General features: G+C 68.6%; 60 protein-coding genes, 3 tRNA genes and 1 pseudogene (2 of these 64 cut by a window edge). 40 read left to right on the plus strand and 24 right to left on the minus strand.

The annotated features are described in order from the left end of the window. From GO592_RS08090 to era, 6 genes are all read left to right on the plus strand, one after another. On the plus strand, positions 1–564 hold the 3' portion of the coding sequence (locus tag GO592_RS08090) for an alpha/beta hydrolase family protein (protein WP_005261235.1). The gene continues 204 nt to the left of window position 1, outside the view; the window shows 564 of its 768 coding nt (coding positions 205–768); its start codon lies beyond the left edge, outside the window; its stop codon occupies positions 562–564. A gap of 186 nt (positions 565–750) precedes the next feature. Then, entirely contained in the window at positions 751–1,824 is a 1,074-nt protein-coding gene (locus GO592_RS08095) for a PhoH family protein (RefSeq protein WP_007299497.1), read from the plus strand. A 36-nt stretch (positions 1,825–1,860) separates the two neighbouring features. Further along, entirely contained in the window at positions 1,861–2,403 is a 543-nt protein-coding gene (gene ybeY, locus GO592_RS08100; protein WP_005247928.1) for an rRNA maturation RNase YbeY, read from the plus strand. 21 nt (positions 2,404–2,424) lie between these two features. Continuing rightward, entirely contained in the window at positions 2,425–3,753 is a 1,329-nt protein-coding gene (locus GO592_RS08105; protein WP_007299498.1) for a hemolysin family protein, read from the plus strand. Continuing rightward, positions 3,746–4,078 (plus strand): hypothetical protein, encoded by a 333-nt coding sequence (locus GO592_RS08110; protein WP_007299499.1) that lies wholly within the window; start codon positions 3,746–3,748, stop codon positions 4,076–4,078. The genes GO592_RS08105 and GO592_RS08110 overlap by 8 nt, the downstream gene beginning before the upstream one ends. Then, the gene (gene era, locus GO592_RS08115) at positions 4,071–4,988 is read left to right on the plus strand and encodes a GTPase Era (RefSeq protein ID WP_005247923.1); all 918 of its coding nucleotides are present in this window, start codon (positions 4,071–4,073) and stop codon (positions 4,986–4,988) included. Before GO592_RS08110 ends, era begins: the two co-directional genes overlap by 8 nt. A 43-nt stretch (positions 4,989–5,031) precedes the next feature. On the opposite strand, the gene GO592_RS08120 is transcribed toward era, so the two are convergent. The 3 genes from GO592_RS08120 to pdxR are packed head-to-tail and all read right to left on the minus strand — an operon-like array spanning position 5,032 to position 8,601. Then, the gene (locus GO592_RS08120) at positions 5,032–5,604 is read right to left on the minus strand and encodes a TetR/AcrR family transcriptional regulator (protein ID WP_007299500.1); all 573 of its coding nucleotides are present in this window, start codon (positions 5,602–5,604) and stop codon (positions 5,032–5,034) included. A gap of 3 nt (positions 5,605–5,607) precedes the next feature. Continuing rightward, on the minus strand, positions 5,608–7,053 hold the full coding sequence (locus GO592_RS08125) for an amidase (protein ID WP_007299501.1): 1,446 nt from the start codon (positions 7,051–7,053) through the stop codon (positions 5,608–5,610). Positions 7,054–7,092: 39 nt separating this feature from the next. Then, entirely contained in the window at positions 7,093–8,601 is a 1,509-nt protein-coding gene (gene pdxR / locus GO592_RS08130; protein ID WP_007299502.1) for a MocR-like pyridoxine biosynthesis transcription factor PdxR, read from the minus strand. An 18-nt stretch (positions 8,602–8,619) separates the two neighbouring features. On the opposite strand from pdxR, the gene GO592_RS08135 reads away from it, so the two are divergent. The 12 genes from GO592_RS08135 to GO592_RS08190 all read left to right on the plus strand — a co-directional run bounded on the left by GO592_RS08135 (position 8,620) and on the right by GO592_RS08190 (position 20,743). Continuing rightward, positions 8,620–9,249, plus strand: coding sequence for a pyridoxamine 5'-phosphate oxidase family protein (locus GO592_RS08135; protein ID WP_007299503.1), 630 nt, complete (start codon positions 8,620–8,622; stop codon positions 9,247–9,249). 241 nt (positions 9,250–9,490) lie between these two features. Then, entirely contained in the window at positions 9,491–9,589 is a 99-nt protein-coding gene (locus tag GO592_RS08140; protein ID WP_005561976.1) for a potassium-transporting ATPase subunit F, read from the plus strand. Beyond that, positions 9,589–11,274: a potassium-transporting ATPase subunit KdpA gene (kdpA, locus tag GO592_RS08145; protein WP_007299504.1), complete on the plus strand. Its 1,686-nt coding sequence runs from the start codon at positions 9,589–9,591 to the stop codon at positions 11,272–11,274. Before GO592_RS08140 ends, kdpA begins: the two co-directional genes overlap by 1 nt. A 41-nt stretch (positions 11,275–11,315) precedes the next feature. Next, positions 11,316–13,376, plus strand: coding sequence for a potassium-transporting ATPase subunit KdpB (kdpB, locus tag GO592_RS08150; protein WP_085990392.1), 2,061 nt, complete (start codon positions 11,316–11,318; stop codon positions 13,374–13,376). A 6-nt stretch (positions 13,377–13,382) separates the two neighbouring features. Continuing rightward, a complete protein-coding gene (locus GO592_RS08155) occupies positions 13,383–14,033 on the plus strand; it encodes a potassium-transporting ATPase subunit C (protein ID WP_007299506.1) in 651 nt (216 codons plus the stop codon). A 7-nt stretch (positions 14,034–14,040) separates the two neighbouring features. Further along, positions 14,041–16,578, plus strand: coding sequence for a sensor histidine kinase (locus tag GO592_RS08160; protein ID WP_007299507.1), 2,538 nt, complete (start codon positions 14,041–14,043; stop codon positions 16,576–16,578). Beyond that, positions 16,575–17,255, plus strand: a complete 681-nt coding sequence (locus tag GO592_RS08165) for a response regulator (protein WP_007299508.1) — start codon at positions 16,575–16,577, stop codon at positions 17,253–17,255. The genes GO592_RS08160 and GO592_RS08165 overlap by 4 nt, the downstream gene beginning before the upstream one ends. A 96-nt stretch (positions 17,256–17,351) precedes the next feature. Beyond that, positions 17,352–17,642 (plus strand): DUF1905 domain-containing protein, encoded by a 291-nt coding sequence (locus GO592_RS08170; protein ID WP_007299509.1) that lies wholly within the window; start codon positions 17,352–17,354, stop codon positions 17,640–17,642. A gap of 97 nt (positions 17,643–17,739) precedes the next feature. Then, entirely contained in the window at positions 17,740–18,696 is a 957-nt protein-coding gene (locus GO592_RS08175) for an alpha/beta fold hydrolase (RefSeq protein WP_007299510.1), read from the plus strand. A gap of 58 nt (positions 18,697–18,754) precedes the next feature. Continuing rightward, positions 18,755–19,570 carry a DNA repair protein RecO gene (gene recO / locus GO592_RS08180; RefSeq protein ID WP_039952368.1) on the plus strand — a complete coding sequence of 272 codons (816 nt, stop codon included), beginning with the start codon at positions 18,755–18,757 and terminating at the stop codon, positions 19,568–19,570. Then, positions 19,536–20,345, plus strand: coding sequence for an isoprenyl transferase (locus tag GO592_RS08185; RefSeq protein WP_039952369.1), 810 nt, complete (start codon positions 19,536–19,538; stop codon positions 20,343–20,345). The genes recO and GO592_RS08185 overlap by 35 nt, the downstream gene beginning before the upstream one ends. Further along, entirely contained in the window at positions 20,342–20,743 is a 402-nt protein-coding gene (locus GO592_RS08190) for a hypothetical protein (RefSeq protein WP_005247889.1), read from the plus strand. The genes GO592_RS08185 and GO592_RS08190 overlap by 4 nt, the downstream gene beginning before the upstream one ends. Positions 20,744–20,746: 3 nt before the next feature. Here the strand turns inward: GO592_RS08190 and GO592_RS08195 are convergent, their stop codons facing one another. Together GO592_RS08195 and GO592_RS08200 are read right to left on the minus strand one after the other, a co-directional pair. Further along, a complete protein-coding gene (locus GO592_RS08195; RefSeq protein WP_005261219.1) occupies positions 20,747–21,172 on the minus strand; it encodes a Fur family transcriptional regulator in 426 nt (141 codons plus the stop codon). Further along, complete coding sequence (locus GO592_RS08200; protein WP_005574847.1) at positions 21,169–21,522, minus strand: ArsR/SmtB family transcription factor; 354 nt, start codon at positions 21,520–21,522, stop codon at positions 21,169–21,171. Before GO592_RS08200 ends, GO592_RS08195 begins: the two co-directional genes overlap by 4 nt. Positions 21,523–21,743: 221 nt before the next feature. On the opposite strand from GO592_RS08200, the gene GO592_RS08205 reads away from it, so the two are divergent. Next, the gene (locus tag GO592_RS08205; protein WP_005571613.1) at positions 21,744–23,135 is read left to right on the plus strand and encodes a glycine--tRNA ligase; all 1,392 of its coding nucleotides are present in this window, start codon (positions 21,744–21,746) and stop codon (positions 23,133–23,135) included. Positions 23,136–23,142: 7 nt separating this feature from the next. On the opposite strand, the gene GO592_RS08210 is transcribed toward GO592_RS08205, so the two are convergent. Continuing rightward, positions 23,143–23,967 carry a hypothetical protein gene (locus tag GO592_RS08210; protein WP_237720552.1) on the minus strand — a complete coding sequence of 275 codons (825 nt, stop codon included), beginning with the start codon at positions 23,965–23,967 and terminating at the stop codon, positions 23,143–23,145. A gap of 11 nt (positions 23,968–23,978) precedes the next feature. Further along, entirely contained in the window at positions 23,979–26,036 is a 2,058-nt protein-coding gene (locus tag GO592_RS08215; protein WP_007299514.1) for a TPM domain-containing protein, read from the minus strand. A gap of 69 nt (positions 26,037–26,105) precedes the next feature. Between GO592_RS08215 and GO592_RS08220 the strand changes: the two genes are divergently transcribed. The 4 genes from GO592_RS08220 (at position 26,106) to dnaG (ending at position 31,379) form a co-directional block, all read left to right on the plus strand. Continuing rightward, entirely contained in the window at positions 26,106–26,798 is a 693-nt protein-coding gene (locus tag GO592_RS08220) for a YdcF family protein (protein WP_005247872.1), read from the plus strand. Between the two features lie 7 nt (positions 26,799–26,805). Continuing rightward, on the plus strand, positions 26,806–28,104 hold the full coding sequence (locus GO592_RS08225; protein WP_005261214.1) for a deoxyguanosinetriphosphate triphosphohydrolase: 1,299 nt from the start codon (positions 26,806–26,808) through the stop codon (positions 28,102–28,104). An 86-nt stretch (positions 28,105–28,190) separates the two neighbouring features. Next, positions 28,191–29,396, plus strand: coding sequence for a lipase family protein (locus GO592_RS08230; RefSeq protein ID WP_039952372.1), 1,206 nt, complete (start codon positions 28,191–28,193; stop codon positions 29,394–29,396). 48 nt (positions 29,397–29,444) lie between these two features. Next, the gene (gene dnaG, locus GO592_RS08235) at positions 29,445–31,379 is read left to right on the plus strand and encodes a DNA primase (protein ID WP_039952374.1); all 1,935 of its coding nucleotides are present in this window, start codon (positions 29,445–29,447) and stop codon (positions 31,377–31,379) included. Between the two features lie 15 nt (positions 31,380–31,394). Here the strand turns inward: dnaG and GO592_RS08240 are convergent, their stop codons facing one another. After that, positions 31,395–31,643 carry a hypothetical protein gene (locus GO592_RS08240; RefSeq protein WP_005570860.1) on the minus strand — a complete coding sequence of 83 codons (249 nt, stop codon included), beginning with the start codon at positions 31,641–31,643 and terminating at the stop codon, positions 31,395–31,397. Between the two features lie 138 nt (positions 31,644–31,781). On the opposite strand from GO592_RS08240, the gene GO592_RS08245 reads away from it, so the two are divergent. Then, positions 31,782–31,854: transfer RNA gene (locus GO592_RS08245), tRNA-Asn, on the plus strand. 125 nt (positions 31,855–31,979) lie between these two features. Continuing rightward, positions 31,980–33,149 (plus strand): AI-2E family transporter, encoded by a 1,170-nt coding sequence (locus GO592_RS08250; RefSeq protein WP_007299518.1) that lies wholly within the window; start codon positions 31,980–31,982, stop codon positions 33,147–33,149. On the opposite strand, the gene GO592_RS08255 is transcribed toward GO592_RS08250, so the two are convergent. Continuing rightward, positions 33,090–33,320, minus strand: a complete 231-nt coding sequence (locus GO592_RS08255; RefSeq protein ID WP_082324995.1) for a DUF6480 family protein — start codon at positions 33,318–33,320, stop codon at positions 33,090–33,092. The genes GO592_RS08250 and GO592_RS08255 overlap by 60 nt on opposite strands. 218 nt (positions 33,321–33,538) lie before the next feature. Between GO592_RS08255 and GO592_RS08260 the strand changes: the two genes are divergently transcribed. After that, positions 33,539–33,612, plus strand: a tRNA-Ile gene (locus tag GO592_RS08260). Between the two features lie 74 nt (positions 33,613–33,686). Continuing rightward, positions 33,687–34,190 carry an adenosine-specific kinase gene (locus GO592_RS08265; RefSeq protein ID WP_206032578.1) on the plus strand — a complete coding sequence of 168 codons (504 nt, stop codon included), beginning with the start codon at positions 33,687–33,689 and terminating at the stop codon, positions 34,188–34,190. A gap of 16 nt (positions 34,191–34,206) precedes the next feature. Here the strand turns inward: GO592_RS08265 and GO592_RS44140 are convergent, their stop codons facing one another. Next, positions 34,207–34,713, minus strand: a complete 507-nt coding sequence (locus GO592_RS44140) for a hypothetical protein (protein ID WP_237737189.1) — start codon at positions 34,711–34,713, stop codon at positions 34,207–34,209. Next, complete coding sequence (locus GO592_RS44145) at positions 34,698–35,039, minus strand: MBL fold metallo-hydrolase (RefSeq protein WP_237737190.1); 342 nt, start codon at positions 35,037–35,039, stop codon at positions 34,698–34,700. Before GO592_RS44145 ends, GO592_RS44140 begins: the two co-directional genes overlap by 16 nt. A gap of 66 nt (positions 35,040–35,105) precedes the next feature. Here GO592_RS44145 and GO592_RS08275 point away from each other — a divergent pair. The 4 genes and pseudogenes from GO592_RS08275 to GO592_RS08290 all read left to right on the plus strand — a co-directional run bounded on the left by GO592_RS08275 (position 35,106) and on the right by GO592_RS08290 (position 38,347). After that, a pseudogene (locus GO592_RS08275) lies at positions 35,106–35,610 on the plus strand (DinB family protein). 110 nt (positions 35,611–35,720) lie between these two features. Next, positions 35,721–36,848 (plus strand): NDMA-dependent alcohol dehydrogenase, encoded by a 1,128-nt coding sequence (locus GO592_RS08280; protein WP_007299522.1) that lies wholly within the window; start codon positions 35,721–35,723, stop codon positions 36,846–36,848. A 45-nt stretch (positions 36,849–36,893) separates the two neighbouring features. Next, positions 36,894–37,712, plus strand: coding sequence for a serine hydrolase domain-containing protein (locus GO592_RS08285; RefSeq protein WP_039952377.1), 819 nt, complete (start codon positions 36,894–36,896; stop codon positions 37,710–37,712). Between the two features lie 125 nt (positions 37,713–37,837). Next, positions 37,838–38,347 carry a DUF3145 domain-containing protein gene (locus tag GO592_RS08290; RefSeq protein WP_005247843.1) on the plus strand — a complete coding sequence of 170 codons (510 nt, stop codon included), beginning with the start codon at positions 37,838–37,840 and terminating at the stop codon, positions 38,345–38,347. Positions 38,348–38,419: 72 nt separating this feature from the next. On the opposite strand, the gene GO592_RS08295 is transcribed toward GO592_RS08290, so the two are convergent. The 6 genes from GO592_RS08295 to aceE all read right to left on the minus strand — a co-directional run bounded on the left by GO592_RS08295 (position 38,420) and on the right by aceE (position 46,872). Continuing rightward, complete coding sequence (locus GO592_RS08295) at positions 38,420–39,853, minus strand: acyl-CoA carboxylase subunit beta (RefSeq protein WP_007299524.1); 1,434 nt, start codon at positions 39,851–39,853, stop codon at positions 38,420–38,422. Between the two features lie 94 nt (positions 39,854–39,947). Further along, positions 39,948–41,198, minus strand: a complete 1,251-nt coding sequence (locus GO592_RS08300) for a KasA/KasB family beta-ketoacyl-ACP synthase (RefSeq protein ID WP_005571522.1) — start codon at positions 41,196–41,198, stop codon at positions 39,948–39,950. A gap of 8 nt (positions 41,199–41,206) precedes the next feature. Further along, positions 41,207–41,518, minus strand: a complete 312-nt coding sequence (gene acpM, locus GO592_RS08305; RefSeq protein WP_005247839.1) for a meromycolate extension acyl carrier protein AcpM — start codon at positions 41,516–41,518, stop codon at positions 41,207–41,209. 106 nt (positions 41,519–41,624) lie between these two features. After that, positions 41,625–42,542, minus strand: coding sequence for an ACP S-malonyltransferase (locus GO592_RS08310; RefSeq protein WP_005247836.1), 918 nt, complete (start codon positions 42,540–42,542; stop codon positions 41,625–41,627). Between the two features lie 127 nt (positions 42,543–42,669). Next, a complete protein-coding gene (locus tag GO592_RS08315) occupies positions 42,670–43,941 on the minus strand; it encodes a PucR family transcriptional regulator (protein ID WP_005261202.1) in 1,272 nt (423 codons plus the stop codon). Positions 43,942–44,016: 75 nt separating this feature from the next. After that, the gene (gene aceE, locus GO592_RS08320; RefSeq protein WP_007299525.1) at positions 44,017–46,872 is read right to left on the minus strand and encodes a pyruvate dehydrogenase (acetyl-transferring), homodimeric type; all 2,856 of its coding nucleotides are present in this window, start codon (positions 46,870–46,872) and stop codon (positions 44,017–44,019) included. A 224-nt stretch (positions 46,873–47,096) separates the two neighbouring features. Here aceE and GO592_RS08325 point away from each other — a divergent pair, with 224 nt between their 5' ends. The 4 genes from GO592_RS08325 to GO592_RS08340 all read left to right on the plus strand — a co-directional run bounded on the left by GO592_RS08325 (position 47,097) and on the right by GO592_RS08340 (position 48,836). Beyond that, on the plus strand, positions 47,097–47,633 hold the full coding sequence (locus GO592_RS08325) for a hypothetical protein (RefSeq protein ID WP_007299526.1): 537 nt from the start codon (positions 47,097–47,099) through the stop codon (positions 47,631–47,633). Positions 47,634–47,801: 168 nt separating this feature from the next. Beyond that, on the plus strand, positions 47,802–48,227 hold the full coding sequence (locus GO592_RS08330; protein ID WP_005247829.1) for a DUF3052 domain-containing protein: 426 nt from the start codon (positions 47,802–47,804) through the stop codon (positions 48,225–48,227). Positions 48,228–48,267: 40 nt separating this feature from the next. Further along, entirely contained in the window at positions 48,268–48,732 is a 465-nt protein-coding gene (locus GO592_RS08335; protein ID WP_005247827.1) for a peroxiredoxin, read from the plus strand. 32 nt (positions 48,733–48,764) lie between these two features. After that, positions 48,765–48,836 (plus strand) — tRNA-Val (locus GO592_RS08340). Positions 48,837–48,935: 99 nt separating this feature from the next. Here the strand turns inward: GO592_RS08340 and GO592_RS08345 are convergent. Beyond that, positions 48,936–49,196: a hypothetical protein gene (locus tag GO592_RS08345; protein WP_007299527.1), complete on the minus strand. Its 261-nt coding sequence runs from the start codon at positions 49,194–49,196 to the stop codon at positions 48,936–48,938. Then, positions 49,189–49,704, minus strand: coding sequence for a GbsR/MarR family transcriptional regulator (locus GO592_RS08350; RefSeq protein WP_007299528.1), 516 nt, complete (start codon positions 49,702–49,704; stop codon positions 49,189–49,191). The genes GO592_RS08345 and GO592_RS08350 overlap by 8 nt, the downstream gene beginning before the upstream one ends. Before the next feature lie 135 nt (positions 49,705–49,839). Here GO592_RS08350 and GO592_RS08355 point away from each other — a divergent pair, with 135 nt between their 5' ends. Further along, complete coding sequence (locus GO592_RS08355; RefSeq protein ID WP_005254279.1) at positions 49,840–50,037, plus strand: hypothetical protein; 198 nt, start codon at positions 49,840–49,842, stop codon at positions 50,035–50,037. A 4-nt stretch (positions 50,038–50,041) separates the two neighbouring features. Here the strand turns inward: GO592_RS08355 and GO592_RS08360 are convergent, their stop codons facing one another. Further along, entirely contained in the window at positions 50,042–50,233 is a 192-nt protein-coding gene (locus GO592_RS08360) for a hypothetical protein (RefSeq protein ID WP_005254278.1), read from the minus strand. 330 nt (positions 50,234–50,563) lie between these two features. Further along, positions 50,564–50,926 carry a DUF5655 domain-containing protein gene (locus GO592_RS08365; RefSeq protein ID WP_005247817.1) on the minus strand — a complete coding sequence of 121 codons (363 nt, stop codon included), beginning with the start codon at positions 50,924–50,926 and terminating at the stop codon, positions 50,564–50,566. 49 nt (positions 50,927–50,975) lie between these two features. On the opposite strand from GO592_RS08365, the gene GO592_RS08370 reads away from it, so the two are divergent. Beyond that, on the plus strand, positions 50,976–51,959 hold the full coding sequence (locus GO592_RS08370) for a cobalamin biosynthesis protein (protein WP_007299530.1): 984 nt from the start codon (positions 50,976–50,978) through the stop codon (positions 51,957–51,959). On the opposite strand, the gene GO592_RS08375 is transcribed toward GO592_RS08370, so the two are convergent. The 3 genes from GO592_RS08375 to GO592_RS08385 are packed head-to-tail and all read right to left on the minus strand — an operon-like array spanning position 51,900 to position 53,986. Then, a complete protein-coding gene (locus tag GO592_RS08375) occupies positions 51,900–52,781 on the minus strand; it encodes an SURF1 family cytochrome oxidase biogenesis protein (protein ID WP_039952379.1) in 882 nt (293 codons plus the stop codon). The genes GO592_RS08370 and GO592_RS08375 overlap by 60 nt on opposite strands. A gap of 43 nt (positions 52,782–52,824) precedes the next feature. Continuing rightward, positions 52,825–53,298, minus strand: coding sequence for a low molecular weight protein-tyrosine-phosphatase (locus tag GO592_RS08380; RefSeq protein WP_007299532.1), 474 nt, complete (start codon positions 53,296–53,298; stop codon positions 52,825–52,827). Next, entirely contained in the window at positions 53,285–53,986 is a 702-nt protein-coding gene (locus GO592_RS08385) for an HAD-IA family hydrolase (RefSeq protein WP_039952380.1), read from the minus strand. The genes GO592_RS08380 and GO592_RS08385 overlap by 14 nt, the downstream gene beginning before the upstream one ends. A 29-nt stretch (positions 53,987–54,015) precedes the next feature. On the opposite strand from GO592_RS08385, the gene cobC reads away from it, so the two are divergent. The 3 genes from cobC to GO592_RS08400 all read left to right on the plus strand — a co-directional run. After that, positions 54,016–55,050, plus strand: a complete 1,035-nt coding sequence (cobC, locus tag GO592_RS08390) for an Rv2231c family pyridoxal phosphate-dependent protein CobC (protein ID WP_039952382.1) — start codon at positions 54,016–54,018, stop codon at positions 55,048–55,050. After that, complete coding sequence (locus GO592_RS08395) at positions 55,047–56,186, plus strand: Nif3-like dinuclear metal center hexameric protein (protein WP_007299535.1); 1,140 nt, start codon at positions 55,047–55,049, stop codon at positions 56,184–56,186. The genes cobC and GO592_RS08395 overlap by 4 nt, the downstream gene beginning before the upstream one ends. 98 nt (positions 56,187–56,284) lie before the next feature. Continuing rightward, positions 56,285–56,369 carry the 5' portion of a zinc ribbon domain-containing protein gene (locus GO592_RS08400; protein WP_007299536.1) on the plus strand. The gene runs 653 nt beyond the window's last position, so only the first 85 of its 738 coding nucleotides appear in the window; its start codon is at positions 56,285–56,287; its stop codon lies off the right edge, out of view.

Genomic DNA, 56,369 nt, shown 5'->3' on the forward strand with positions numbered 1-56,369 from the left:
CGCAGGCTCGGTGCGGGCGGCCGGTGGGACGAGATGTCCGCCGACGTTCTCGCCGCGCTCGACGCGATCGCCGGTCCGGTCGCCGAGCAGTCGCCCGTCCCGTTCGACCTGTCGAAGGTCCGGGTCGTCGGCCACTCCGCCGGTGGACAGCTCGCGGTGTGGCTCGCCGGGGAGAGGCAGACGACGGTCCGGCCGGAGCGGGTCGTGTCCCAGGCGGGCGCCCTCGACCTCGCGTCCGCGGGGGAGCGAGGCCGGCGGATCGGCTACATCGAGGATCTCCTGGGCGTCCCGTTCGACGAAGATCCCGATCGGTACCGCGCCGCGTCCCCACGGCACCGCATTCCCACCGGAGTGCCGGTGGTGTGCGTGCACGGCACGGAGGACGCTCAGGTTCCGGCGAAGGTGAGTGTGCGGTACAGCGAGGCCGCGCAGGCAGCCGGGGACCCGGTCGCGCTGCATGTCGTCGAGGGCGAAGACCACTACGCGTTCCTCAATCCCGAGACCGACTGCTGGAAGATCTCGCGGGACGCCCTACTGTCCGACGCCGGTGAGTGCTCGGGCTGACGCCCGCCGACGGGGCACGCGTCGGCGGGCGAGGCGCGGCAGTGACCGGGCGGGCATCCGAATGTCCCGAAGTCGTGACGGCGTCGCGTAATCAGGTGGGAGCTGTGACCTGCGAGCGATAGACTTCCCTCAGCACGACGACCGTCGTGACCAACCAGGAACCGGGAAGAAGGCCATATTCCTCACGTGAGCGAACAAGACCAGAACGGCGAGACGTTCGGCGCCACGCGTCCGGCGGAACGCACCGTGCGTTCGAATATCGATCTCCCACCCGAAACGGTCCCGCCTCTCCTCGGTTCTTCCGACGAGAATCTGCGCGCTCTCGAACGGGTCCTGGACGCAGACATCCATGTACGCGGCAACGCCGTCACGCTGACGGGACGGCCCGGCGACGTTGCGCTCGCCGAACGGGTCATCGCCGAACTGGGCTCCATCGTCGGTCGCGGGCAACCCCTGACCCCCGACGCGGTGCGTCGCACGGTCGGCATGCTCACGCAGGGGCTGAGCGAATCACCCGCCGAGGTCCTGACCCTCGACATCCTGTCGCGGCGCGGGAAGACGATCCGGCCGAAGACGCTGAACCAGAAGCGCTACGTCGACGCGATCGACGCCAACACCATCGTGTTCGGCATCGGGCCTGCCGGTACCGGCAAGACCTACCTCGCCATGGCGAAGGCGGTGCAGGCCCTGCAGACCAAGCAGGTGTCGCGGATCATCCTCACCCGCCCCGCGGTCGAGGCGGGCGAGCGGCTCGGGTTCCTGCCCGGCACGCTGCACGAGAAGATCGATCCGTACCTGCGCCCGCTGCACGACGCGCTCCACGACATGATGGACCCCGAGGCCATCCCGAAGCTGATGCAGTCGGGTGTCATCGAGGTGGCGCCGCTGGCGTACATGCGTGGCCGCACGCTCAACGACGCGTTCATCATCCTCGACGAGGCGCAGAACACCACCGCCGAGCAGATGAAGATGTTCCTCACCCGGCTGGGCTTCGGCTCCAAGGTCGTGGTCACCGGCGACGTCACGCAGGTGGACCTGCCGGGCGGTGCCCGGTCCGGGCTCCGCGCGGCCACCGAGATCCTCGGTGACATCGACGACATCTACTTCGCCGAACTCAACAGCAGCGACGTGGTCCGGCACCGGCTGGTGTCCGACATCGTCGACGCGTACGAGCGTTTCGAGGCGGACCGGGACGGCAAGGTCGAGCTCGGGAACCGCGCACAGCGGAGAGCGGCGCACTCGCGTTCTCCACGACGGTAGGGTGAGTGTCGCCGGAACCAGGAGGAAGCGACACACATGAGCATCGAAGTCTCGAACGAATCGGGCATGGACGTCTCCGAAGAGGAGCTGATCAGCGTTGCCCGCTTCGTGATCGCGAGGATGGACGTGCACCCCGCGGCCGAGTTGTCGATGGTCCTCGTGGACTCGGCCACCATGGCCGACCTCCACATGCGGTGGATGGACCTGCCCGGTCCCACCGACGTGATGTCGTTCCCGATGGACGAGCTCGAGCCCGGCGGTCGCCCGGACTCGCCCGAACCCGGACCGTCGATGCTCGGTGACATCGTGCTGTGCCCGTCGTTCGCTGCGGACCAGGCCGAGAAGGCCGATCACCCGCTCGCCCACGAACTCGCTCTGCTCACCGTGCACGGTGTGCTCCACCTCCTCGGCTACGACCACGCCGAACCGGAGGAGGAGAAGGAGATGTTCGGGCTGCAGAACCAGTTGCTCGAGGACTGGTACGAGGATCTGCGCAGGGCCGAACGCGACGCCGCACTCGCTGCCCGGGATCAGAAGCTGCTCGGCAAGGCCGGCTTCTTCGACTCACCCGACCAGTAACCGCCACGTGAAGGGTCTTCTGTGAGTAGCGCCATCGCGCTGATCGTCCTCGCGATCGTCCTCGTCCCGCTCGGTGGTGTCTTCGCCGCCGTCGATTCCGCACTCAACACGATCTCGTCCGCGCGCATCGAGGAGATGGCGAAGGAGGATCGCCCCGGCGCCACCCGCGTGCTCCGCATCCTGTCGGATCGCCCCCGCTACGTGAATCTCATGGTGCTGCTGCGTATCCTGTGCGAGATCACGGCGACGGTGGTGCTCGTCGGTGGCCTGTCCGATCTCCTCGAGCCGGTGTGGGCGCTCACGTTCACGGCGATCATCATGGTGCTCGTCGACTACGTGGTGATCGGGGTCGGCCCCCGGACACTGGGTCGCCAGCACGCCTACTCGATCGCGTTGATCACGTCGTTTCCCCTGCAGGTCATCGGAACTCTGCTCGGCCCGATCAGCCGCCTCCTGATCCTGATCGGTAACGCGATCACCCCGGGTAAGGGATTTCGCAACGGCCCCTTCGCCTCCGAGATCGAACTGCGCGAACTCGTCGACATGGCGCAGGAACGCGGCGTGGTGGCCGACGAGGAACGCAGGATGATCCAGTCGGTGTTCGAACTCGGCGACACGTCCGCCCGCGAGGTGATGGTGCCGCGCACCGAGATGGTGTGGATCGAGAACGACAAGAGCGCCGGACAGGCGACGTCGCTGGCTGTCCGCAGCGGACATTCGCGGATCCCCGTGATCGGGGAGAACGTCGACGACGTGCTCGGGGTGGTGTACCTCAAGGATCTCGTGCAGGAGACGTACCACTCGCGCGACGGCGGACGCAGCGTCCGCGTCGCCGACGTGATGCGGCCCGCCGTGTTCGTGCCCGATTCCAAGCCCCTCGACAGCCTGCTCGCCGAGATGCAGCGCGACCGCAACCACATGGCCATCCTGGTGGACGAATACGGCGGAATCGCCGGGCTCGTCACCATCGAGGACGTCATCGAAGAGATCGTCGGTGAGATCGCCGACGAATACGACCAGGACGAGACACCGCCGGTCGAGGATCTCGGCGACGGCATGTACCGGGTCTCCGCGCGTCTGCCGATCGAGGATCTCGGTGAACTGTTCGGCATCGAGGTGGAGAACGACGAGGTCGAAACAGTCGGTGGGCTCATCGGTTACGAACTCGGCAGGGTGCCGCTCCCGGGGTCGGAGGTCGTGTCGCACGGTCTCGTCCTGCGCGGCGAGGGCTCACCCGACGTGCGCGGACGGGTGCGCATCAGCACGGTCTTCGTGCAACGCGCCCCCATCGACGAGGACGACGACAGTGGCGACGGCAACGACGGCGACCGGGAGGACGACGATGACTGAACTGGGCGACGAAGACGCCAAACTGGTCGTGCTCGCGCGAGGAGCGTTCGGCCGCACCGGAAGTGGTCAGGGCGCCGCCGTCCGCGATCTCGACGGCCGCACCTACGCGGCGGGCGCGGTCGCGCTGGCCGCGTTGTCGCTGACCGCGCTGCAGGCCGCTGTCGCGGCGGCGGTGTCGAGTGGCGCCGAGGGATTCGAGGCCGCAGTCGTGATCGGCGGCGACCCGGAAGACCCGGGCATCGCCGCCCTACACGAAGTCAGTGCGCAGGCGGCCGTCGTCTTCGCGCGAACCGATGGATCCGTGATCGAGGAGCAACATGAGTAAAACCGAATTCCGTTCCGGATTCGTCTGTTTCGTCGGACGGCCCAACACCGGCAAGTCCACGCTGACCAACGCGCTGGTGGGCAGCAAGATCGCGATCACGTCTTCGCGTCCGCAGACCACCCGCCACACCATCCGCGGCATCGTGCACCGCGACCACGCGCAGCTGATCCTCGTCGACACCCCCGGGCTGCACCGCCCCCGGACGCTCCTCGGCCAGCGCCTCAACGACCTCGTGCGCGACACCTACTCCGAGGTCGACGTGATCTGCCTGTGCATCCCGGCGGACGAGAAGATCGGCCCCGGCGACCGGTGGATCGTGCAGCAGGTCCGTCAGATCGCGCCGAAGACGACGCTCGTCGGCATCGTCACGAAGATCGACAAGGTCAGCAAGGACATGGTCGGGCAGCAGTTGCTGGCCGTGTCCAAGCTCCTCGGTCCCGAGACGGATGTCGTGCCCGTGTCCGCCGCCTCCGGTGAGCAGGTGGAGGTGCTGGTCGACGTCCTCGCGTCGAAGATGGAGGAGGGCCCGGCGTTCTACCCGGACGGCGAGCTCACCGACGAACCCGAAGAGACGCTGATGGCGGAACTCATCCGCGAGGCCGCACTCGAGGGGCTCGGCGACGAACTGCCGCACTCCCTGGCCGTGGTCATCGAGGAGATCATCCCCCGCGAGGGACGCACCGAGAAGCAGGGCGAACTGCTCGACGTCCACGCCCTGCTCTACGTCGAACGCCCGTCCCAGAAGGGCATCGTGATCGGCAAGGGCGGCGCCCGGCTCCGCGAGGTGGGGACCAAGGCCCGGCTGCAGATCGAGAAGCTCCTCGGCACCAAGATCTTCCTCGAACTGCACGTCAAGGTGGCCAAGGACTGGCAGCGCGACCCGAAACAGCTGGGCCGCCTGGGGTTCTAGGCGGCTGCGCAGCCCGTGCGCGGTTGACGAGCACTGAGACTCGTCAACCACTCACAGGGCCGGCGGCCCTCAGGAGAAGGAGCACCGACGTCGCGAAGTCCTGATCGCCGTCGCTTCCGGTCGCGAGTCTCCTGAGCTGCAGGCCGGCGATGGTGGCGACGATGGTCGGCGCGACGGACGCCGCGTCCGGGACGCCGAGGGCGGTGAGGATCGTCACCGTCAAATCGTCGTACGCGGCAAAACATTCGGCGGCAGCCTGACGCAGCTCGTGGTCACGTCCCGCCTGGATGTACAGCTCGAACGGGGCGATCCGCTCGGCGGAGAACGCCAGATCCTTCGCGACCTTCCCGGTGAGTGCCGCGGCGTCCTCGAGGCTCAGCCCCTTGTCCCGGTATCCCTCCGCCAGATCGGACAGCCGCTGCGTCTCCTCCGTCACGAACCCGGACAGCGCGGCGCGCAACAGGTCGGTCTGCGTGGGGAAGTGGTACGTGATGGAGCCGAGCGACACCCCGGCCTGCGCGGCGATCCGCCGATTGGTCACGCCCGGAATGCCATCCGTGCCGACGATGTGCAGCGCCGCCGCGAGGATGCGGTCACGGACGTCCGTCGAAGCCATCGGTCACCACCACCTCTCGGGACGTTCCAGGTCCCACCGCAGCACCGACTCGAGCTGGGCCGCAACCGACACCAGCAGCGGCTCGGCACCGTCGTGTCCCATCAGCTGGGCTCCGGTCGGCAGGTTGCCGGACGTGAACCCGGCCGGGACGTTCACGCTGGGCCAGCCCAGCACGTTCCACGGCCACGCGTACGGGCAGACCGCGGTGATCACCTTGTCCGTGGCCCAGGAGCTGATGCCGTCGATCCCCTCGACCCTCGGTGGGGGAGTCGCGGTGGTCGGGGCGAGGACGAGGTCGTACTTGTCGAAGATCGCCCCGACCCGTCGCTGCATCCTCGGCTCGGCGGCGCGGGCGGCGCGTAATGGCGCCCCGCGCAACAGTCGTCCGGTCCGGGCGTTGCCCTTCGTGCGGGGGTCGACGAGTGACGGGTCCGGGACCTTCCGCACCCAGTCGTCGATGCCGACCATCGACCGCGGGAGGAAGCCGAGCCCGAACATGATCCCGTAGTCGGGGTCGTCCACCACGACGCGATGCCCGAGCCTGCGCAGCGCCTCGGCGATCCGTGCGACGCCCTGGCGGACTTCGGGATGCAGCGTGGTGGGGGTCGCGGTGAACGGGATCCGCAGCGACAGCGCGATGCGTAGCGGTCCGGGGTCGCGGCCGACGGCGTCGCTGACGGTGACCGGTGCGGGCGTGTGCAGGTCGCCCTCGTGCGGTCCCGATGCGACGTCGAGAAGCAGGGCCGCGTCGGCGACCGTCCGGGCCAGCGGACCGTTGACGGTGAGGCCGTAGAACGCCTCGGCAGCAGGCCAGGTGGAGATTCGGCCGCGTTGCGGCTTGATCCCGACGAGGTTGGTCCAGGCGGCGGGGATGCGGATGGACCCGGCGCCGTCCGAACCGATCGCCGCGGACACCACACCGGCGGACACGGCCGCCGCGGCGCCGCCGGACGACCCTCCGGGGGTGTGTTCACCGTTCCAGGGATTGCGGGTGTACCCGAAGGCAGGTCCGCCGGTGAGCGGCCACTGTCCCAGCTCGGGACTGTTGGTCTTGCCCACGACGACGGCGCCGGCGGCGCGCAGCCGTCGCACCAGCTCGGAATCGCGAGCCGCGGGCGGGAAGTCGCCCGGGCACCCGAACGCGGTCGGCTCGCCGGCCACGTCGACGTCGTCTTTCACGGCAATCGGGACCCCGAGCAGCGGCAGGCGCTCACCGGCGGCGATCCGGCGGTCGGCCTCGGCGGCTTCGGCCAGTGCCTTGTTCCGGCGGATCACCTTGAACGCGTTGAGCGTCGGCTGGCTCGCGTCGATGCGGTCGAGGGCGGCGCGGGTGGCCGCGACCGATGTCGTGGCGCCGGAGGTCAGCGCCGTCACCTGCTCGACGAGTCCCGGGGCCCGATCCCCGTCGTCGTCGCGCTGCCGTCGATCGTCCAAGTGTTCCGCGCTCATGTCGCCCCTCCCCGTGACTGTTCGTTCGAACGAACAGTATCAGCCGAGATGTCGCCGGACTACCCCGCCGATCGCCTCGGCTGCCCCGCGGGCCCGCGATTCGGGCAGCCGGGCATACCCGCACACCAGTCCCCGCGGTCCGTCCGGGATGGTGCGGTAGTCGGCGAGGCTCGGGACCGTCACACCGTGTTCCCGCAGCTCAGCCGACAGGGCGACGTCGTCGACGGAACCGGGCAGCGTCAGGACGACGTGGAGACCGGCCTCGATGCCGGCGAGTCCGACACCGCCCGTGTGGACCGCGTACAGTTGCCGCTGCAGCGCCGTGACGAAGGCCGCCCGCCGGGCGGAGTAGGTGCGGGAGGCGCGGGCGAGGTGCCGGGACAGCGCTCCCGAGTCGATGAAATGCGCCAGCGCGAGGGCAGTGATCGAGCAGCACGCCTCACCGCTCGCGTCGAGGGCCCGGATGAGTCCCGGCCGCAGGGCCGGAGGGGCGATCACCCACGCCACCCGGATCGAGGGCGTGAGGATCTTCGACGCCGTGCCCACGTACGCCACGCATTCGGACCCGCGGTCGATGCTGCGCAGGGCAGGTAGCGCCGACACGTCGTAGCGGAACTCGCCGTCGTAGTCGTCCTCGATGATCACCGTTCCGGATGCCGCGGCGTCGGCCACGAGCCGGGCCCTGCGGCCCACCGGCATCCGGGCACCCATCGGATACTGATGGGCAGGCGTGCAGTAGGCCGCCACGTCGGTCGCACGCAGCAGCGCGGGGTCGAGGCCGTCGCCGTCCACGAACACACAGCGCGTCCGCACCCCCGCGCGGTCGAGGACGGTGCGGGCCCGGCTGTAGCCGGGCTCCTCGAACACCACGTCCCTTCCGCCGAGTTCTGCTGCGGCGACGAGGGTGCGGAGCGCGGCGCCCACCCCGGGGACGATCACCAGTTCGTCGGGGCGCGCCGCGATCCCCCGGGTGCGGCGTAGATGCTCGGCGAGGGACCGCCGCAGCTCCGGGTGTGCGCCGGGGCCCGGGAGGTCCGACGTCACGGCCGCGGCGGCGGCCGACCGCCACGCCCGGCGCCAGTCGACGGTGGAGATCAGGGCGGGATCGGGGTGACCCGGAGTGAGATCCCAGAGCGCCGCCGGCTTCTCGGGGGCGGCGGAGGACGCCCGCTCCGAGGTTCGGGTGATCGTGTGCGAGGCGACGTGGGCGCGGGCCGCCACGTCGGCGCCCGGTGCGATCCGCGTGCCGGAACCGGCGCGGGCGTTCGCGTATCCGGACGAGCAGAGTTCGTCGTAGGCGTCGACCACCGACGCCCGCGCGACCGTCAGGTGTTCGGCCAGCGCCCGCGTGGAGGGCAGTGGGTCGCCGGGCCGCAGGCGACCCACGCGGATCTCGTCGAGGATCGACTCCGCGATCCGGTGCCGAAGCGGCGCGTCGGTGTCGGGGAGCCGCAACGTCAGGTGCAGTTCGGGGCTGATCCGGGGCATGGCCCCGACAATACTGGCCTGCCGATAATGGTGATTGTGGATCTGGAGGGTGATCCACATGAGGGTGAGGATGGTCTCGTGGACAAGATCACGAGATACCCGGACCGTGCCCGCACCGAACGAGCGCAACTCGACGCCGTCCTCGACGCCGCCCCGATGGGCACCCTCGCCACCGTCGTCGACGGGCTGCCGTGGGCCGTGCCGATGCTCTACGCCCGCGAGGGCGACAGGATTCTGCTGCACGGCTCCACCGGGGCCGGCGCGCTGCGGCAGGTGGCGGCGGGCGCACCGGCGGCGCTGTGCGTCGCGATGCTCGACGGAATCGTCGTCGCGGACACCCTGTTCGACTCGTCCGCCAACTACCGTTCGGCGGTGGTGCGGGGCAACCTCGTCACCCTCGGCGAAGACGAATCCGCCGACGCACTGAACGCGCTGTCGGACGTGCTGATCCCCGGCCGCAGCACGGAGGTCCGGGGGCACCGGCGCAAGGAACTCGCCGCGACACTGGCCCTCGCCCTCCCGATCACGCCGGGCCGGTGGACCGTCAAGGTGCGGGACGCACCACCGGGTGAACCCACCGAAACCAGCAGCGCCTGGGCCGGCGTGGTCCCCGTGCGGTCGGTCGCCGGTGCGCCCGTCCCGGCACCGTGGGTGGCGAGCGGCACACCCGTGCCCGCGTCCGTGTCGCGGCTGACCCGGACCGCGTAAGGAAAGCGTCAAGAGCCGTAGGAGCCCCGTAAGCGCTTCGTCAGCACCGCCTCTTTCGCCGAGATCGCGCGTGATGCTGGCATGACACCCCACAACCGTGGGGTGTCATGCCTGCGCTGAACCGCATGATCAGTACGAAGAGGGATCCTCACATGGCCGATGTGGCCTACGTCGCGCTCGTCCTCGGCGGATTCGCCTGTTGCGCGCTCGTTCTCCGTGCCCTGCAGACCGGACGCGTGAAATGACAGGCGCCGGAATACTCGCGGTCGCGCTCGTCGCGATCGCCGCCGCGCTCGTCGTGTACCTCCTGATCGCGCTCATCGACCCGGAGCGGTTCTGATGACGCCTGCCCTGGCGGCCGGACTGCAGGTCGCTTTCGTCCTCGCGGTACTCGCGGTCGCATACGTGCCGGTGGGCGACTACATGGCGCGGGTGTACGAATCACGCCGTCACCTTCGGGTCGAATCCGTGCTGTACCGCCTGTGCCGCATCAACCCCCACACCGAGCAGACCTGGTACGGCTACGCGGGCAGCGTGCTGGGATTCTCGGCGGCGAGTGTGCTGTTCCTCTACGCCCTGCAGCGCATCCAGGGAGTGCTGCCGCTGTCCGGGGACCTCTCCGGGGTCGGTCCCGCGGTGGCGTTCAACACGGCCGTGTCGTTCGTGACGAACACCAACTGGCAGTCGTATGCGCCCGAAACCACGATGAGCAACCTGACCCAGCCGGTCGGGCTCGCCGTGCAGAACTTCGTGTCCGCAGCGGTGGGCATGGCCGTCGCAGTGGCGCTGATCCGCGGGTTCGTCCGGGTGTCGCGCGGCGGTGAGATCGGCAACTTCTGGGTGGACCTCACCCGCGGCAGCCTGCGGATTCTGCTGCCGCTCTCCTTCGTGATCGCACTGATCCTGCTGAGCCAGGGCGTGATCCAGTCCTTCCACCCGGGCTTCGCGTCCACCGGTCTGGACGGCAACTCCGTCACCAACGCGCTCGCACCCGTCGCCTCACAGGAAGCGATCAAGGAACTCGGCACCAACGGCGGCGGGATCCTCGCCGCCAACTCGGCGCATCCGTTCGAGAACCCGACGCCGATCAGCAACGTCGCCGAGATCCTCGCGATCCTGCTGATCCCGGTCGCCCTCACCCGCACGTTCGGCACCATGGTCGGCGATCGCAAGCAGGGGCTGACCCTGCTCGCCGTGATGGGCATCCTGTGGGGATCGCTCCTCGCGGTCACGCTCGCGGCGGAGTCGGGTCGGCGCGGCGTCGCCGCCACCGCCGCGGGCGCGATGATGGAGGGCAAGGAGGTTCGTTTCGGAATTCCCGGTACGGCGCTGTTCGCCGTGAGCACCACCGGAACGTCCACGGGCGCGGTGAATTCGGCGCACGACAGCCTGTCGCCACTCGGCGGCGGAGCCGTTCTGCTCAACATGCTGCTCGGTGAGATCGCGCCCGGCGGTGTCGGCACCGGGCTCTACGGAATCCTCGTCCTCGCCCTGATCGCAGTCTTCGTCGGCGGACTTCTCGTCGGCCGCACACCCGAATACCTGGGCAAGAAGCTGCGGCAGCGGGAGATCACGCTCGCCGCCCTGTCCGTGCTGGTGATGCCGGCGCTGGTCCTGATCGGCACCGGGATCACCGTGATCCTGTCCTCGACCACCGGCTACCAGGGCAACAGCGGCGACCCCGGAAGTCCCGGATCCATCCACGGGTTCTCGGAAGTGCTGTACGCGTTCGCGTCGGCCTCGAACAACAACGGCAGTGCGTTCGGCGGGCTGACGGTGACGAGCGACTGGTTCCAGACCGCCCTCGGCCTGTGCATGCTGTTCGGCCGGTTCCTGCCGATCATCTTCGTCCTCGCGCTCGCCGGATCCCTGGCGTCGCAGAAGAAGACCGCCGCGGGCGCCGGAACCCTGCCGACGGCGGGCCCGATGTTCACCGGGCTCCTCACCGGCACCGTCGTGCTCGTCGCGGCGTTGACATTCTTCCCGGCCCTCGCGCTGGGACCGATCGCGGAGGCTCTGCAGTGAGTGTGAACGTGACCAGTCGTCCGGAAACCGGGGCGGTGACCATGACGCCCGAGGCCGGCCACGACCCGGCGCCCGTGAAGGCGGGAATCTTCAGCCCCGCTCAGCTGCTGACGGCGCTGCCGGGCGCCCTGCGCAAACTCGACCCCCGGCACCTCGCTCGCAACCCGGTGATGTTCGTGGTGTTCGTCGGTTCCGTCGTCACCACCGTCATGGCCGTCGCCGACCCGTCGGTGTTCTCCTGGGCTGTCGTCGCCTGGTTGTGGTTCACCGTGTTGTTCGCGAATCTGGCCGAGTCGGTCGCGGAGGGGCGGGGCAAGGCGCAGGCGGCGAGCCTGCGGAAGGTGAAGCAGGACACGGTCGCCCACCGGATCACGGTGAGCGGCCGGGTGGAGTCGGTGGCGGGTACCGAACTCACCGTCGGCGACCGGGTCGTCGTCGAGGCGGGTGAGGTGATACCCGGCGACGGTGACGTCGTCGACGGCATTGCGACCGTGGACGAGTCGGCCGTCACCGGCGAGTCGGCGCCCGTCGTCCGCGAATCCGGCGGCGACCGGTGTGCCGTCACCGGTGGCACGACCGTGCTCTCCGACCGGATCGTCGTGCGCATCACCGCGGCCCCCGGACAGTCGTTCGTGGACCGGATGATCGCCCTCGTGGAGGGGGCGGCGCGGCAGAAGACGCCGAACGAGATCGCGCTGAACATCCTGCTGGCGTCGCTGACGATCATCTTCCTGCTGGCCGTCGTCGCGATCGGTCCGATGGGCCTGTACGTGGGCCAGGAGCAGGATCCGATCAAGCTGATCGCGCTGCTGGTGTGCCTGATCCCCACCACGATCGGGGCACTGCTGTCGGCCATCGGCATCGCCGGGATGGACCGGCTGGTGCAGCGGAACGTCCTCGCGATGTCCGGGCGGGCGGTGGAAGCCGCCGGCGACATCGACACCCTGCTGATGGACAAGACCGGCACCATCACGTTCGGCAACCGGCAGGCCACGGCCTTGCATCCCGCACCGGGGGTTTCCGCGATCGAGTTGGCCACGGCCGCACGGTTGTCCAGCCTCGCGGACGGCACCCCCGAGGGTCGCAGCATCGTGGACCTGTGCGCCCGCGACTTCGGGCTGGACCCGGCACCGTCCGAGGCGGAGAGAGCAGCGGAGTTCGTGCCGTTCACGGCGCAGACCCGGATGAGCGGACTCGACATCGACGGCGCCCGGATCCGCAAGGGCGCGAGCGACGCCGTGCTGACCTGGGTGCAGGCGCACGGCGGGCGCGCGGCGCCCGCGATCACCGACAGCGTGAACCAGATCGCGCAGTCCGGGGGGACGCCGTTGGTGGTCGCCACCGTCCGCGGAGACGCGGCGACCGTCCTCGGCGTGATCGCGTTGTCGGACGTGGTGAAACCGGGCATCGCCGAGAGGTTCGCGGAACTGCGGGCCATGGGGATTCGCACGGTGATGGTCACCGGCGACAACCCGTTGACGGCGAAGGCCATCGCGGCCGAGGCCGGAGTCGACGACTTCATGGCCGAGGCGACACCCGAGGACAAGCTCGCGCTGATCCGGAGGGAACAGGAGGGCGGCCGGCTCGTCGCGATGACCGGGGACGGCACCAACGACGCTCCGGCGCTGGCCCAGGCGGATGTCGGGGTGGCGATGAACACCGGCACGTCGGCGGCGAAGGAAGCCGGGAACATGGTGGATCTCGATTCGGATCCCACCAAGCTCATCGAGGTGGTCGAGATCGGCAAGCAACTGCTCATCACGCGCGGTGCGCTCACCACGTTCTCGCTCGCCAACGACCTGGCCAAGTACTTCGCGATTCTCCCCGCCCTGTTCAGCGGCATCTATCCGCAGCTGGACACGCTGAACATCATGCGGCTGGCCACCCCGGAATCGGCCATCCTGTCGGCGGTGATCTTCAACGCCGTGGTGATCGTCGCGCTGATCCCGTTGTCGCTGAAAGGCGTTCGCTACCGTCCGTCGTCCGCGTCGACGCTGCTGGGCCGCAACCTGCTGATCTACGGCCTCGGCGGTGTGATCACGCCGTTCGCCGGTATCTGGCTCATCGACCTCGTCGTCCGTCTCATTCCCGGAATTGGGTGATCCCGCATGCGATTTCTCATCGGCCTGCTCCGGCAGACCTGGGCCGGACTACTCGTCCTGCTCGCACTCACAGCAGTCCTCGGTGTGCTCTATCCCGCCGCAGTGTGGGGGGTGAGCAGGATCGGCGCGGGAGCGGCCGAGGGGTCTCCGGTGCGCGACAGCACCGGCTGCGTCGTCGGGAGCCGGTGGGTTGGTGTCGACGCGCAGGTGCCGGCGGGGGAGCCGGATCCGTTCTTCCACAACCGGGTCACCGGGTCGGTGGCCGATCAGGATCCGTTCGCGCCGGGAGACCCCGCCACCGCCCTGCCCACCAATCAGGGGCCGAGCAGCGAGATCCTGGCGACGTTCATCGCCGACCGACGGGCGGCGATCGCCACCCGGGAAGGGGTGGACCCCGCCGAGGTACCGGCGGACGCGGTCACCGGATCCGGCTCGGGCATCGACCCGCACATCAGCGCCGCGTATGCGGCGTTGCAGGTGCCGAGGGTGGCGGCGGAGAACGGCCTCAGCGAGACCCGGGTTCGGCAACTCGTCGACGAGAACACCGAGGGAAGGCAACTCGGCTTCCTCGGTGAGGAACGGGTGAACGTCCTCGGACTGAACCTGGCCCTCGGACTGACCGCTCCTGAGTGCACGGCCCCGACCGCTGGTGGATGATGGCGAGGTGAGTGGTACCGGAACCGACGGCGAGCGCCGGGACATCGAACGCCGACGCGGTGAACTGCGCATCTATCTCGGTGCCGCACCGGGCGTCGGCAAGACGTTCGCGATGCTCGGTGAGGCGCACCGCCGCCGGGAGCGGGGGTGCGACGTGGTCGCGGCCGTGGTGGAGACCCACGGCCGCGACCGCACGGCGGCGCAGCTCGGCGACCTCGAACTGATTCCGCCCAAGCTGATCGCCTACCGGGGCACGCTCGGCCGGGAACTCGATGTCGAGGCCGTACTGGCCCGCAGGCCGGCGCTGGTCCTCGTCGACGAGCTCGCGCACACGAACACGCCGGGCAGTGTCCACGAAAAGCGCTGGCAGGACGTGGAGATACTCCTCGCCGCGGGGATCGACGTCCTCTCGACGCTCAACGTCCAGCACCTCGAAAGCCTCAACGACGTGGTCCAGCGGATCACCGGCGTGGTGCAGCAGGAAACGGTTCCCGACGAGGTGGTGCGCGCCGCCACCCAGGTCGAACTGGTCGACATCACGCCGGAGGCTTTGCGCCGCAGGCTGTCCCACGGAAACATCTATGCCGCGGACAAAGTCGACGCGGCCCTGAGCAACTACTTCCGGAAAGGGAATCTCACCGCACTCCGCGAACTCGCGCTGCTGTGGGTGGCCGACCAGGTGGATGCCGCACTCGCGAAATATCGTGCGGAGAACAAGATCACCGACACGTGGGAGGCCCGGGAACGGGTGGTGGTCGCGGTGACGGGCGGACCGGAATCGGAGACGCTGGTTCGCCGCGCCGGCCGGATCGCGTCGAGATCCAGCGCCGAACTGATCGTCGTGCACGTGGTGCGCGGCGACGGCCTCGCAGGTGTCTCGGCCCCGGAGATGGGCAAGGTACGGACCCTCGCCGCGAGTATCGGCGCGAGTCTGCACAGCGTCGTCGGCGACGACGTCCCGACCACGTTGCTCGACTTCGCCCGAACCGCGAACGCCACACAACTGGTGCTGGGCACGTCGAGACGCTCACGGTGGGCGCGGATCTTCGACGAGGGCATCGGCGCAAGCGTGGTGCAACAGTCCGGGTCGATCGACGTGCACATGGTGACGCACGGCGAATCCCATCGCCCGAGGCGGTTGTCGCCGGTGGGATCCCGTTCGCGCACGGCGATCGCCTGGATCGCCGCGGTCCTCGTACCGACGGTGGCCACGCTGGTGATGAGTGCCGTCGACCGTTGGCTCGGATTGGTCGGCGAGGGAGCCCTGTTCTTCATCGTGGTGCTGCTCGTCTCGCTGCTCGGAGGTGTCGCCCCCGCCGCGTTCTCCGCGCTGATCTCGGGTCTGTTCCTCAACTACTTCTTCACGCCGCCGGTGCGGAGCTTCACCATCGCCGAACCGGACAACTTCATCACCACGGTCGTGCTGCTCGTGGTGGCCGTCGCCGTCGCGGTCCTGGTCGACGCGGCCGCCAAGCGGTCACGGGAAGCCCGCCGGGCGTCGCAGGAAGCCGAGTTGCTGGCACTGTTCGCCGGATCGGTGCTGCGCGGCGCCGACCTCGACACCCTGCTCGAGAAGGTGCGCGAGACCTACAGCCAGGATTCGGTCAGCGTGCTGCACCGGGACCGCGGTCCGGTGGGGTCCGTCGGGCCGCACCCACCGGTGAGCGTCGACGACGCCGACACCGTCTGCGAGGTGGGGGAAGGGGAATACGCGCTCGCCCTGCGCGGCAGCGAACTGCACGCCCGGGACCGTCGGGTGCTGCTCGCCGTCGCCAACCAGGCGGTGGGCATGATCCGCCAGACCGAACTCGCGCAGGAGGCGGGTCAGGCGCAGGCGCTTGCCGAGGCCGACCGGTTGCGGCGGTCGCTGCTGTCCGCCGTCAGCCACGACCTCCGGACCCCGCTGGCCGCGGTCAAGGCCGCCGCGTCCAGTCTGCGCAGCGACGACGTCGACTTCTCCCCGGAGGACACCGCCGAACTGCTCGCGACCATCGAGGAATCGGCCGACGTGCTGACCTCTCTCGTCGGCAACCTGCTCGACTCCTCCCGTCTCGCGGCGGGAGTGGTGACCCCGACGCTGCGGCCGGTGTACCTCGACGAGGTGGTGCACCGGGCGCTGGTGGGTCTGGGAATCGGCGGCCGGACCGGGACCAGGGCCCGGGAAAGGGTGGAAGTCGACGTCGGAACGGTCACGGCGATGGCGGATTCGGGCCTGCTCGAGCGGGTGCTCGCCAATCTGATCGACAACGCACTCCGCTACGGTGAGGACTCCGTGATCCGGGTCGGTGCCGCGGCGGTGGGAGACCGCGCCGTCATCACCGTCGCCGACACGGGGCCGGGAGTTCCGCGTGGGCGGGCAGACGAGTTGTTCGCCCCGTTCCAGCGGCTGGGAGACCGCGACACGACCACGGGAGTCGGGCTCGGACTCTCCGTCGTCCGCGGATTCGTCGACGCGATGGGCGGGACCATCAGCGCCACCGACACCCCCGGCGGCGGTCTGACGATGGTGGTGGAACTGGCCCGGGCGGGAGGGGAGCATTCATGACGAGGGTCCTCGTCGTCGACGACGAACCGCAGATTCTCCGCGCCCTGCGGATCAATCTGAGCGTGCGCGGGTATGACGTGGTGACGGCCGCGTCCGGTGCGGCCGCCCTGCGCGCCGCGGCCGAGCGGCCGCCGGACGTGATCGTGCTCGACCTCGGGCTACCCGACATGGACGGCACCGAGGTGCTGGCCGGCCTCCGCGGGTGGTGCCCCGCACCGGTGATCGTGCTGTCGGCGCGGACGGACTCCGCCGACAAGGTCGAAGCCCTCGACGCCGGCGCCGACGACTACGTCACCAAGCCGTTCGGGATGGACGAGTTCCTGGCCCGGGTGCGTGCGGCCGCCCGCCGGGCCACGACGGTCGTCGACACGAGTGAACCTGTGGTGGAGACGGATTCGTTCACGGTCGATCTGGCGGCGAAGACGGTGCGGCGGGCGGGGGCCGAGGTGCACCTGACACCGACCGAGTGGGGAATGCTCGAGATGCTCGTGCGCAACAAGGGCAAGCTGGTGGGACAGAAGGAACTGCTGCGGGAGGTGTGGGGGCCGGCGTACGCCACCGAGACCCACTATCTGCGGGTGTATCTGGCGCAGCTGAGGCGCAAACTCGAGGACGACCCGTCCCATCCGCGTCACCTCATCACCGAGGCGGGGATGGGCTACCGATTCCAGGTGTGACCGGGCGACGTGATCCTGCTCACGACCGATGATTCCGGCCGGCTCCGGGAGTCCTACCTTCGACCGCAGCATCACACTCGACCGGAGGAGCCACGAATGCCCGCACCGAAGACCCCGCAACCACTCGCACACACCTTCACGGCGCCGATCCAGAAGGACGGGGCGTTCGCGACGTACGTGACCGTGCCGGACTCCGCCGATCTTCTCGGAACGCGGCGGTCGGTGAAGGTCGGCGGGACGATCGACGGCCACCCGTTCAATGCGACCCTGATGCCCTCGGGTGAAGGTCCGCACTGGCTTCCCCTGAAGATCGCACTGTGCAAGCTGATCGGTAAGGACAGTGCCGGAGTGGAGGTGACGGTGCACCTCGGGCACCGTTTCAGCTGACGCCGGGCGGCGTCCGGGTTTGATCCGGGGAGAGTGGGGTACGGATCACCCGGAAGCGGTCTGCGTTTCCGAACGGGTTTCGAGGTGTGTCGTGCCGATGTGGCCGCGGTTGTCGGAGTGGCTCCCCACTCTGGGGGTCGTGGTGCTCGTCGCCGCGTGCGGAGCGAGCGACGACGGCGGCACGAGCGAGAATTTCGCCGGCACCGTCGACATCGGCGGGGGTAGGAACATCCATCTCGAGTGTGCGGGCGCAGGCGCGCCGACCGTCGTGTTCGTGTCCGGTCTCCGGTTCGGTGCCGATCAGTGGACGACGACGGCCGATCCGGCGAGCACCTCGGCCTTCGACGGGGTCGCCGGGTTCACCCGAGTCTGCTCGTACGACCGGCCGGGAGTCGTGCTGGGCGGCGACGCATTGAGCCGCAGCGACCCGGTTCCGCAGCCGATCACCACCACGGACGCGGTCGCCGACCTCCAGTCGCTGCTGGGCGCCACGGGCGAGGCCGGCCCCGGCCCCTACGTGCTGGCCGCCCACTCCTACGGCGGTCAGATCGCGAGACTCTTCGCCGGCACCCATCCCGACGAGGTGGCGGGCATGGTGCTGATCGACGCGCAGTCGGAGGAGTTGCAGACACTCCTGCCCCCGGAGCAGTTCGAGGAGTTCCTGCGGCTCAACACCCCGCAGCAGGACAGTCTCGACGAGTACCCGGACCTCGAGCGTGTCGACTTCGTCCGCAGCTTCGACGAGATCCGCGCCGCCGAACCGATCCGGCCCCAGCCACTCGTCGTCCTCTCCGCCGACCGTTCGGTGGCGCCGCAGATCGCGGAGGGCATTGCGAACGGAAGCCTCCCCGCCGACATCGATCCCGGCTACGGCCCGGCCCTCGACGCCGTGCAGCCGAAGGCGCAGGCGGATCTGGCACAACTCGTCCCGGGTGCCACGCATGTCACGAACACGAACAGCGGCCACAACATCAACATCGAGCAGCCGCAACTCGTCATCGACGGAGTCCGCGACGTCGTCGACGCCGTGCGCGACGGGCGCACCGAGCCCTGACCGTCGCACGCGGCTCGGCCTGCGGAATGTGGTCGCCTCGACGTGGGAGACTGGACCGGTGAGGTTGTATCGAGACAATGCGGTGGTCCTGCGCCAGCACAAGTTGGGCGAGGCCGACCGTATCGTCACACTCCTCACCCGGCAGCACGGTCTGGTGCGCGCGGTGGCCAAGGGGGTGCGCCGCACGAAGTCCAAGTTCGGCGCCCGGCTCGAGCCGTTCGCGTACATCGACGTGCAGCTCTACCCGGGCCGCAATCTCGACATCGTCACCCAGGTCCAGACGGTCGACGCGTTCGCGACCGACATCGTCGACGACTACTCCCGGTACACCACGGCGTGCGCGATCCTCGAGACCGCCGAGCGACTCGCCGGTGAGGAACGGGCCCCGGCGCCGCAACTGCATCGCCTGACGGTCGGGGCGCTGCGGGCCGTCGCCGAGCACAACCGCCCGTGCGAGCTGATCCTCGACGCCTTCCTGTTGCGGGCCATGGGTTTTGCGGGGTGGGCTCCCGCCCTCGACGACTGCGCGCGGTGCAGCGCCCCCGGACCGCACCGGGCATTCCACGTGGCCGCCGGGGGAGCGGTGTGCGTCCATTGCCGGCCGCCGGGCGCCGCCACGCCGTCACCGGGTGTCCTCGATCTGATGGATGCGCTGATCCGCGGCGACTGGGCGAGCACGGAGGACGTGCCCGAGTCGTTGCGGGGGCAGGCCAGCGGTCTGGTCGCGGCACATCTGCAGTGGCACCTCGAACGGCAACTCCGCACTCTCCCGCTGATCGAACGCGCACGACCGCATGCGGCGGTAGGGGTGGAGGATTCGGTCAGGCAGGATGGGGACCGTGATTCGACGACGCGAACCTCGAGCCCCGCATGATTCCGGGGCCGAGCGCCAGATCCGGCCGCCGGACCCGCACCCTTCGGGCGCCCGCCCGCCGGGCCTGCAATCCGAACTCGTGCCCCGGCACATCGCGCTGGTGATGGACGGCAACGGCCGCTGGGCGCAGGAGCGGGGACTGCCCCGGACCGCGGGCCACGAACGCGGCGAGGCCGTGCTGATGGACGCCGTCTGCGGGTGCATCGAGATGGGCGTCGAATGGTTGTCGGCCTACGCGTTCTCCACCGAGAACTGGAAGCGCAGCCCCGAGGAGGTCCGCTTCCTGATGGGCTTCAACCGCGACGTGATCCGCCGTCGCCGCGACGAGATGCACGAGATGGGGGTGCGCGTGCGGTGGGCGGGCCGCCGGCCCAAGCTGTGGCGCAGCGTCATCAAGGAACTCGAGATCGCCGAGGAGTTGACGAAGCACAATACGGTCATGAATCTGACCATGTGCGTCAACTACGGCGGCCGCGCGGAGATCGCGGACGCGGCGAAGGAGATCGGTCTCCGGGTCGCGGCGGGGCAACTCGACCCGGAGAAGATCACCGAGGCGACCGTGGCCCGGTACCTCGACGAGCCGGACATGCCGGACGTGGACCTGTTCCTCCGGCCGTCCGGCGAGCAGCGCACGTCCAACTTCCTGATCTGGCAGTCGGCCTACGCCGAGATGGTGTACCAGGAGAAGCTGTTTCCCGATTTCGACCGCCGGGACCTGTGGGCGGCGTGTGTCGAGTACGCGTCGCGCGACCGTCGGTTCGGTGGAGTGAAATGACCGTCGACGGGGCGCCCGCGCTGCTGGCGCGGGCGGCGGACGCGCTCGAGCACTTCGCCACCGTCACCCGGGCGGAGGACGGTTCGCTGAGTTTCGAGTACGCCGGGGCGCTGTGCTCGATCAGTGCGATGACCCTGACCGAGGGCCTCGACGTGCTGTCGATGACGTGCGTGCTGGCCTGGGATCGTCCGGTCAGCGCGTCGCTGCACAAGAAGGTCGCGGAACGCAACAGCGCACTGCAGTTCGGTTCGATCGCGGTGTTCGGTCACGGCCGGCTCGCGGACGTCATCCTGCGCTACACGTTCCCCGCCGCCGGGCTCGAGGACGAGGCGCTGACCACGATGCTGCTTCTCGTGTTGAGCGGGGCTGACACCGCCCGTCAGGGGCTGATCCCCTGACGCTCACTGCGTCGCGATGCAGTCCTTGCAGAGGCCGAAGATCTCGATGGTGTGGCTGACGTCCGAGAAGCCGTGGGCGTCGGCGATCGACTGCGACCACTGCTCGACGGTGGGTCCCTCGACCTCGACGGTGTAGCCGCAGGCGCGGCAGACGAGGTGATGGTGATGTCCGGACGAGCAGCGCCGGTACACGGATTCACCGGTGTCGGTGCGCAGGACGTCGACCGTTCCGGCGTCGGCGAGAGTCTGCAGGGTGCGGTAGACGGTGGTCAGCCCGATGCCTTCGCCGCGCTTGCGGAGTTCGTCGTGCAGTTCCTGCGCCGACCGGAACTCCTCGATGTCGTCGAGGAGCGCGGAGATGGCGCTGCGCTGCTTGGTAGCGCGTACTCCCACGACGACGGGCTTGCGCTGGCCGGTGTTCTGGGTCAAGGCTTCTGTCCTTCCTCGGCGTGCGCGACGGCGTCCACGACGATGTGGGCGAGGTGGTCGTCCACCAGGCGGTAGAGGACCTCACGTCCCGTGCGTTCGCCGCGGACGACGCCCGCGGCTTTGAGCACGCGAAGATGCTGGCTGATCAGTGGCTGGGTGACTCCGAGTGCCCCGACGAGTTCGTGCACGCACCGTTCCGATTCGCGGAGCTGGAGGACGATCGCGATCCGGACGGGGGCCGCGAGGGCGCGCAGGATGTCGCCGGCCGCCGCAAGGGTCTCCTTCGACGGCACGGGAGCGGGCGCCGCCGCCTCGAACGGATGCAGATCCCCGGGATCGATGACGCTCACCAGTGATCTCCTTCGGTGTGCCGGACAATGGACGGGACCGTGGCCGCGAGGCCGTCGGCCCGGGAGGATCACCCTCACCTTATTGCAAATCGATTCCATTTTGATATGCACGAATACGCATGTCAACCGGGTGGGTGAACCGACCGCGGTCGGGCAGATAGGCTGGGCTCCGAAAAGCGCACGTGAACCATGCATCTATTACCCAGATGGAGAGCACCCGAGTGGCACCGAAGTCCAAAGTCGAAACCGTCGTCAATCTCGCCAAGCGTCGTGGCCTGGTCTACCCGTGCGGTGAGATCTACGGAGGCACGAAGTCGGCCTGGGACTACGGCCCCTTGGGCGTCGAGCTCAAGGAGAACATCAAGAAGCAGTGGTGGCGCAACATGGTCACCAGCCGTGAGGACGTCGTCGGCCTCGACTCCTCGGTCATCCTGCCCCGCGAGGTGTGGGTGGCGTCCGGTCACGTCGGCGTGTTCAACGACCCGCTGGTCGAGTGCCTCAACTGTCACAAGCGCCACCGTCAGGACCACCTGCAGGAGGCGTACGCGGAGAAGAAGGGCCTCGACAACCCGGACGACGTCCCGATGGACGTCGTGGCCTGCCCCGACTGCGGCACGGTCGGTCAGTGGACCGAGCCCCGCGACTTCAACATGATGCTCAAGACGTACCTCGGCCCGGTCGAGAGCGAAGAGGGCATGCACTACCTCCGCCCGGAGACCGCGCAGGGCATCTTCGTGAACTTCGCGAACGTGCTCACCACGTCGCGCAAGAAGCCGCCGTTCGGTATCGGCCAGATCGGCAAGAGCTTCCGCAACGAGATCACGCCTGGAAACTTCATCTTCCGCACCCGCGAGTTCGAGCAGATGGAGATGGAATTCTTCGTCAAGCCCGGCGAGGACGAAGAGTGGCACCAGTACTGGATCGACTACCGCATGGACTGGTACACCGGGCTCGGCATCAACAAGGACAACCTGCGCCTGTACGAGCACGCCCAGGACAAGCTGTCGCACTACTCCAAGCGCACCGTCGACATCGAGTACCGCTTCCACTTCCAGGGCAGCGAGTGGGGCGAGCTCGAAGGTGTGGCCAACCGCACCGACTTCGACCTGTCGACCCATTCGAAGCACTCCGGCACCGATCTCAACTACTACGACCAGGCCACCGGTGAGCGCTACACGCCGTACGTCATCGAGCCGGCAGCCGGTCTCACGCGGTCGCTGATGGCGTTCCTCGTCGACGCGTACACCGAGGACGAGGCGCCGAACGCGAAGGGCGGCGTCGACAAGCGCACCGTGCTGCGTCTGGACCGTCGTCTCGCCCCGGTGAAGGCCGCGGTGCTGCCGCTGTCGCGTAACGCGGACCTGACGCCGAAGGCCAAGGATCTCGCAGCGACGCTCCGCCAGCACTGGAACGTCGAGTTCGACGACGCCGGCGCGATCGGCCGCCGCTACCGCCGTCAGGACGAGATCGGCACACCGTTCTGCATCACCGTGGACTTCGACACGCTCGAGGACCACGCCGTGACCGTGCGTGAGCGTGACTCCATGGCTCAGGAGCGGGTCGCGCTCGACCAGGTCGAGGGTTACCTGGCGCAGCGCCTCATCGGTTCCTGATCCGCCGTCACCTGCGCGCGCCGCAGGTGGCGGTCAGATAGTTCGTCAGGATTCGCCGGTTCTCCTCGGACACCGGGATGCGCGAGTATTCCGGTTCCGAGGAGCCGACGGCGATCCACAGCGGAAAGACAAAGGGCTTCTTCGCCTCCGCGAGGGCATGGGGATCGCAGCGCGCCGCGTCGATCGTGATGTCGACGCTCAGCCGGTCCTCGTCCGCCCGCATGGTGGCGGGCAGCGCGCCGTGCAGCGCATACAGGACGCTGCCGCCGATCTCGTCCACCCGGACGTCGCCCGATGCCGTTCCCCGGCTCACGACGAGCTGGGCGGGGAGGGGCGCGGTCGGCTCGGGCGGAGCCGCCGCCGGGATCAGTGTCACCGGTACGGCCCGCGCCAGATCCTCAGCAGCGCAGTCGTCGTCGTGAATGCGGGCGAGGACGTCGTACGGGGCGGCGAGCGGCACCCGCACGGGCGATCCGTCCCGATCGGCGACACCGATCAGGGCGTACGCCGGCTCCGGGGACGTGTCGCAGCGAACCGGGCCGTACTCGGCCTCGACATCGATCCGGTTGCCGGGGCCGAGTTCGACCTCGCGCCGGGTCGCGGGCGCCGCCTCGAAGCCGGGACTGTCCAACGCCACGGATGTCACGGCGACGGGCGCATCGCCGGTGTTCGCTATCCGCACGTGAATCCGCCCACCCGCCGCGTCGTCCTCCCGGCTGCGATAGGCCTCAGCCGACAGCGGGATCGCGTCGTCCTCGGTCGGATCCCCGCCCGCGCAGCCCGACAGGACGCCGCAGGCGGTGGCCGCGACGCAGGCGAGTGCGACGAACACCCGGGAGGACGTCAGAATCGGCCGCCCCCACTGATCCGGCCGGAGCTGCTCGGCCCGCCGAAGGACCGCGGGCCGCTGCTGCGCCCGCCGCCGGAGCCCCGGCTTCCCCAATTACCGCCGCCGCTGAATCCGCCGCGCAGGATGCTGTCGATCAGGATGCCGCCGAGGATCGCTCCGGTGGCATTCCCGCCACCGGTTCCGGGTCCGGGGCGCTGGCGGGACTCCCAGCGGCTCACGTCGTTCTGCGCCAGGCGCAGTGCGTCGGCCGCCAGGCCGGCCGCGGCCTGAGCGTGCTGAAGCGCGCGGGAGGCGTCGGTGGCGCGGAGTTGCTGCGCGCCCGCCAGGTGCCGCTGCGCCTCGGTCAGGCGCGTTCGGGCGTCCGCGCCCACCGCGCCACGTCGGGTGCCGATGAAGTCCGACGCCGCCGTGACCTGCGACTGCGCGGCCACGATGTCCTGCTCGAGACGCTGCTGCGCACGCTCGGCCTGCTGCCGGGATTCCTGCGCCTCGGCGAGGACGGCGTCGAGTTCCGCGTCTGCCGTGACGATCTGGGTGAAGCTGCCGAGCGGGTCGGTGTCCGCGGCGGTGCGGGCCGCCGCCAGTGCTGCCTCGGCCGCGGCGCGGGCCGAGGCGAGCCGGTCCCCACCCTGCTCGGTGAACTGGGCCGCGGCCGCGATCCCGGCCTCCACGTCGGCGATCGCGGCCGGCAGCGTGGCGATGGCGTGCCGGATGTTCTCCGCGGCGTGGTCGACGGCGTCGAGTAGCGTCCGGGCCTGTTCGAGGGCGCCCTCGGCTCCGCGGATCGCCGACACCGCCGGTCCCTGCTTCCCGGGCGGCAGGGCGATCGCGTCCCTGCCGTCGGCCACGGCCCGTTCCGCGAACGCGAGCCGCTCCTCCGCCATCGTCACGTTGTGGGCGACGGAAGCGAGTGCAGCGGCCGGGAATTCGGTCTGCAGGGTGGCGAGAGTCTGCGTGGAGTCGGGGATCCGCACGGTCAGCGCGACCATGTCGCGGGTGAGCGCGTCGAGCCGGTCGGGGGCGTTGATCAGCAGGTCCCGGAGTCCGTCGAACTCCTGGACCCGCTCGTTGAGTTCGCGGTCGGCGCGCCCGCACGAGGTGATGATGTCGATGAGCATTTCCCGCTGCTGCTGCGGGGTCTCGGGGATCGCGTCGTCGAGCCGCTGACGGACGGTGAACGCGGCCGCGAGTGTCGCCTTCGCCGTGTCGAACGCCGCCGTGAACGACGCCGTGGCCTGCTCGCCGAATTCGCCGCGGGCCAGTTCGAGTTCCTCCTGGCTCGTGCGCAGCGCGTCGTCGGTCTCGACGAGCACCTCCTTGGCGCGCTCGTCCAGGGTCGGCAGCGGGAGCGCCGTCAACGCGGCGGTGTCCTCGGGGCTGATGCTGCGCGCCGCCTCGACACCGGCCCGGGTGCGGTCGTGCTTCTTCTTCCGCGAATACAGCACGACGCCCCCCGCACCCACGACGACGACACCGCCGCCAATCAGCAGTGTGCGCACCGACATTCCTTCGCCCGGAGTCATCGCGTCGCCCAGGCCGCCCGCCGCCGCAATGGCGCCTCCGGCCCAATCCTCTTCGCGCAGGGCGGGTTCCACCGCATCCACCCGGATCGACTCGGCCTCGTCGCTGGTGATCTCCGACAGTCCGTCCGGCGCGATGAGGGCGTACTCGCGGTCGACCGTCGCGACCGCGAGCAGGGCGTCGCGGTCGCCGAGCGAGGAGGCCTGCGCAGTCTGATCCGCCCACGGACCGGCGCCGAGACCGTTGAAGTCGGGCACGTACACCACCCACAACCGCACCTTGTGCTCGTCGTACAGCTGGTCGATCGCGGCCTGGACATCGCTCTGCTGGTCGGCGTCGAGCACTCCGACGGTGTCCGTGATCTGACCGGGAAGACGGAACGGTGCGTCCGCCGCGGCGATCGCGGGAGAGAACAGGATCGCCACGAGAGTCAGGAGCGCGGAGACGGCGCCGAGGGCGGCGAACCGCCGAGCACGGGGAAGTCGGGGGCGGGACGACGGCGTCTGCTCGAGGCGCGGTGCGAGTGGCATGGCAGCAAATCTATCGGGTGTGGCGAGTCGTCATCGGGACAGTTCGGCGACAGCTGGCAGAATCAGGGAGTGAATTCTGCACCGAGCCGCGAACGCCACGACCTCCCGCGCCGTCCTGCGCGCCTGGGGTTCGCCGGCACGCTGGCCCGGTGGACCCGCCGCATCATCGCCGGGGTGGTCCTCCTCGCCGCCGCGCTGGTGCTGGGCACCGCGGTCCGGGTGTGGCAGGTCGCGCGGATCGACGACACGTCGGCCGCCGACGCGATCGTCGTGCTCGGCGCCGCCCAGTACTCGGGAACCCCGTCGTCGGTGTTCGAGGCCCGGCTCGAGCAGGCGTACAAGCTGTACGAGCGAGGGGTGGCCCCCGAGGTCATCACGGTCGGCGGCAAGCAGGAGGGCGACGAGTACACCGAGGCGGCGTCCGGCAAGAACTATCTGATCTCGCGCGGCGTCCCCGCCGACAGCATCACCGCGGTCGAGGAGGGGTCCGACACCCTGCTCAGCATCGAGGCGGTGAGTGAGGCGATGGGGGAGCAGGGCATCGACTCGGCGGTCCTGGTCAGCGACCCCTGGCATTCGCTGCGGACGCGGACGATGGCACGCGACGCCGGACTCGACGCCTGGACGGCGCCCACCCGGCAGGGGCCCGCCGTGTTCACCCGCGAATCTCAGTTGCACGGAATCGCCCGGGAGACTGGGGCGTTGATCTGGTACCAGCTCACCCACTTCTCGGCCGACTTCCCCTACACGGCGGGACAGTAGACATTCGATGACAGCACATACGACACCCCTCGGCGACGTGTACTCCGCGCACGACGTCGCCCGCCGGGTCCGCGAGGCACCGAAACGGGCGGGAATCCCGGGCAGCCAGATCGCGGCCGCGCAACACCGATCCGTCTTCTCCCGGGACCGCGCCCGCGTCCAGCACTCCGCTGCGCTCCGCCGACTCGCGGACAAGACCCAGGTGGTGGGCCCCCGGGACGGGGACACTCCGCGGACGCGGTTGACGCACTCGATCGAGGTGGCGCAGATCGGCCGCGGAATCGCCGACGGTCTCGGCTGCGATCCCGATCTGGTGGACCTCGCGGGCCTCGCGCACGACATCGGTCACCCACCGTACGGTCACAACGGGGAGAAGGCCCTCGACGAGGTCGCGGAAAGCTGCGGCGGGTTCGAGGGCAACGCCCAGAATCTGCGCATCCTCACGAGCCTCGAACCGAAGGTGCTGTACCCCGACGGAAGCAGTGCCGGGCTCAACCTGACCCGCGCGTCGCTGGACGCGGCGATCAAGTACCCGTGGACCCGGCCGCGCCCCGGCGCGAAGTTCGGGGCCTACGACGACGACGCCGACGTGCTCGCGTGGATCCGCGAGGGCGCCCCCGACGGCCACCAGTGCCTCGAGGCGCAGGTCATGGATTGGGCCGACGACGTCGCCTACTCCGTGCACGACGTCGAGGACGGCGTGATCGACGGGCGCATCGATCTGCGTTCACTGGCCGATCCGGTGGACCAGCGGGCACTCGCCGAGTTCGGTGCGTCGGAGTTCCCGGGACTCGACGTCGAGGAACTGGTCGAGGCCGCGACGCGGTTGAGTCTTCTGCCCGTCGTCGTCGAGGTGGGCAGCTACGACGGTACGCTCACCAGTTCGGTCGCCCTGAAGAACCTCACCAGCGAACTGGTCGGCCGGTTCGCGACCGCCGCGATCATCGGGACCCGCGACGTCCACGGCGACAAGCCGGTCGCCCGGTACGACGCCGACCTGGTGGTCCCGCCGGTGGTCGCGGCGGAGGTGGCACTGCTCAAGACGTTCGCACTGAACTACGTGATGTCGGATGCCGGCCACCGGGCGCGGCAGGCACGCCAGCGTGACCGCGTGCACCGCGTCGCCGAATGGCTGCTCGCGACCGCACCCGCCGGTCTCGACCCCATCCTGGTTCCCGCCTGGAACGCGGCGGCCGACGATCCCGCCCGGGTTCGGGTCGTCGTCGACCAGATCGCCTCCTACACCGAGAGCCGACTCGAACGCGTCGACAAGTCCAGTCTCGGAGCCCAGGCGAGCTGGGGCTGACAAAGTCGGAAGTCGGACCCGTCCGGCCGCCGCGGTGCTACGAATAGGTCTACAGACAGCTTGCACCCAATGGTCAGGGAGCCCGGATGAAGTCTGCAGTGCGCAAGATCATCGGTTCGACGTCCGCAGCGCTGGCGGTGGCGGTCGGTGCCGCCCTGCTGGCCCCACCCGCGGCACAGGCCGCGCCCGTGTACCCGTTCGCGGACCCCGATCCGTTCTACGGTGCGCCCGCCGACGTCGGGGCACGCGCCGACGGTGACGTGCTGGCGAGCCGACCGGTCGCGGCCACCGGTTTCCCCACCGCCGATGCCTGGCAGGTGAAGTACAAGTCGACCAACTCCGCGGGAGCGCCCATCGCCGCGGTCACCACGGTGCTGGTGCCCCGCGGCACTCCCGCGAACCGGCCGCTGGTGTCCTATCAGCCGTTCGTCAACGCGCTCGGGCTCGAGTGCGCGCCGTCGCACCAGCTGTTCAACGGCGGAATCCAGGAGGGGCCCGCCCTCAACGCCCTGCTCGCGCGGGGCTGGGCCGTCGCCGTGCCCGACCACCTCGGACCGACCAGCGCGTACGGGGCCGCGAAACTCGGCGGCCGGCTCGTCCTCGACGGCGTCCGCGCCGCGCAGCGGCTCCCGGAGGCGGGACTCGGTGGCAGTCCGGTCGGGCTGGCCGGCTACTCGGGCGGCGCCATGGCGACCAACTGGGCCGCGGCGCTCGCACCCACCTACGCCCCGGAGCTGAACATCGTGGGCGCCGCCCAGGGCGGCACACCGGTCAACATCGGTGAACTGGCCGACCGTCTGGGCACCACCCGCTCGCAGGCGTTCGGCCTGGGTTTCGCGGCCGCCATCGGGCTCGAGCGTGAATACCCGACGCGTTCACCGCTGGGGGACGGCCTCAACGGCGCCGGACTCGACCTGCGGACGCAGATGAGCAACATGTGCACCGATTCGATCCTCGGCGCCGGTGCGGGGAAGTCGCTGCCCGACCTCACCAATGGTCCCGGGATCCTCGCCGATCCGTCCGGCCGCTCGGTGATGGACGAGAACAGCGTCGAACTGTATCCGGGAGTCCCGAGGACGCCGATGTTCGTCTGGCACGGCAGCGCGGACCCGCTCGTCGCCATCGGGCCGGTGCAGAACACCGTCGCCCGGTACTGCTCACAGGGTGCGCGCGTGCAGTTCGACGTGATCCCGGGCGCCGACCACGGCACCGCCACCATGCTCGGTGCCGGTCCCGCATTCGGCTATCTCGGCGACCGATTCGCCGGGATTCCCGCCCCGTCGAACTGCTGACACCGAGGCGGAAGTTCGGGCCGCGGGAGAGCGCCTAGACTGTCCTCCGTGGCTGGCAGAATCCCTGATCGTGACGTTGCGGCCATTCGCGAGCGCACACGGATCGAGGACATCGTGGGGGAGTACGTCTCCCTCAAGCGCGCGGGCGGCGACTCCATGAAGGGGCTGTGCCCGTTCCACGACGAGAAGTCGCCGTCGTTCCACGTGCGGCCCAACCACGGGCACTACCACTGCTTCGGGTGCGGCGAGGGCGGCGACGTCTACTCGTTCCTCCAGAAGATCGACCACATCAGTTTCGTCGAGGCCGTCGAGCAGCTCGCCGACCGGTTGAACTACACCATCTCGTACGAGGGCGGCGGCACCTCGGTGCAACGCGACCGCGGCACCCGCTCCCGGCTGGTCGCGGCCAACGCGGCCGCACAGGAGTTCTACTCGGCGCGCCTGCAGGAACCCGACGCGCAGGCGGCCCGCGACTACCTGACGGAACGGAACTTCGACGCGCAGGCCGCGCAGCAGTTCGGGTGCGGGTATGCGCCCGACGGCTGGGACATCCTCACGAAACACCTGCTGGGTAAGGGTTTCGACGTCAAGGAACTCGAGGCCGCGGGTCTGTCGAAAGCTGGGCGGCGTGGTCACATCGACCGCTTCCACCGGCGCCTGCTGTGGCCCATCCGGAACCTGTCCGGCGACGTCATCGGTTTCGGCGCCCGCAAGTTGTTCGACGACGACACCATGCCCGGCAAGTACGTCAACACGCCGGAAACCATGCTGTACAAGAAGTCTCAGGTGCTGTTCGGACTCGACCTCGCCAAGCGCGACATCGCCAAGGGGCATCAGGCCGTGGTGGTCGAGGGATACACCGACGTCATGGCGATGCACCTGGCCGGGGTCAAGACCGCCGTCGCCGCCTGCGGCACCGCCTTCGGTGAGGACCACCTCGCGATGCTGCGGCGACTGCTGATGGACGACAGCTACTTTCGCGGCGAGATCATCTACACCTTCGACGGCGACGCCGCCGGCCAGGCCGCGGCGATGAAGGCGTTCGAGGGTGACCAGAAGATGGCCGGGCAGACCTTCGTCGCCGTGGCACCCGAGGGCATGGACCCGTGCGAGCTGAGGCAGAAGTCCGGTGACGCCGCGGTCCGCGACCTGGTGGCGCGTCGCACACCGATGTTCGAGTTCGTGGTCAAGTCGATCCTCACCGAGCACGACCTCGAGACCGCCGAGGGCCGGGTCGAGGCGCTGCGGCGCACCGTGCCGGTGGTCGCGCAGATCAAGGAAGCGACGCTGCGTGACAGTTACGCCGTCCAGCTGTCCGGCTGGGTGGGCTGGGACGACATCGCCGCCGTCCGGCAGCGGGTGCGGGACGAGGCGCGCAAGCGGGCGTCCACCCGCGGGTCGCTGCCTGCGCCGCTGAAGAAGAAGGCCTCCCGGGACGAGGACCAGGACGCCCCGCAGTTGCCGGTCGGCCTCTCCCGGCCGCGGCCGAACGATCCGACGCTGTGGGCGCAGCGCGAGGCGCTGAAAGGCGCCTTGCAGTACCCGTCGATCGCGGGCACCGTGTTCGACTCGCTGCCGGTGGAGACGTTCACCCATCCGACGTACGTCGTGATCCGTGAGTCGATGATCGCGTCCGGCGGCACCAGCGCGGGACTCGGCGGCGGCGAGTGGGTCGACGCGGTCAGCCGCGGTGTCGACGACGTCACCGCGGCGTCCCTCGTGTCGGAACTCGCCGTCGAGCCGTTGCCCGCCGAAGAGGACACCGTGCCGCGATACATCTCCGGCGTGATCGCACGCCTGCAGGAGGTGTGGGTGGGTGAGCAGGTGGCGGAACTGAAGTCCAAGCTGCAGCGCATCTCACCGGCGACGGCGTCGGACGAGTTCCATTCGCTGCTCGGCGACCTCGTCGCCCTGGAGCAGTACCGCCGCAGCCTGCTCGATCAGGCGATCGGCGACACCAACCGGGACGGGATGGCCGGCTGAACCGGCCGCCGCCGGCTACTTCTTCTTGAGCTGATCCTGGGGAACCAGGATGGTCGTTTCCTCGTCGAGCGGCTTCATGGGCTCGAGCTTCGGCTGAGTGTTCAGGGAGTCGGACAGCTTCTGACGCGACATCTGCAGCACCTTCTTCGTCGCCGGGCTGGTGGCCACGGCCTTGGTTGCCCGGCTGATCTGTTCGTAGCGCGCACGTCCTGCTCGCGTACCCAGCACGTACCCCGCAGCGATACCGATCAACAACCGCATCATTCCCGCTTCCTCCCGACGCACAACGACCTGCACCCATCCTGCCTGATGCGTCGACAGGCAGGCGATTTGGTACTGGGGTGGGGCTATGCGCTACAGTTTCTCTCGCATCGCCGGGAACGGTGAAGCACAGCAGAATAATCCCCTGTAGCTCAATTGGCAGAGCTTCCGACTGTTAATCGGACGGTTGCTGGTTCGAGTCCAGCCGGGGGAGCACCGAAACCCCGTCCGGTTCATCCGGGCGGGGTTTTCTGCTGCGCCCGGTCAATTCGGACAGGTGCACCCTCCGGGGCGAGTACATTCCCGCTGTATCGGCAGCAATCGATCGCGGGGTGTGCGATGAGCGAGGACGGCCGCGAAACCGGGCGGGCAGGGTCGGTCGGACGCTTCGGCACGAGCGACGCCCCGCGGTGGCTTCTGCCCTCGATCCTCTACGTTCTCCTGGCCGTCGCCGCCTACCAGTTGTCGGGTTGGCTGTTCGTCAACCTGCGGAGCTTTCTGGGGTTGCTGTTCCTCGCGTGGTTGTTCAGTATCACCATCGAACCGGTCGTCGACTGGCTCGAGCGCCGGGGTTTGCGGCGCGGCGCCGCCACCGGACTCGTCCTGTTCGCGATGTTCGTCTTCGCCGTCGGATTCCTGGCACTCTTCGGGACACTGCTCGCCCAGCAGCTGGCCCAGCTCCTCAAGGCCCTGCCGGGTGCGTTGTCCTCGGTCACCGACTGGTCCAATCGCGTGTTCGACACCGACTTCGCGACCGGTGAGGATCTCATCCACCTCACGCCCGAAACCATCCGAGATCTCGCCGAGCGATTCACGCCGGGAGTTCTGGGCGTGTTGTCCTCGCTGCTCGGCGTCGTGTTCCAGATGCTGACGCTGCTGCTGTTCGTGTTCTACATGTCCGCGCAGGGGCCTGCCCTTCGCCGCACGATCTCGAGCTGGTTCCCGGCGCGGCAACAGCGGGCCATCTCGGTGGTGTGGGAGATCTCGGTCGAGAAGGCCGGCGGATACGTGGTGTCGCGGCTGATCCTCGCTGCGGTGAGTTCGGTCGCCACGGGCATCTTCCTCGTGGTGATCGGCGTGCCCTACTGGTTGCCGCTGGCGCTGTGGACCGGCATCGTCTCGCAGTTCGTCCCCACCCTGGGCACCTACCTGGCGATCGCCCTCCCCGCAATCATCGCGGCGGCCTCCCAGCCGATGGACGGTGTGTGGGTGATCGTGTTCGGGACCGTCTACCAGCAGATCGAGAACTACGTGCTGCACCCGCGCATCACGTCCGCGACGGTCTCGATCCACCCCGCGGTCGCGTTCGGATCGGTGATCGTGGGCGCCTCGCTGTTCGGCCCGGTCGGCGCCCTGGTGTCGGTGCCGGTGGTCGCCGCGATCCAGGCCCTCGTCGAAACGTACGGGCGACGGTACGAACTCGTCGCAGACGCATCGGCGCCGGTCACCTCAGTCGAACAACGCGAACACGCGGGCGACGAAGAAGGCCGCGACCGCGAGGACGAGTAGACCCACCACGATGAACGCGAGGATCGGCACCGTCCGGCCCGGCATCGGCTGCGGATGCGACAACCCCGAGGTCTGGCCGGCATCCGGTGGCGTGTCACCCGGCTGAACACCCCCTCCGTCGTCGAGCGCCGGTGCATCGTCCGGTTCGGGTCCTGGTCGTTCGACGCTCATCCTGTGCTCCCGTCGCGTGGTCCTCCGCAGCGCGGATCACACCCGCGTACCCCGGACGACGCGTTCGCACACACGGGGACGGGGCAGTGCCCACGTCGAAACACGATTCGGTTCGCCGACCACGAAAAGTCCTGTCAGGGCGGGCTTCGTCCCGGCTACGCGCCCACGGCGGGCGCACGGTAACATCGGCACGCCGCGATCGCGAGTAGTGCGGCGATGGGGCGGTAGCTCAGTCGGTTAGAGCCGTGGACTCATAATCCATTGGTCGCGGGTTCGAGCCCCGCCCGCCCCACCGTTTTCCGCGGATCCCGGATGGTCGAACGCCCGCTCCGTCGTTGTTCTCCCTGCCGGAGCGGGGCAGACTGAATGGCATCCGAGGAGGCCATCGTGGACCTGCAGATCGTGGCGATCGACAAGCCCGACGACATGAACGTGATCGTCGGACAGTCCCACTTCATCAAGACCGTCGAGGACGTGCACGAGGCGCTGGCGGGAGTGAGCCCCCATCTCCGGTTCGGTATCGCGTTCTGCGAAGCCTCGGGGCCTCGCCTCGTTCGCTGTTCCGGAAACGACGACCGTCTCGTCGAGTTGGCCACCCGCAACGCTGTTGCCGTCGGCGCAGGACACTCGTTCTTCGTGTTCCTGGAGGACGGCTACCCGGTGAACGTCCTGAACACGCTGAAGCAGGTGCCGGAGGTGTGCGGCATCTTCTGCGCCACCGCCAACCCCGTCGAAATCATCGTGGCCGAGACGGAACTCGGCCGGGGCATCGCCGGCGTGATCGACGGGCGCTCACCCGCCGGTGTCGAGACCGACGCCGACGTCGCCGACCGCAAGGCGTTGCTCCGGACGATCGGTTACAAGCTCTGAGCGAGCGGAGATCGGACTACACCAGCGGATCGACGCGTTCCCAGGCGACAGGGAGTTGCACGTCGACACCCTCGGACCGGCCCTTCTCGGTGAGGAACCGCAGGGACCGCCGGAAGTTGTCGGCGAAGCGGGGGAGCGGCGTCAGAGGCCTGTCGAGTGGCTTCCAGAAGTTGTCCCAATGGATCGGGATCACGCGGCGTGCGCCGGTCCGGGTCACGAGTGCGTCCCAGTAGTCGCGGCGGAACTGGTCGGATTGCTTGCCGAGTGTGCCGATGCCGAGATAGACGGTGTCGGCGTCGTATCCGTCGAGCGCACCGGGCACGAAGTTCGCGCTGGCGTGGACGAGGACGCGGCCGTCGGGGTGCGCGAAGTGGAACGAGAAGCAGTCGCCCTGCGCGTATTCGCCGATCGATGCCGGCGGGTGCACCGCGTGTTCGATCGTGCCCGGGAACTTCGCCCGGGGGCTGTGCTCGGCGGGCAGCGCCGTCACCTCGTATGCGCCGTATCTCAGGGGAGTTCGCACCTGGATCGTTCGGAACCGGTCCATTGCGAACCCATAACCTTCGGCGATGTGACGCGTCGACGGCGAACCGACGAGCTCCGCACCGGTGCGCTGCGCCACCGTCGGGAGTCCATCGCGTGGTCGTAGTGCGAGTGCGCGACGAGGACGGCGGCGAGGCGGTCGGTTCGGGTTCGCGTGAGGGCGCGGTCGACGGCGGCGCCGTCGGGGCGCAGCGGACGGAGTACCGATCGCAGGAGCGGCGGTCTGGAGAAGAACCCGTCGGTCATCAGCGATGTCTCGCCGTCGGACAACAGGATCGTGGAAACACCGAGGAAGGTGGCGTGCATGCTCGCGACCGTACCGGTGGGCGGCACTCGCACGTCGGGATTTGTGGTCGCTCTACGAGGACGGCCATGGCGATCACTCCCGACACGAAGAACTGGACCTGGGTCCTCGACCGGGCGTGTCCCGACTGCGGGTTCGACTCGGCGGCAACCCGGTACGAGGACATTCCGGCGCTGGTCCGGGTGAACGTGGAGGCATGGTCGCCAGTCCTCACCCGCCCCGACGTGACGGTCCGGCCGGACGAGCAGACGTGGTCGGCGCTCGAGTACGCCGCACACGTTCGCGACGTGTTCCGGATCTTCGACGTCCGGCTCCGGCGCATGCTCGACGAGACGGATCCACTGTTCCCGAACTGGGATCAGGACGAGACCGCGGTCGCCGAGCGCTACAACGAGGAGGATCCGGCCGTCGTGGACGCCGAGCTGCGTGCGGCCGGCGCGGCGGTGGCGGACGACTTCGAAGCCGTCGCGCCGGAATTCCGGGCGGCGGAGCGACGGCGCGTCGTTCACGGAGTCGCTGGCCAAGTATTTCGTCCACGATCCGATCCATCACCTCCACGACGTGTCGGGGTAACAGTTTCGGATTCCCGGACCCGATTCGGTAGAACGTGTTCCAATTCGGACCGTTTGTGTCTATCGTCACATCAGCAGATGCGCAGACATGAATGAAGGGTTGGGAGTCACATGAAGACCAAGGGTGCGATCCTGTGGGGCCTGAACGAGCCGTGGTCGGTCGAGGAGATCGAGATCGGCGATCCGGTCGCGGGCGAGGTGCAGATTCGCATGGAAGCCGCCGGAATGTGCCACTCCGACCACCACATCGTCACCGGTTCGATGCCGATGGCCTCCTTCCCGGTGATGGGCGGGCACGAAGGTTCCGGCGTCATCACCAAGCTGGGGCCGGAGGTGAAGGACCTCGAAGTCGGCGACCACGTCGTGCTGTCGTTCGTCCCTGCCTGTGGGCGCTGTCCGGCGTGCTCGGCGGGACACCAGAATCTCTGTGACCTCGGGATGGGACTTCTGAGCGGGCTGGCGATCAGCGACGGCACCTTCCGCATCCACGCGCGCGGCGAAAACGTCATCCCCATGTGTCTCCTCGGGACGTTCTCGCCGTACATGGTCGTGCACGAGACGTCGGTCGTGAAGATCGACAAGGACATTCCGTTCGACGTCGCCGCCCTCGTCGGCTGCGGCGTTCCCACCGGATGGGGTTCGGCCACGCGGATGGCAGAGGTGAAGCCCGGCGAATCCGTCGTCATCATGGGTGTCGGCGGCGTCGGCATGAGCGCACTGCAGGGCGCAGTCGCGTCCGGAGCGCGTCAGATCTTCGCCATCGACCCGGTGCCGTGGAAGCGGGAACAGGCGCTGAAGTTCGGGGCCACCCACGCGTTCGAGAGTGCCGCGGCCGCAATCGAGCCGATCATCGCGCTCACCAACGGGTTGATGGCGCAGAAGACGATCATCACGGTCGGGGAGATGCACGGCGAATACGTCGAGGAAGCACTGTTGCTCACCAGCAAGTTCGGCACGTGCGTCGTCACGGCCATGGGCGCGATGACCGACATGGACGTCAAGCTGAACCTGTTCCTCTTCTCGATGCTGCAGAAGGACCTGAAGGGCACCATCTTCGGCGGCGGAAACGCCCGGGTCGAGATCCCGAACCTGCTGGCCATGTACAAGTCGGGGCAGCTGAACCTCGACGACATGATCACCCGCACCTACAACCTCGAAGGTGTCAACGACGGGTATCAGGACATGCTCGACGGCAAGAACATTCGCGGCGTCATCCGGTACACCGAAGCCGACTGGTGACGGCTCGCCGCAGCTGACCGCGGGCCGCTCTCGTAGGCTGACCGGGTGCAGAGTCTCGATCAGATTGCCCGATGGCCCGTGGACAACGCTGCGGCGGTGGTCCTGTCGCACGACGAAGGGGTGATCGGCGAGTACGGCGACCAGCAGCGCGTCTTCCCCCTGGCCTCGGTGACCAAACTGCTCTGCGCGTACGCAGTCCTGGTGGCCACCGAGGAGGGGGCCGTCGAACTCGACCAGCCCGCAGGCCCGGAGGGCTCGACCGTGCGTCACCTGCTGGCGCACGCGTCGGGTCTCGCGTTCGACGCGAATCGTGTGCAGACGGCACCGGAGCGCAAGCGGATCTACTCGAGTGCCGGCTACGAGGTGCTCGCCGACTTCCTCACCGCCGAGACGTCGATCGATTTCGCCGACTACGTCGCGGAATCCGTCTTCGCCCCGCTCTCGATGGGCGCGTCCGCGCTCGTCGGGCCCGCCGGCCACGGAGCGCAGGCGTCGGCGGGCGATCTCGGCCGGTTCGCTGCGGAACTGTTCCGCCCGGCCCTCATTTCGCCTCAGACGTTCACGGACGCCACCTCCGTGCAGTTTCCCGGGCTGGACGGAATCCTGCCCGGATACGGCTCACAGCGGCCCAACGACTGGGGTCTGGGATTCGAGATCCGTTCGGGCAAGAGCCCGCACTGGACGGGCACCGGCAACTCGCCGCGGACGTTCGGCCACTTCGGGCAGTCCGGCACCTTCCTGTGGGTCGATCCGGCCGCCGGACTGGCGTGCGTCGCATTGACGGACCGGGATTTCGGCGACTGGGCCAAGCCCCTGTGGACCGAGCTGAGCGACGGTATCCTCTCGGAACGCAGAAGACGATGACACACCGATTGCTCGAATCACTGGCGCAACACAGGCATCACAAGGCACACTGATCAACCGAGCCCGCTGCACACACCGACTGAGGCCGTTGGGGAAGACGTCCCTCGTCGAAGCAGGAGGCTCGAGTGCGCGCATTGAATCAGTTCGCGGACGCGACGGCTGGTGTTGTCTACATCCACTCGTCGCCCGCCGCGTTGTGCCCCCATATCGAATGGGCGTTGACCGCGACCCTCGACTGCCGAGCCAACCTGAAATGGACCTCGCAGCCGGCCTCCAACGGCGTTCTGCGCGCGACCACCAGCTGGGTGGGGCCTGTCGGCACCGCCTCACGGCTGGTCAACGCGCTCCGCGCCTGGCCGATGCTGCGCTTCGAGGTCACCGAGGACGCCAGTGAGGGCGTGGACGGCGAACGGTACAGCCACGTGCCCGGTATGGGTCTGTGGCACGGGTCCACCAGCGCGAACGGCGATGTCGTCGTGGGTGAGATGCGGCTGCGGGCACTGATGCAAGCGGGCGGCGACATCGCGGCCGAACTGGACTACGCACTCGGAACCGCCTGGGACGAGGCTCTCGAGCCGTTCCGCAGCGGCGGAGAAGGCGCCGAGGTCACCTGGTTGCGCCGCGACGTCGGCTGACACCCCGCTCACGGACGCGAAAAGGCCCCCGCCACAACAACGGCGGGGGCCTTCTCTCGACCAGAGCTCAGATCACAGCGGGATGTTCTTGTGGTCGCCGCGGCTGGAGGGAGCGGCGGCGAGGGCGGCGGTGACGACACTGCGCGTCTTGGCGGGGTCGATCTCCTCGTCCACCACACCGATCGCGACGGCGCGGTCGACGCCACCGGTGATGCTCTCGTGCTCGACGGCCAGACGCTCGTGCAGGGCCTCACGCTCGTCTTCCGGCGCTGCGGCCAGGGCGCGCTTGTGCAGGATGCCGACGGCGGCCTTGGCGCCCATGACAGCGACCTCGGCATCGGGCCACGCGTAGACGGCGGTGGCGCCGAGCGCGCGGGAGTTCATGGCGATGTAGGCGCCGCCGTAGATCTTGCGGGTCACGACCGTCACGCGGGGAACCGTGGCTTCGGCGAACGCGTGGAGCAGCTTGGCGCCGCGACGCACGACGCCTTCCCATTCCATGCTCACACCGGGGAGGTAACCGGGTACGTCCACGATCACGACGAGCGGGATGCCGAATGCGTTGCACAACCGGACGAAACGAGCCGACTTCTCGGCGCTCTCCGAGTTCAGGCAACCACCCAGGCGGAGCGGGTTGTTGGCGATGACACCGACGGTGCGGCCGCCGAGGCGTCCGAGACCTGTGACGATGCTGCGGGCGTAATTGCCCTGCAGTTCCTCGAAACTCGACTCGCCCTCGACGTTGTCGAGAAGTTCGTGAACGATCGGGCGGACGTCGTAGGCGCGCTTCGCCGACTCGGGCATGAGCGCGCGGAGATCGGTGTCGCCGTGCGCGGCCGCGGCCTGATCGAACTCGCCCTGTTCGCAGAACATCGACACCAGGCGGCGTGCCCGGTGCAGGGCGTCACCCTCGTCGTGGGCGGCGATGTGCGCCACACCCGACTTCTTCGTGTGCGTGTCGGGGCCGCCGAGGGACACCATGTCGACCTGCTCACCGGTGACACTGCGGACCACGTCCGGTCCGGTGACGAAGACGCGGGCCTCGGGCGCCATGATGACGATGTCGGTCAGCGCGGGACCGTACGCCGCACCGCCGGCCGCGAAGCCGAGGACGACGGAAATCTGTGGGACGCGGCCGGACGCGCGGACCATGGCCTCGAAGACCAGTCCGACGGCGTGCAGGGCCTCGACGCCCTCGGCGAGACGCGCGCCACCCGAGTGCCAGAGACCCACGATCGGGGCGTCTTCCTCGAGGGCGGTGTCAATCGCCGTCACGATGTGCTTGCAGCCTTCGACACCCATGGCGCCGCCCATGACGGTGGCATCGGAGCAGTAGGCGATGGTGCGGACTCCGTCGATGTTGCCGGACGCGGCCAGAACACCGGACTTGTCACGCGGATGCAGAGGGGCGACCGTCCCGGCGTCGAACAGCTTCTCCAGGCGCGCAAGGGGATCGCGCGGATCGATCGACGCATCGGACTTAGTCGCGGGTGCCAAGATTGTCATCGCGTCCTCCTTGTGGCGGGCCCGGGTGGGCTGTCGATGGGTGGAGACCCCTTCAGAGAAGGGGTCTCCACCCGCGAGCTAGCAGGACCGGCTGTCAGGCCCGGCCGAAGGCGAGCGCGACATTGTGCCCACCGAAACCAAACGAGTTGTTGATCGCGAAATCGATCTCGCCGTAACGGGCTTCGCCCTTGACGACATCCAGGTCGATCTCTGGATCCTGATTCTCGAGATTCAGCGTCGGCGGAATGACTCCGTCACGCAGACTCAGGACCGTGAGCACCGCCTCGAGCGCACCGACGGCGCCGATCGAGTGCCCCAACGCGGACTTCGGTGCGTACACCGCAGCATGGTTGCCGACGGCAGCCTTGATGGCGTTCGCCTCTGCCGTGTCACCGATCGGCGTTGCCGTGGCGTGCGCGTTGATGTGCTGGATGTCCGACTTCGTCAATCCGGCAGTCTCGATCGCCCTCGTCATGGCCCGCGCAGCGCCCGAACCCGAAGGATCGGGAGCGACGATGTGGAACCCGTCGGAGGTGATTCCCGCGCCCAGCAGACGGGCGTGGATGGTGGCACCGCGAGCCTTGGCGTGCTCCTCGGTTTCGAGGACCATCATCGCTCCGGCCTCACCGAACACGAAGCCGTCACGATCCTTGTCGAACGGCCGCGAAGCCGCCTTCGGATCGTCGTTGCGGGTGCTCAGCGCGCGCATCATCGCGAAACTCGCGATCGGCACGGCGTCGAGGTAACCCTCCACACCACCGGCGACGATGATGTCCGCGTCGCCCATCACCAGCATGCGGTACGCATGGGCGATGGCCTCGGAACCCGAGGAACAGGCCGACACGGGAGTGATCACTCCGGCGCGGGCCCCGAGCTCGAGTCCGACGGTGGCCGACGGACCGTTGGGCATCACCATCTGGACGGCGAACGGCGACACCTTGCGGTAGCCACCGGCCTTCATCTTCTCGACGGCGTCGATCAGAGCTTCGCCGCCGCCCAGTCCGGTGCCGATCACGACGCCGAGGCGATCCTTGTCGACCTCCGGGCTGCCGGCGTTCTCCCAGACCTGACGGCCCAGGACGAGCGCCAGCCGCTCGACGAAGCTCATCCGGCGGATCTCCACCCGGGACAGCGACTCGTCGGGCGACACCTTGAGCTTGCCGCCGATCGTCACCGGAAGGTCGTTCTCCGTGACGAAGGCTTCCCGGATGGTGTCGATGCCGCTCTCGCCGGCCAACAGGCCCTTCCACGTGGCATCCACGTCACCAGCGATCGACGTCGTGGCCGCGAGGCTGGTGACGACGATGTTGGGGAACTGCTTCCCGTTGGTCGAGGCGGAAGTCACGGCTGAGCTCACTCCTCGTCGTTCTTGGCAGCTTCGAGCTTCGCCTTCACGGCCTCCGCGTCGGCGCCACCTTCTGCTTCGAGCTTCTGGATGTAGGACACGGCGTCACCGACGGTGCGCAGTCCGGCGAGATCCTCGTCGGGGATCTTCACGCCGTACTTGTCCTCGGTCTGGACGGCGATCTCAACCATGGAGAGGGAGTCGATGTCGAGGTCGTCGACGAAAGACTTTTCGATGGTCACCTCGGACGGCTCAATACCGGTGACCTCCTCGATGATCTCCGCGAGTCCGGCGATGATGTCTTCCTGGGTGGCGGCCACTGAGTGGCTCCCTTCTGATTCGGTGTAGATGTATCTGGAGTTGTGCAGGCACGTCCCCATCGGCCGCGCCTGCGGGCCCTGCACGCACCGAGGTGCGCGCAGCAAACTAGCCGAGTTCTGTCAGTTCGGCTAGCGCGGAGATATCCCCCGGGGTCTTGAGTGCCAGAGTCGGCGTACCGCGCATTTCACGCTTGGCGATACCGACGAGGGTTCCGGCTGGTGGAAGTTCCGCAATCGCGGAGACCTGAGCGGTCCGCAGGCTTGCGGTGCACAGGTCCCAACGCACAGGTCGGGTTACCTGCGCGGCCAGTTTAGTCAGTGCGTCGGCTCCGGATGCGACCGGTGCGCCGTCGGCGTTGGAGAGCAGGGTGCGGGTGGGTTCACCCGGTGTGATCTTGGACGCAGCCTCGGTGACGGCCTCCTGCGCGGGAGCCATGAACCGGGTGTGGAACGCGCCTGCGACGGGAAGTGCGCGCACCCGCGCCTTCTCCGGCGGGTTGGCCGCGAGTTCCTCAAGCGCCGACAACAGACCTGCCGCGACGATCTGGCCCGCCGCATTGCGGTTGGCCGGCTCGAGGCCCAGTTCGTCGAGGCGGGCGAGCACCTCGGCCTCGTCGCCCCCGAGGACCGCGGACATGCCGGTCGGTTCGAGTGCGCAGGCCTTGGCCATCTCTGCGCCGCGGACGGCGGCGAGGGCGACGGCGTCGTCGGCGGAGAGGACTCCGGCGACGGCGGCTGCGGCGAGTTCACCGACCGAGTGCCCGGCCGCGATGGTGTCTGCGGGAACCAGGCCACGCGCGTCGAGTTCCTCGAAGGCGAGGAGTGCGGCGGCCACGACGAGAGGCTGAGTCACCGATGTGTCGGTGATCTCCTCCGCTGTCGCGGTGGTACCGAGGCGGACGAGGTCGAGGCCGGCGGCCTTCGACCACAGTGCGACACGGTCATGAGAACCCGGCAGCTCCAACCAAGGGATGAGCATGCCGGGAGTCTGAGAGCCCTGACCCGGGGCGAGCAACGAAATCACTCTTCAAGAGAACACCGTCAACGGCGTGCTGCGAGATGTCGTTGCGGATGAACCTTTGTCGGCGGATTTGTTGGGTTCCCACAAAATTGCACGTGGGGTCCTCGCATCGAATCTGGACAGACGTTCGTTACAGCCCTGCTTCTCCGAATGGGAAGGGTGTGACTGGTGTTAAACGTGATATGGGTTCGTTATGGGAATGTGTCAATCGACCCACTGTGGCAGCCACTCTGAGTACATACGCATCCCGTGGATTCGTCGGATCGCGACCGGTGACTTCAGCGATTCTCTTGAGTCGATACCGCACAGTATTTGGATGAACAAACAGCTGCCGGGCACAAGTCTCAACCGCACCTCCACAGTCGAGATATGCGTCCAAAGTGTCGGTGAGAACACCTCCGGCGGCCGCCAGTGGCGCGACCAGATGGTCGTTCAGAGCAGTGACCGCGGCGTTGTCCCCGAGCAGTGCGCGCTCGGGTAGCAACTCGGCGGCGTGGACGGGCCGAGGGGCTCCCCGCCAGCCGGCGACTGCCTGCATCGCGGCGAGCGCCTCGACGGCACTGAAGTGCGCCGCGCCCAGCGTCGGCGTGGTCGGCCCGATGATCACCGGCTCGTCCGAGAACTTGCCGAGCAGGTCGGTCATGAAGCTCGAGTGCCCCGACCCCTCCTGGAGTTCGCCGCTGACGACCATCACGAGCCGCGAACCCTGCACCACGGCGAGGGCGGCGCGGCCGTGTTTCTGCGCGATGGTGTGGACCGTGCCGACCACGGAGACCCGTTCGTCCTCGGGGGGAGTGCCCACGATGACGGTGGCGGGGGCGGTGGCGTCCCAGTTGAGGGTCGCCGCCCGCGACAACATGTCCGAGCCCGTGTCACCACGGACCACGGCGTCGACCACCAGTGCCTCGAGCCGGGTGTCCCAGGCGCCGCGGGACTCCGCGGCACTCGCGTACACCGAGGCGGCCGCGAAACCCAATTCGCGACCGTAACGGAGGACGGCCTCGGTGAGGGCGATCAGCTGCTGGTCGTTGCGGGCGAGCGCCGGGAGCCACTGCTCGAAGAACTCCATCGCCACGCGGACCATGTCCACCGTCTGGCTGAGGGTGAGCCTGCGCGCGAGATCCTGCGGAATCACCTGGAACGCGTCCAGGCTGAACCGGATGTCACTGTCCGGATTCTTGAGCCACTCGAGGAAGTTGACGACCGCCGTCTGAACCAGCAACTGCACGTTGGAGCGTTGAGCGGCGTCGAGGTCGTCGAAGAACGGCAGTTGATCCTGCATCGTCGTGACGGCCTCGGTCGAGAGGCGACCGGAGAACTGTTTGACGCGGCGCAACAGTGCGTCGGGCAACGGATCCCGGGTTTGTCGTCTGCGGGAGACCAACGGACTCTGCTCGACCATAGTCAAGAACCTACGCCCACCGCCGCCCGTGTTGTCCGACGGACACACGGGCGGCGGTGGGTGAGGATCTCGGCGTTACGCGCTACCGGTATCCGTGTACGAGACGGCCGCGGCGCGGACGTCGTCGATGCGGTACCGGTTGGCGGCCTCGACGGCCTTGGAGCGGTCGAGGGTGCCTTCGCCGGCGAGGGCGGACAGCACAGCGACGACGATGGATTCGGCGTCGACGTTGAAGTACCGGCGGGCGGCGGGGCGGGTGTCGGAGAAGCCGAACCCGTCGGTACCGAGGGTGGTGTACGAGCCGGGGACCCACTGGCGGATCTGGTCGGCGACCGCACGCATCCAGTCCGAGGCCGCCACGAACGGGCCGGCGGCGTCGGACAGGGCCTGCGTGACGTACGGCAGCGGGGCGTCGGTGCCGGGGTCGCGCAGGGCCTGGCGCTCCGATTCGATGCCGTCGCGGCGCAGTTCACCCCAGGAGGTGACCGACCACACGTCGGCGGCCACACCCCACTCGTCGGCGAGCAGTTCCTGCGCCCGCAGCCCCTCGGGCATGGTGACACCGGAGACCAGGATCTGCGCCTTCGGGCCGGAGGCCTCGGACTTTTTGAACAGGTACATGCCCTTGAGCAGGCCGTCGACGTTGAGGTCGGCGGGTTCGGCGGGCTGAGAGTAGGGCTCGTTGTAGAGGGTGATGTAGTAGAAGATGTCCTCGCCACCGAACCCGTCCACGCCGTCGGTGCCGCCGTACATCCGGCGTAGCCCGTCCTTGACGATGTGCGCGATCTCGTAGGAGAACGCCGGGTCGTAGGCGACGGCGGCCGGGTTGGTCGAGGCCAGCAGCAGCGAGTGCCCGTCGGCGTGCTGGAGGCCTTCGCCGGTGAGGGTGGTGCGGCCGGCGGTGGCGCCGAGGACGAACCCGCGGGCCATCTGATCGGCCGCGGCCCAGAGGCCGTCGCCGGTGCGCTGGAACCCGAACATCGAGTAGAAGATGTACAGCGGGATCATCGGCTCACCGTGGGTGGCATAGGAGGTGCCGACCGCGGTGAACGAGGCGGTCGAGCCGGCCTCGTTGATGCCCTCGTGCAGGATCTGCCCGATCTCCGATTCCTTGTAGGCGAGCATCAGGTCCGCATCGACGGCGGTGTACAGCTGGCCGTTGCGGTTGTAGATCTTCAGCGACGGGAACCAGGAGTCCATCCCGAAGGTGCGGGCCTCGTCCGGGATGATCGGCACGATCCGCTTGCCGATCTCCTTGTCCCGCAACAATTCCTTCATGATCCGCACCAACGCCATGGTGGTGGCGACCTGCTGCTTGCCGGAGCCCTTGCGGACCACGTCGTAGGTCGAGTCCGGCGGCATCGGCAACGGTGCCACACCGGTGCGGCGCTGCGGCACGAACCCACCGAGCGCCCGCCGCCGGTCGAGCATGTACTGGATTTCCGGGGCATCGGGGCCGGGGTGGTAGTACGGCGGCATCTTCGGGTCCTTCTCCAACTCGGCGTCGGAGATCGGGATCCGCTGCAGGTCCCGGAAATTCTTCAGATCATCGAGGGTCAGCTTCTTCATCTGGTGGGTGGCGTTGCGGCCCTCGAAGTGCTTCCCCAGGGTGTAGCCCTTGATGGTGTGCGCCAGGATCACCGTCGGCTGCCCCTTGTGCGCCATCGCCGCCGCATACGCGGCGTAGATCTTGCGGTAATCGTGCCCGCCGCGCTTGAGGTTCCAGATGTCCTGATCGGACAGGTTCGCGACCAGTTCCTTCGTCCGCGGATCCCGGCCGAAGAAGTGCTCCCGCACATACCCGCCGTCGTTGGCCTTGTAGGTCTGGTAGTCACCGTCCGGGGTGACGTTCATCAGGTTGACCAGGGCGCCGTCGCGGTCCGCGTGCAGCAGTGCGTCCCACTCGCGGCCCCAGACCACCTTGATCACGTTCCAGCCGGCGCCGCGGAAGAACGACTCCAACTCCTGGATGATCTTGCCGTTGCCGCGGACCGGGCCGTCGAGGCGCTGCAGGTTGCAGTTCACCACAAAGGTGAGGTTGTCGAGGCCCTCGGTGGCCGCCACATGCGCCAGACCCCGCGATTCGGGTTCGTCCATCTCCCCGTCACCCAGAAACGCCCACACGTGCTGGTCGGAGGTGTCCTTGATGCCGCGGTCGTGCAGGTAGTGGTTGAACCGGGCCTGGTAGATCGCGTTCATCGGGCCCAGACCCATGGACACGGTCGGGAATTCCCAGAAATCCGGCAGCAACCGCGGGTGCGGGTACGACGGCAACCCGCCGCCCTCGTCGGCGTGCGAGTGTTCCTGCCGGAACCCGTCCATCCGCTCCGCCGGGATCCGCCCCTCCAAGAACGCGCGGGCGTAGATGCCCGGCGAGGCATGCCCCTGGATGAAGATCTGATCCCCACCCCCGGGGTGGTCCTTGCCGCGGAAGAAGTGGTTGAACCCCACCTCGTACAGCGCCGCCGACGACGCATACGTCGAGATGTGGCCACCGACCCCGACCCCCGGCCGCTGCGCCCGGGTCACCATCACCGCCGCGTTCCACCGGATGAACGCCCGGTACCGGCGCTCGGTCTCCTCATCCCCGGGGAACCACGGCTCGTTCTCCGTCGGGATGGTGTTCACATAATCGGTCGACGTCAACGCCGGCAGGGCGACGTGCTTCTCCCCGGCCCGCTCGAGCATCCGCAACATCAGATACCGGGCACGGGTCGGTCCGGACCGGTCCAACAGTCCGTCGAACGATTCCAACCACTCCGTGGTCTCGTCCGGGTCGATATCCGGCAGATAAGACGCAACACCCTCACGGATGACGCGAACGCGGCCGTCGGAACCCGGGGTCGCACTGGGGTTGGAAGGTTGGGCCGCTCCGGCGCCGGGTGTGGCGGAATCCGGTTGAGACGCGGGTCCCTGGATCAGGTCTGACAACGTTGCTCCTCATTGTGGTGGGACGCGCGGTGTGGCGTCCTCTCCATGCGATCGCGGCCTTGTTAGGCCCGACCCATCTCCTTTATGAATATGGCGCGACCCTTATCTTTCACCATCGCGGCGCAGTCGGCACACTGTGCTCGGGTTACTCTCCGGTAGCGTTTGCGCAGATCCGGGGCCGAATGTTGAACTTATCGATGTCGCCGAAAACATGGGGGAGACGAATGCGCACGTCGAGGCGCCGCTGGGGGCCGGCGAGTGCTGCCGTCGCGGCGATCGTCGGTGTGGGCGTCATCGCCGGATGCGGCGGCGCCGTCGAGGGGACCGCGCAGCAGAACGATTCTCAGGCCGCGGAGTACGCCGCGGAGGCGACGTCCTCATCGGTGGCCGCGTCGTCCTCACAGAAGGCCGCAGCCGAGCGGGAGGCGCTCGTGCAGCAGTGCACGATGTTCGTGAACCGTGCCGGCGACACCATCGACACCTACAACGCCTTCATCGACGCCGCCAACGCCGATGCCGCCGACACCGGCGCGAAGGCGAGCGCCGCGGCGGTGGCCCTTCGGACGGCGGCCGACGGTGCGAACGCCGCTATACCCACGCTTCCCGCCGAGCTGACCGGATTGCTCACCGATTACGCGAACAACTATCGGGAACTCGCGGACGCCGTCGACGGTGGGCAACGTGGCGACATTCTGAACACGCTCGCCAGCCGTGGAGACGAGCTCAGCGACGCGATTCGGGCAGCCTGCCCCACATCGTGACTCCCGCACCGTAGGCTCGGTCGATGACCACGCATCACTACTTTCTGAGAAAAATTCGCGTGGTCGGCTTGCGCGAAAGCGTTCGAGCATGTTCGCTTTCACCTAATTGATCTTCATCCGGCAGGTGTTCGGGTAGCCGAGCACCGTCAACAAAAGGAGGACCCCACCGTGGTCGCCGCGGCGGACGCCCAAAACTACGCTCAGAAACTCGGGATCACTGCCGACATGGCGGTACAGGAACTGGGCTGGGACGAGGACACCGACGACGACCTGCGTGCCGCGGTCGAGGACACCATCGGTGGAGAACTGCTGGACGAGGATTCCGACGAGGTGATCGACGTCGTGCTGCTGTGGTGGCGCGACGAAGACGGAGACCTCGTCGACGCCCTCATGGATGCCATCGGCCCCCTGGCCGACGAGGGATTCGTGTGGGTCCTCACCCCGAAGACCGGTCAGCCCGGTCACGTCGAGCCCAGCGAGATCGCCGAGTCCGCACCAACAGCCGGTCTCACCCAGACGTCGGCGGCAAACCTCGGGGACTGGTCGGGAAGCCGTCTGGTTCAGCCGAAGTCGCGTCCCGCGAACAAGCGCTGAACAGTCTCACCTTTTCGTTCACTCACCTAAGGATCACGTCATGCCGCTCGAGGTGGGCACCACCGCCCCCGATTTCACCCTCAAGGATCAGAACAATCAGGAAGTGACGCTTTCCGATTACCGCGGAAAGAAGAACGTCCTGCTCGTGTTCTACCCCCTCGCGTTCACCGGAACGTGTCAGGGTGAACTCTGCAAGGTTCGCGACGAACTGCCGAAGTTCGAGAACGACGAGACTGCGATTCTCGCGCTCTCCGTCGGTGCGTCGCCGACACACAAGATCTGGTCCGCCGAGCAGGGATACACCTTCCCGCTGCTCGCCGACTTCTGGCCGCACGGTGCGGTCGCGCAGCAGTATGGCGTCTTCAACGAGAAGCTGGGCTTCGCGAACCGCGGCACCTTCGTCATCGACAAGGAAGGCGTCATCCGGTTCGCCGAGATGAACGGGCCCGGAGAGGCCCGCGACCAGGGAGCTTGGGAGAAAGCGCTCGCCACGCTAGAGTCCTGATGCGCATCCGGCGAGGTTCTCGCCGGATGTTCGGGCGTGTAGCTCAGTGGTAGAGCTCTGGTTTTACACACCAGCGGTCGGGGGTTCGAAACCCTCCGCGCCCACCGTCAGGCAAAGCCCCGATCTGCGTTTCCGCGCGGCTCGGGGCTTTCTCGATGCCGGTGTTCGCGCCCCGCCCGCGTTCGGCTGCCGCTCACCTCGTCTCACTCCTCGGTGAGTTCCATGAGCTGTTCGGCGGCGGTGCTGTTGCCGTTGTCGGCGAGGCGGCGAAGTTCGTTCATGTCGCCGAGTTCGGTGGCGACTTCGATGAGCTGGTCGGCCGCGTCGGAGCTGCCGTTGTCGGCGAGGCGCCGGAGTTCGTCCATGTCACCGCGCTCGCCGGCGAGCTCGATCAGGATGTCCACCGCTGTGGCGTCACCGTTCTCCGCGCGCTCGCGCAGGACGGACAGGTCGGATTCAGTCATGACGTACTTCCTCTTCTCGATCGAGTTTCCTCGTGTGCCGATCCCGGAGCTCGTCGCGATGCGTGTGCCACTCGTCCAGCAGGGCGGGAAGTCGCTCGCTGAGGAAGTCGGCCAGCGCGACCATTTCCTCGAGTGGGGCGCGGCGTTCGGGTGGAGCGTCGGCCAGTAACGCCAATCCCTCCCGGAACAGCGCCGCATGCTCCCGGTGGAGGGCGGAATCGAAGTTCTGCGGTTGCTGACTCGCCGGGTCCAGGCTCACCCGGTCCACCCGCTCGCCGGCGACGCGGGTTCGCCGCGCCATCCGATAGCCCTCGAGCAGCTTGACCGCACCGGTGATGGCGCTCCGGCTCGCCAGCAACGCCGCGCCCAGTTCGTCGATCGTCTGTTGCGGCGGATCGCAGACGAACAGGTATCCCAGCAGCCGTCCCGCCATCGGCGGGAATCCGTACTGGCGCGCGTAGAAGCGGCCGACATGGTCGGCGAAGATCAGCTGTGTGTCGGACGGCACAGTATCGAAGATAGCAGTTCTGACTGAAATGACACAGATTTATGTCATTCCAGTTCAGGTGCGGTGCTGCGCCAGGTTTCGTCGAGTTAACCTGTTCACCGCCCGGAGCTTCGCCTGCAGTGGCATATTCCTGACATGCCCAGGTACAAGGTGACGCTGCGGAACGGCACGTCGAGCGACAAGTCCTTCGAATCAGACTTCCAGGCCGTCAACGAGACGCACCGGCCCACCGAATCCGGGGCGGGCATCGTGAAGATCGACCGCTACGAGGAGGACGGGGGAGTGACCGGCGTCTGGTCCGTGCCCGCCACGAGCCGCACGTCCCGTACGTAGCCCGTCAGGTTGCGTCGCGCGAGACCGCGGAGCCGCGGCGATCGAGTTCGGCCTCGAATGCTGTGATCCGGCTCGTGACTCCGCGGACCGTTTCGCAGCCGTAGTCGTTCGCGATCGACTCCCCGAGCAGGGCTCGGTGCTCATCCAGCTGGGCGAGCAGTTCGTCGTCGCCGAGCTTCGTCAGGTCGCTGCACACCTCTCGATCGTCCCAGGCGCAGTCGGCGAAACCAATGCCTCACACGAATGTCCACCGGACGCGCAGAACCCCGCCGGGCCACGTGGGTGTGTTGAGTCAGCACCGAAGATGTGAGCAGGGCGGGGCCGTGCGCCGCCCTGAATGGGGGGAACGAGGCGGCATTTACCATGGTAGGCGCAGGAAAGGGCGCTTGGCGAGATACTCAGCAGAGTTTCAGGAATCCGACATTCCGACCGGAACGGGTGCGCGTTCGCAGCTGCCGACGGATTGGTGAGACGCACACGCTATTGCGCGGGTTTCCGGCGAATCGGTGCGCAATTGTCCACCCGGCTAGCGCGCGCGAGTGCCCGGACCCACGGTGTCGTAGGCCTCGGCGAGGAGCGCGGCCAGCGTGTCGTCGAGCTGATCGTCGGAGGTGATCGTCAAGCGGTGCGTGATCACCGTCTTCGTGGTGGGAAACGCCTCGCGCAGCTGGGGGTGATGGACGCGCCGGCGCAGGTCGAGGGCGATCTCGAGCCGCGACGAATAGATGAACGCGGCAGCGAAGACGCGGGCACGAGCCCACGCGATCTCGGTCCGGTGGACTCGCTCGTCCACCTCCCCGCACGCGAGAACGAGGTCACGGAACTGCAGTAGGCGCTCGGTGGCGTCCGGGTCCTTGCCTGCCAGGTACTCGTCGATCGCGGCACTCATGGGACGCTCCTTTACATCGCCTGCAACGTTAGTTGATACAAATATCGGCGTGCATCGAACCTCCCGTCCCGCCGCCGCGCGTGCTGCCGGACTGCTTCTCGGCTTCGCCGCCGACCGTGTGTTCGCCGATCCTGCCCGGTGGCATCCCGTGGCCGGATTCGGCCGCACGGCAATGGCATTGGAGACGGCGACGTACCGCGACTCCCGGTCGGCCGGGATCCTGCACGTGGCCGTCCTGGTCGGCGGAGCGGCGGGTCTGGGGGTCGCCGCGACGCGGGTGGCGCGGCGCGGGGGATGGGCAGGCGAGGCGGCCGGAACGGCCGCCGCGACGTGGGCCGTGCTCGGCGGAACGTCGCTGGGACGGACCGGATCGACCATGGCCGCACACCTGGAGGCGGACGATCTTGCCGCCGCCCGCGCCCTGCTGCCGTCGCTGTGCGGTCGCGACCCCAGCGTGCTCGGCGTCGACGGGCTCACGCGGGCGACGCTGGAGTCGGTGGCCGAGAACACGTCAGACTCGGCGGTCGGGGCATTCGTGTGGGGCGCGGTGGCAGGCATCCCCGGACTGTTCGTCTACCGGGCGTCCAACACCCTGGACGCGATGGTCGGGTACCGCTCGCCGAAGTACCGCAACTTCGGCTGGGCGGCGGCGCGTTGGGACGACGTCCTCAACCTGCTGCCCGCCCGCCTGACGGGTGCGCTGACCGTCGCGGCCGCACCGACGGTCGGCGGGTCGCCGAACGAGGCGTGGGAGGCGTGGCGACGCGACGCGTCCCAGCACCCCAGCCCCAACGCGGGTGTCGCGGAGGCCAGCGCGGCGGGCGCACTCGGGATCTCGCTGGGCGGGCGCACCGAGTACGCGCACGGCGTCGAGATGCGACCCGTCCTCGGCTCCGGGGCGTCGCCCCGGCCCGTCGACCTCGACCGTGCGGTGAAGCTGTCCGCCGCGGTGCAGGGCGGCGCGGCGCTGGTGTCAGCGGCCCTTGCCGTAGCGGTCGGCCAGCTTCGCTTCCGCCGCCGTCCGAGGCGTTGATTCCACCGGCTTGCTTCGCGTGAACGGCTTCTTCCGGGCCACCGGTGCGGGAGCCGGAGCGGAGTCCTCGGAGGTCTTCGCGGACTTCTCCTTGCGGCGTTCGCGCCACTCCGCGCGGATGAAGTAGGCCAGGCCGAGTGGGGCCATGATGCCGAACGCCAGCCACTGCAAGCCGTACGACAGGTACGGGCCCGCGTCGAGTTGCGGGAGCGGGATGGTCCCGAGGCCGCCGGGCTGATCGGGTTCGAGTTGCACGTACGCGTCGACGAGGTCGGTGCCGATGAAACCGCCGATCTGACCCGCGTCGATGTAATACACCTGGCGGAGCCCGTTCTCGTCGATCGGCTCCTTGCCGGCGATGGTGCCCTCCGACTTGCGGACGCGACCGTCGAGTGTCACCGGCCCGGCCGGTGGCGGATCCACCGGCGGCGGCTCGGTTCCCTGGACCGGTCGGACGTAGCCGCGGTTGACCAGGATCGTGCGACCGTCCGTGAGTTGCAGCGGGGTCAGGACCTCGTAGGCGGGCTGCGATTCGATGGACCGCAATCGGACCAGCAGATCACTGTTCTGGACGTACGAGCCGGTCGTGGTGACGCGGCGCCACTCGTCGTCCGGATTCGGGGCCGCGCCGGACAGCAGGGTCTCCAGCGGAACGGGCTCGGCGTCGACCGAGTCGGCGATCAGCTGGTTCCGGTGCTCCGTCGACGTGTTCTTGCCGAGCTGCCACGGCGCGAGCACGTAGAAACACATGAATGCGAATCCGGCGACCACCAAGGCCAACACCAACCAGCCGGGTCGCAACAGAAATCTCAGCCTTCGCACGCCTCCACGGTAGCCGCTCGCAGGTGAGGACCCTGATCGTGGGTTACCGGCTGCGCACCCAGTCGAGCAGCCCGGGCACCGCGGCCTCGATCTGCAGGCGGACCCGTTCGAAGTCCTCGAGGTCGCCGTAGAAGGGGTCGGGGACGGACGACGTGTCCGCATCCGGGTCGAAACTGCGCAGCAACCGGCGACGCTCGTCGGGGACGCCCATGTGGGCAAGCTCACGGTCGTGATTCGCCGCCAGCGCGACCACCAGATCGGCGCCGAGATGGAACGGCCCGACCTCCGTGGCCGTGTGGCCCGTCGGGTACCCGTTCAGCTTCAGGGTTTCGTTGGTGCGGATGTCGGCCTCACGGCCGACGTGCCAGCCGTGGGTCCCGGCGCTGCTCACCATCACCCGGTCGTCGAGGGCTGCCCGGCGAAGGTGCTCGGCGAAGATCTTCTCGGCCATCGGGGAGCGGCAGATGTTTCCGGTGCACACGAACGTCACGTGCAACGGGGTGTCAGGCTGCGGCATCGAGCATCTTCCCGAGGTGGGCGACGGTCTGCGCCGTCGTGTGCGCGCGCTCGGCCTCGGCCGGGAATCCGTAGCCCCACTCGACGAACACCGCGGGGATGCCCCAGTGCGCGGCACCGAGGACGTCGTGGTCACGGTCGCCGACCATCAGGACGTCGGGGGTGGCGCCCTCGGTGGCGGTGACTCCCAGGTTCCGGAGGGAGTGGGCGATCACGTCCGACTTGGCGCGCCGACTGCCGTCGTCGCTGGCGCCGCCGATGAACTCGAAGTAGTGGGCCAGTTCGAAGTGTTCGAGGATGCGGATCGCGAACCGCTCGGACTTGGACGTGGCGACGGCGAGCCTTCTGCCGCTGTCGCGGGCATCGACGAGGACCTTCTCGATGCCGTCGAAGACGGCGTTCTCCGCCCACCCCACGCTGTCGTAGCGCTCGAAGTAGGCCGCGATCGCCTGCTGAACGACGTCTTCGTCCAGCCCCATCGACCGGAACGTGTCGATCATCGGCGGGCCGATGACGGTGTCGATCATCTCGTCGGTCGGTTCCGGCTGTCCGATCGTCGCGAGCGCATGACGGAACCCGGCGTGAATGCCGGGCGCGGAGTCGGTGAGCGTGCCGTCGAGGTCGAACAGCACGATCGGCGCCGACAGGGCAGAAGGGGTGGAGGACGGGGAGGTGGAGAGAGATGTCACCGGACCATTGTCCCTTAGGCTCGACAGCTGTGGACATTCGTGCCGGTAGCCGGGAGAGCCTGCGTCACCACGGAGACGTGGATGCGGGACCCGGTCTCCTCGATTTCGCAGTGAACGTGCAGGGCGACGGGCCCCCTGAATGGCTGCGACTGCGCCTCGCGGACGCGTTGCCGCGCCTGGGCTCCTATCCCACCGTCGCGGCCGATCGCGCCGCCCGGACCGCCGTGGCCTCCCGGCACGGCCGCTCGCCCGACGAGGTGCTGCTCCTCTCGGGTGGGGCCGAGGGCTTCTCCCTGCTCCCACGGCTCGGGGTCCGGCAGGCGGCGCTGATCCATCCGTCGTTCACGGAACCGGAGTGGGCCCTGCGGGAGGCGAACGTGCCCGTCACGCAGGTGCTGCTGGGCGATCCGTACGTTCTGGACGCCGCTTCGGTCCCCGAATCCGCCGACCTGGTCGTGATCGGCAACCCGACCAACCCGACGTCGGTGCTGCACCCGGCGGAGGGGATCCTGCGGCTGCGCCGCCCCGGCCGGATCGTCGTGGTCGACGAGGCGTTCGCCGACGCGGTGCCGGGCGAGGTCGAGTCGCTCGCCGGTCGTTCGCTGCCCGACGTGCTGGTGCTGCGCAGCCTCACCAAGACGTGGGCACTGGCCGGACTGCGCTGCGGGTACGCGCTCGGCTCCCCGGAGATCCTCGAACGCCTGCAGGTGGGGCGGGCGCACTGGCCACTGGGAAGCCTGCAGGTGGAGGCGATCGCCGCATGCAGCGAACCGGACGCTGTCGCCGCCGCCCGGGAGCACGCCGGCGTGCTGGGTGCGTGGCGGGACTACCTGATCCGTCGGCTGAGCGAGATCGGCGTCGCCGTGCACCAGCCTGCCGTCGCCCCGTTCCTGCTGCTCCGACTGCCGGACGGCGAACTCGTGCGGAAGCAACTGCGCGAACGGGGCATCGCCGTGCGGCGGTGCGACACGTTCCCCGGGCTCGGTCCCGACTTCCTCCGGGTCGCGGTGCGCCCCCGCGAGCAGGCCGACGTCCTGATCGACGCGATGAAGGAGATCCTGTGAACCCGGTGCGTCTCGCCGACGTGATCGCGACCCTGGATGCGGCGTACCCGCCCGCCCTCGCCGAATCGTGGGACTCCGTCGGCCTCGTGTGCGGCGACCCCGACGACACGGTGGCGACGGTGACGATCGCGGTCGATCCGACCGCCGCGGTGGTCGACGAGGCGATCGACGCCGGCGCCGACCTTCTCCTCGTCCACCACCCGCTGCTGCTGCGCGGCGTCGACACCGTCGGCGCCCACACGCCGAAGGGCGCACTCGTCCACAAGCTGATCAAGGCCGGATGCGCCCTGTTCACCGCGCACACCAACGCCGACTCCGCGGACCCCGGCGTCTCCGACGCGCTGGCCGAGGCACTCGGACTCACCGTCACCGGACCGATCGACCCGCACCCCACCGAGAACCTGGACAAGTGGGTCGTCCTGGTCCCGGCGGGCGACGCCGACACGGTGCGCCGCGCCCTGTTCGACGCGGGCGCCGGGCACATCGGCAACTACCGCGACTGCAGCTGGTCCGTCACCGGGCAGGGCCAGTTCCTCCCGACCGACGGCGCGAACCCCACCCTCGGCGCGGTCGGTGCGCTCGAGCGTGTCGAGGAGAGCCGGGTGGAGGTGATCGCTCCGCGCGGCATCCGGCAGAACGTGCTCGCCGCGATGCGCGCCGCCCACCCGTACGAGGAGGTCGCGTTCGACGTGTTCGAGATGGCGACGTTCCCCGGACCCCGCGGACTCGGGCGGGTCGGGGAGCTGCCCGAGCCGCTGTCGCTGCGGGACTTCACCGACCGGGTGGCGGACGCGCTGCCCGCCACGACGTGGGGTGTGCGGGCCGCGGGCGACCCCGAAGCGATGATCCGCACCGTCGCGGTGTGCGGCGGCTCCGGCGACTCGTACCTCGACGCCGTCTCCCGACTCGGCGTGGACGCCTACGTCACCGCCGATCTGCGACACCACCCGGCGGACGAGCACCTGCGCGCCGGGGGGCCGGCCCTGATCGACGTCGCGCACTGGGCGAGCGAGCAGCCGTGGTGTGACCAGGCCAAGGGCGTCCTCGACACCGCGTTCGGCCATACACCGGATTGGCAGGTTCGGGTGTCGGCCGTACGGACCGATCCGTGGTCGGTCAGCGCGTCGCCGTCGTAGCGCCGTCCGGCCGAAACCGGTGATCCGCCGGGGTACGGTTGACACCCAGCAATCTGCACACAAGAACCCTTCACAGAAGACAGCAGGAGTTACCACGCGTGAACGTCGAACCACAGGTGCAGTCCAAGCTTCTCGACCTCGCCGGCGTCGATGCGGAGCTGTCGAGGATCGCCTACCGACGCA

Source organism: Rhodococcus sp. 21391, from assembly GCF_016772255.1.
GTDB classification, from domain to species: Bacteria; Actinomycetota; Actinomycetes; order Mycobacteriales; family Mycobacteriaceae; genus Rhodococcus_F; species Rhodococcus_F opacus.

What these genes read in the sequence shown, in the direction of transcription:
- ybeY (WP_005247928.1), top strand. Translation starts at nt 1,861, where the DNA reads ATGAGCATCGAAGTCTCGAACGAATCGGGCATGGACGTCTCCGAAGAG.
- GO592_RS08110 (WP_007299499.1), top strand. Translation starts at nt 3,746, where the DNA reads ATGACTGAACTGGGCGACGAAGACGCCAAACTGGTCGTGCTCGCGCGA.
- era (WP_005247923.1), top strand. Translation starts at nt 4,071, where the DNA reads ATGAGTAAAACCGAATTCCGTTCCGGATTCGTCTGTTTCGTCGGACGG.
- GO592_RS08120 (WP_007299500.1), bottom strand. Translation starts at nt 5,604, where the DNA reads ATGGCTTCGACGGACGTCCGTGACCGCATCCTCGCGGCGGCGCTGCAC.
- GO592_RS08125 (WP_007299501.1), bottom strand. Translation starts at nt 7,053, where the DNA reads ATGAGCGCGGAACACTTGGACGATCGACGGCAGCGCGACGACGACGGG.
- pdxR (WP_007299502.1), bottom strand. Translation starts at nt 8,601, where the DNA reads ATGTGGATCACCCTCCAGATCCACAATCACCATTATCGGCAGGCCAGT.
- GO592_RS08140 (WP_005561976.1), top strand. Translation starts at nt 9,491, where the DNA reads ATGACAGGCGCCGGAATACTCGCGGTCGCGCTCGTCGCGATCGCCGCC.
- kdpA (WP_007299504.1), top strand. Translation starts at nt 9,589, where the DNA reads ATGACGCCTGCCCTGGCGGCCGGACTGCAGGTCGCTTTCGTCCTCGCG.
- kdpB (WP_085990392.1), top strand. Translation starts at nt 11,316, where the DNA reads ATGACGCCCGAGGCCGGCCACGACCCGGCGCCCGTGAAGGCGGGAATC.
- GO592_RS08155 (WP_007299506.1), top strand. Translation starts at nt 13,383, where the DNA reads ATGCGATTTCTCATCGGCCTGCTCCGGCAGACCTGGGCCGGACTACTC.
- GO592_RS08165 (WP_007299508.1), top strand. Translation starts at nt 16,575, where the DNA reads ATGACGAGGGTCCTCGTCGTCGACGACGAACCGCAGATTCTCCGCGCC.
- GO592_RS08170 (WP_007299509.1), top strand. Translation starts at nt 17,352, where the DNA reads ATGCCCGCACCGAAGACCCCGCAACCACTCGCACACACCTTCACGGCG.
- GO592_RS08175 (WP_007299510.1), top strand. Translation starts at nt 17,740, where the DNA reads ATGTGGCCGCGGTTGTCGGAGTGGCTCCCCACTCTGGGGGTCGTGGTG.
- GO592_RS08190 (WP_005247889.1), top strand. Translation starts at nt 20,342, where the DNA reads ATGACCGTCGACGGGGCGCCCGCGCTGCTGGCGCGGGCGGCGGACGCG.
- GO592_RS08215 (WP_007299514.1), bottom strand. Translation starts at nt 26,036, where the DNA reads ATGCCACTCGCACCGCGCCTCGAGCAGACGCCGTCGTCCCGCCCCCGA.
- GO592_RS08225 (WP_005261214.1), top strand. Translation starts at nt 26,806, where the DNA reads ATGACAGCACATACGACACCCCTCGGCGACGTGTACTCCGCGCACGAC.
- GO592_RS08230 (WP_039952372.1), top strand. Translation starts at nt 28,191, where the DNA reads ATGAAGTCTGCAGTGCGCAAGATCATCGGTTCGACGTCCGCAGCGCTG.
- GO592_RS08240 (WP_005570860.1), bottom strand. Translation starts at nt 31,643, where the DNA reads ATGATGCGGTTGTTGATCGGTATCGCTGCGGGGTACGTGCTGGGTACG.
- GO592_RS08250 (WP_007299518.1), top strand. Translation starts at nt 31,980, where the DNA reads ATGAGCGAGGACGGCCGCGAAACCGGGCGGGCAGGGTCGGTCGGACGC.
- GO592_RS08255 (WP_082324995.1), bottom strand. Translation starts at nt 33,320, where the DNA reads ATGAGCGTCGAACGACCAGGACCCGAACCGGACGATGCACCGGCGCTC.
- GO592_RS08265 (WP_206032578.1), top strand. Translation starts at nt 33,687, where the DNA reads ATGGCATCCGAGGAGGCCATCGTGGACCTGCAGATCGTGGCGATCGAC.
- GO592_RS44145 (WP_237737190.1), bottom strand. Translation starts at nt 35,039, where the DNA reads ATGCACGCCACCTTCCTCGGTGTTTCCACGATCCTGTTGTCCGACGGC.
- GO592_RS08280 (WP_007299522.1), top strand. Translation starts at nt 35,721, where the DNA reads ATGAAGACCAAGGGTGCGATCCTGTGGGGCCTGAACGAGCCGTGGTCG.
- GO592_RS08295 (WP_007299524.1), bottom strand. Translation starts at nt 39,853, where the DNA reads ATGACAATCTTGGCACCCGCGACTAAGTCCGATGCGTCGATCGATCCG.
- GO592_RS08315 (WP_005261202.1), bottom strand. Translation starts at nt 43,941, where the DNA reads ATGGTCGAGCAGAGTCCGTTGGTCTCCCGCAGACGACAAACCCGGGAT.
- GO592_RS08325 (WP_007299526.1), top strand. Translation starts at nt 47,097, where the DNA reads ATGCGCACGTCGAGGCGCCGCTGGGGGCCGGCGAGTGCTGCCGTCGCG.
- GO592_RS08335 (WP_005247827.1), top strand. Translation starts at nt 48,268, where the DNA reads ATGCCGCTCGAGGTGGGCACCACCGCCCCCGATTTCACCCTCAAGGAT.
- GO592_RS08345 (WP_007299527.1), bottom strand. Translation starts at nt 49,196, where the DNA reads ATGACTGAATCCGACCTGTCCGTCCTGCGCGAGCGCGCGGAGAACGGT.
- GO592_RS08355 (WP_005254279.1), top strand. Translation starts at nt 49,840, where the DNA reads ATGCCCAGGTACAAGGTGACGCTGCGGAACGGCACGTCGAGCGACAAG.
- GO592_RS08365 (WP_005247817.1), bottom strand. Translation starts at nt 50,926, where the DNA reads ATGAGTGCCGCGATCGACGAGTACCTGGCAGGCAAGGACCCGGACGCC.
- GO592_RS08380 (WP_007299532.1), bottom strand. Translation starts at nt 53,298, where the DNA reads ATGCCGCAGCCTGACACCCCGTTGCACGTGACGTTCGTGTGCACCGGA.